We start from the raw sequence: 57,671 nt of genomic DNA, 5'->3' as shown, positions 1-57,671 counted from the left end.
AGATCGAGATCACCGAGCGCTGGCCGATCCACCGCAAGCCCCCGGCCTTCGACCAGCTCGAGTCGAAGACCCAGCTCTTCGAGACCGGCATCAAGTCGATCGACCTTCTCACGCCGTATGTGCAGGGTGGAAAGATCGGCCTGTTCGGCGGTGCCGGTGTCGGCAAGACCGTCCTCATCCAGGAGATGATCCAGCGCGTCGCGCAGGACCACGGCGGTGTGTCGGTGTTCGCCGGCGTCGGCGAGCGCACCCGTGAGGGCAACGACCTCATCCACGAGATGGAAGAGGCCGGCGTCTTCGACAAGACCGCGCTCGTGTTCGGCCAGATGGACGAGCCGCCGGGAACGCGTCTGCGCGTCGCCCTCTCCGCGCTCACGATGGCGGAGTACTTCCGCGACGTGCAGAAGCAGGACGTGCTGCTCTTCATCGACAACATCTTCCGCTTCACGCAGGCCGGCTCCGAGGTCTCCACGCTGCTCGGCCGCATGCCGTCCGCCGTGGGCTACCAGCCGAACCTCGCCGACGAGATGGGCGTGCTCCAGGAGCGCATCACGTCGACGCGCGGCCACTCGATCACCTCGCTGCAGGCGATCTACGTCCCCGCCGACGACTACACCGACCCGGCTCCGGCGACCACCTTCGCGCACCTCGACGCGACGACCGAGCTCTCGCGCGAGATCGCGTCGAAGGGTCTGTACCCGGCCATCGACCCGCTGACCTCCACCTCGCGGATCATGGACCCCCGGTACCTGGGCGCCGACCACTACCGTGTCGCGACCACCGTCAAGCAGATCCTCCAGAAGAACAAGGAACTGCAGGAGATCATCGCCATCCTCGGTGTCGACGAGCTCTCCGAAGAAGACAAGATCACCGTGTCGCGCGCGCGCCGCATCCAGCAGTTCCTCTCGCAGAACACCTACATGGCGAAGAAGTTCACGGGTGTCGAGGGCTCCACGGTTCCGCTGAAGGACACGATCGAGTCCTTCGACGCGATCGCCCGCGGCGACTTCGACCACGTGGCCGAGCAGGCGTTCTTCAACGTCGGCCCGATCACCGACGTCGAAGAGAACTGGGCTCGCATCCAGAAGGAGAACGGCTGAGCATGGCCGCACTCAACGTGAGCGTCGTCTCGGCCGATCGCGAGATCTGGTCGGGCGAGGCGTCCATGGTCGTCGCCCGAACGGTCGAGGGCCAGATCGGCATCCTGCCGGGTCACGAGCCGATGCTCGCGGTTCTCGCGAGCGGCGAGGTGCGCGTGACGCTGGCCGGGGGCGAGAAGGTCACGGCGAACGCCGAGGACGGCTTCCTCTCCGTGCAGTCCAACGTGGTGCAGATCGTCGCGTCTCGCGCGACCCTGAACTGAGGCGCCGCGGATGCAGGGGGAGCAGCCGCTGGACCGCCAGTTCGGTGAACTGGCGGTCACGCAACTCGTGGTGATGGCGGGTCTGCCCGGGGCCGGCAAGTCGACGATCGCAGAGATCGTCGGCGCCCGGCTCGGGGCGACCGTCGTCTCCGTCGACCCGATCGAGTCCGCCATCCTGCGGGCGGGCATCGACGCGCATGAGCCGACCGGGCTGGCGGCCTACCTCGTGGCCGAGGAGATCGCCGAGAAGGAACTCGCCTCAGGGCGCACCGTCATCGTCGATGCGGTGAATGCCGCGGAAGCCGCCCGGCTCCAGTGGCGCGATCTCGCCGTCCGCACCGAAGTGCGTCTGCGCGTGGTCGAGGTCTACTGCTCCGATGAGGGCGTGCATCGGGCTCGGCTCGAGAAGCGCGAGCGGGGGCTCCCGCATCTCGAGGAGACGACCTGGCGCGCCGTCGAGCAGAGTCTCGAGGGCTATGCGCCTTGGACTGGTCCCTCTTCGGCGCTTCCTCGGGTGAGCATCGACAGCGTCGAGTCGCTCGGCGCGAACGTCGAAGCCACGCTCGAGTTCCTCGCCTCGTAGATGCTGCTGTTTCTGCCGCCTTCGGAGACGAAGCGCGAGGGCGGCGACGGCGCGCCCCTCGATCTCCGCACACTCTCCTTCCCGGAGCTGAGCCGGCTCCGTTCCGAGCTCGTCGACCGGGTGATCGAGCTGAGCCAGGACGAGCCCGCAGCCCTGAAGGCGCTGAAGCTCGGCCCTCGCCTCGTCAACGAGGTGGAGCACGACCGCCGCCTGCGCGTCTCGCCGACCATGCCTGCGTTGGACCGCTTCACGGGCGTGCTCTTCGACGCGCTCGACGCCGGAACGCTCGACGCCGCTGCGCGCGACTTCGCGGCCGAGACGACGTTCGTGCACTCGGCGCTGTTCGGACTCGTCGGCGCACTCGATGCGATTCCCGCCTACCGGTTGTCGCACGATTCGCGCGTGCCCGGCGTCGCCCTGCGTCGGTACTGGCGCGACGCCGTCTCGGCGCTGCTCGATGCCCATGACGGGGTCATCGTCGACCTGCGCTCGGAGGCGTATGCCGACCTCGGTCCGGCGCCGATCCGCGACGGCAGCGTGTTCGTCCGGGTGGTGTCCATCGACGGCGACGGCCGACGTCGCGCGCTGAACCACTTCAACAAGCAGGCGAAGGGCCGCTTCGCCCGGCGGTTCCTCGAGACGCGTCCCGCGGTCGCTTCCATCGACGACCTGCTCGCGTGGGCGAAGGACGAGGGCTTCGAGCTCACGCCGGGCGCGGCGGCATCCGCGCGCGCACCGCGCGAGCTCGAACTCGTCGCCTGAGACCGGGCTTGCGCCCGCTGACCTCAGGTGGAGCGCCGGTGCAACGGGTCAGCTCCTGGATGACGGGTCGACGGGATTCGCCGACGCTCGGTAGCAGCCCGCGAGATGATCGTCGACGAGCCCCGCCGCCTGCATGAGCGCGTACATCGTCGTCGGGCCCACGAAGCGGAACCCGAGCCGGCGCAGCTCGCGGCTGAGCGCGCTGGACTCGGGAGTGATCGCTGGAACATCGGCGAACGAGACGGGACGCGTGCGACCGCCGTCGGGGGCGAAGCTCCAGATGAGCTCGTCGATCGGACGATCGAGCTCGAGGGTCGCCCGTGCGTTGGCGATGGTCGCCTCGATCTTGCCGCGGTGGCGGATGATGCGATCGTCGGTGAGGAGGCGCTGCACGTCGGTCTCGTCCATCGAGGCGACCTGCTGCACGTCGAAGCCGTGGAACACCTCGCGGAACGCCGGGCGGCGGCGAAGGATGGTGATCCAGGACAACCCGGCCTGGAAGCCCTCGAGGCACACCTTCTCGAACAGCCTCGTCGCGTCGTGTTGCGGGCGACCCCACTCCTCGTCGTGATACCGGCGGTACTCGTCGTCGCCGGCGCTCCATCCGCAGCGGCGCAGCCCGTCGTCGCCGAGGACGAGTTCGGGCCGCGGGATCACGCTCACGCGGCGAAGCCGATCTTCTCGTGGTCGAGGAGCCAGAGTTTGGTCGCGACGCCCTGCCCTCCCGAGTACCCCGTGATGCGACCGTCGGACGCGAGCACGCGGTGGCATCCGACGATGATGGGCACCGGGTTGGCGCCCACGGCGCCGCCGATCGCGCGCGCAGCGCCCGGTCTGCCGACGGAATCGGCGAGGGCGCCGTAGGAGGTGGCATCCCCGTGGCGAAGTTGCCGGAGTCGATTCCAGACGGCTCGCTGGAATTCGGTGCCGTGCAACCGCACGGGGAGGTCGAAGTCGGTGCGGGTGCCGGCGAAGTACTCGGTCAGTTGCCGTGTCGCAGCGTCGAGCACGGCGTTGGCCCGCTCGGGTTCGCCGTCGTGGGGGAGCAGGCCGTCGCGCTCGATCGACAGCGCGGTGATCGCGTCGTCGTCGGCGAGGATCTCGATGCGCCCGATCGGGCTCTCGATGCGGGCGAGGTGCAGTTCGGTCATGGTTCGACCCTAGCGATGCCCACCGATCGTCCCTCGCGGGAATCGGACATCGCGGACGCACCCCGATTGCCGCCGGGCTGTGGAGGAGGGGTGCCGACCGCTCCTCCACAGGTCGGCTTCGCGAGGAGCTCGGCGAGCAGGAGCACCGCGCCGGTCGGTCGGGGCGATCCGAGAGGGACGATGACGCCATGAACGCCATCATCCGCGCCGGCTCGGCGCACGACTTCCTCGCCCTCGTCCCCGCGCTCGCCGGCTTCCACCCGCGCCGTTCCCTCGTCTGCGTCGCCTTCACGGGCAATCGCACGGCGGGCGTGCTCCGGCATGACCTCCCCGGCGCGGCGGCTTCGCACGAGGCGCTCGTCGCGGCCGTCGTCGGCACCGTCTGCCGGATGCCCGACGTCGACGCCCTCGTGCCGATCGTGTACACCGACGAGACGTTCCGCGATCACGGCGGCATGCCGGAACGCGCGCTGCTCGAGCTCGTGGTCGACCGCGCCGAGCAGGCCGGGTTCCGAATCCGCGACGCCCTCTGCCGGGCCGGCGACGCGTGGGGCTCGGCGCTCGACCGGGACGAGCCCGCGACGGGGCATCCGCTCGCGCTCATCGAGCAGAGCACGGCGGTGCGCCACGTACCGCCGATCGCGCAGGCGGGCGATCAGGCCGGCGCGATGCGCCCGGCCGATCCCCGGACGACGGCTGCGCTCGCCGCCGCGTTCGACGAGCTCGGCGACATCGACACGGCCGAGGCCGCGATCGCGCGTCTGGGGCGGTTCGCCGATCCCACCGAACTCGTGGAGACGCTGCTGTCGCGTTCGAGGCGGGCGGCGACGTCGGAGCACCTCGCCTGGTTCCTGGTGCTGGCATCACGCCCGGCGATCCGCGACGCGATGATGCTGCAGATCGCCTTCGGCGCGGTGATGGCCGAGCTCTCGCTCGACGCGGCCCACGTCTCCGAGGAAGGCGGCGGGCAAACGCCGGGCAGGGCGTTCGCCGTGGAGGAACTCGACGATCTTCTGGGCCGATTGGTGATGGGGCGCACGATGCTGCGCCCCGACCGCGGCCGGCTCGAGCGAGGGCTCGAGCTGCTGCGAGATCTCGTGGCGAATGCGCCGGAATCGGCGCGCCCCGGCGTCTGCTGCATCACCGCATGGACGGCCTGGGCGCTCGGGCGAGGCTCGCTCGCCGGGGCGTTCCTCGACATCGCGCTCGCCATCGAGCCCGAGCACGCGATGGCGCGGCTGCTCGACGGGTTCTTCAGCGGGGGAGCACTGCCGGACTGGGCGTTCGTCCGCTCCGACGGATGAGCTCGCCGCGCAGACATCTGCGGCGGCGAGCCCACCCATCGTCCGGGTCGGCGACGTCAGAGACGGTTGGATGCCTCCGTGAGCACGCTCCGCAGGATCTGCTCGATCTCCTGGAACTCGGGCACGCCGATCGTGAGCGGCGGCGACAGCTGGATGACGGGGTCGCCGCGGTCGTCGGCACGGCAGTAGAGGCCGGCGTCGTAGAGGGCGGTCGAGAGGAAGCCCCGCAGGAGACGCTCGGACTCCTCCTCGTTGAAGGTCTCGCGCGTGGCCTTGTCCTTCACGAGCTCGACCGCGAAGAAGTACCCCGCGCCGCGCACGTCGCCGACGATCGGCAGATCGTTGAGCTTCTCGAGCTCGGAACGGAAGAGCGGCGAGTTCTCGCGGACGTGCTCGAAGAGGTGCTCCTCCTCGAAGATGTCGAGGTTCTCGAGGGCGACGGCGGCCGACACCGGGTGCCCGGCCCACGTGTAGCCGTGGTAGAAGGTGGTGTCGCCGTGCTTGAAGGGCTCGTAGATGCGATCGCTGATGATGGTCGCGCCCATCGGTGCGTACCCCGAGGTCATGGCCTTCGCGCAGGTGATCATGTCGGGCACGTACCCGTACTCCTCGCACGCGAACATGTGGCCGATGCGGCCGAAGGCGCAGATGACCTCGTCGGAGACGAGCAGCACGTCGTACTTGTCGCAGATCTCGCGCACGCGCTGGAAGTAGCCGGGGGGAGGCGGGAAGCAGCCGCCGGAGTTCTGCACGGGCTCGAGGAACACGGCGGCGACGGTGTCGGGGTCCTCCATGAGGATCTGCTCCTCGATGCGGTTCGCCGCCCAGATGCCGAAGGCCTCCTCGTCCTCCGCGGGCGCGCCCATCTCGGCGGCGCGATAGAAGTTCGTGTTCGGAACGCGGAACCCGCCGGGAGTGATCGGCTCGAACGGCGCCTTGATGGGCAGGCCGGTGACCGCGAGGGCGCCCTGCGGCGTGCCGTGGTACGCCAGCGCGCGGGAGATCACCTTGTACTTGGACGGGCGTCCCATGAGCTTCCAGTAGTTCTTCGCGAGCTTGTAGGCGGTCTCGACCGCCTCGCCGCCGCCGGTCGAGAAGAAGACGCGGTTGAGGTCGCCGGGCGCGTGCTGGGCGAGCCGGTCGGCGAGCTCGATCGCCTTGGGGTGCGCGTACGACCAGATCGGGAAGAAGGCGAGCTCCTCGGCCTGCTTGGCCGCGACCTGGGCGAGACGCTTGCGGCCGTGGCCCGCGTTCACCACGAAGAGCCCGGCGAGGCCGTCGATGTAGCTCTTGCCCTGGATGTCGTAGATGCGGTGGCCCTCGCCGCGGGTGATGATCGGCACGCCCGACGTCTCCATGGTGGACTGCCGGGCGAAATGCATCCAGAGGTGGTCCTTCGCCATCGTCTGCAGTGTCGCGTTGTCTTGTACCCGATCGGTCATGATCGATCCCTTCTAGCGAGTGCCCCAGTTGTAGAACTGCTTCTGGAGTTTGAGGTAGACGAACGTCTCGGTCGAGCGCACGCCGGGCAGGTTGCGGATACGGGTGTTCAGCAACGAGATGAGCTCGTCGTCGTTCTCGCACACCACCTCGGCGAGCAGATCGAAGCTGCCGGCGGTGAGCACGACGTAGTCGATCTCGGGGATCTCGGCCAGCGCGGCCGCGAGCTCCCTCGTGTCGCCCGAAGCGCGGATGCCGATCATCGCCTGACGCGTGAACCCGAGCTGCATCGGGTCGGTGACGGCCACGATCTGCATGACGCCCGACTCGGTGAGCCGCTGCACGCGCTGCCGGACCGCGGCCTCGGAGAGCCCGACCGCCTTGCCGATGTCGGCGTAGGAGCGCCGACCGTCGGCCTGCAGCTGCTCGATGATCGCCTTCGAGACGTCGTCGAGGTTCACCGGCCGGGGCGAGCCCGTTCGCGCCGTGTTCGTCATGCTGCCGATTGTGTCAGCAGGGACGTGTGCCTGCAAGGGATTCCGTTGAATTCCATACACAATGCAACGAATTCCCATGCAAACCCTCGCGGACACCCACTCGATCCGATTACGATGGCGCACACCATCCCGGCTCCGCATCGCGGTAGCCGCAGCCGACGACGGCCCGGGCGCCGACGCCCGTGCCTCGCGCCGAGGAGAGCAGAATGAGCCACGCACCCATCCGGAACTTCATCGGCGGCCGGTACGTCGACGCCCGCGGCGACGAGAGCCTCGACCTGGTCGACCCGGCGACCGAAGAGGTCTATGCGGCCTCGCCCGTCTCGAACCTCGAGGACGTCGCCGAGGCCTACCGCGCGGCATCCGACGCCTTCGACGTGTGGGGCGAGACGACCCCCGCCGAGCGCCAGCTCGCCCTCTTCCGCATCGCCGACGCGATGGCCGATCGCGCGGAGGAGTTCGCCGACCTCGAATCGCAGGACACGGGCAAGCCTCGAGCGAGCCTCGTCGAGGACGAGATCATGCAGTCCGTCGACCAGCTGCGCTTCTTCGCCGGGGCCGCGCGCAACCTCGAGGGCCGGGCGGCCGCGGAGTACCTCGCCGGCCACACCTCGTTCATCCGTCGGGAGCCCATCGGCGTCATCGGGCAGGTCACGCCCTGGAACTACCCGCTGAACATGGCCGTCTGGAAGATCGCCCCGGCGATCGCGGCCGGCAACACCGTCGTGCTGAAGCCGTCGGACACCACGCCCCTCTCGACGCTCCTGCTCGGCGAGGTCGCCGCCGAGTTCCTGCCGGCGGGCGTGCTCAACGTCGTGGCCGGCGACCGCACGACGGGCGCCGCCGTGCTCGGCCACGAGCGCGCCGAGATGGTCGCGATCACGGGCTCGGTCAGGGCCGGCATGGAGGTCGCCCGAGCCGCGGCATCCGACCTCAAGCGCGTGCACCTCGAGCTCGGCGGCAAGGCGCCCGCGATCGTCTTCGCCGACGCCGACCTCGACGCGGCGGCCGCGGGCATCGTCGCGGCGGCGTACTTCAACGGCGGACAGGACTGCACCGCCGCGACCCGGGTGATCGTGCACGAGTCGGTGCACGACCGGTTCGTCGAGCTGCTCGTCGCGCACGCGGCATCCGACGCCCGCACCGGCGGCCCGCGCGAAGACGGTGTGCTGTACGGGCCGCTGAACAACGCGAACCAGCTCGCCCAGGTCGCGGGCTTCGTCGAACGTCTGCCCGGGCACGCGCAGATCGCCGCGGGCGGACGCCGGCAGGGCGATCGAGGCTACTTCTGGGAGGCGACGATCGTCACCGGCGTCCACCAGGACGACGAGATCGTGCAGCGCGAGGTATTCGGGCCGGTGCTGACCGTGCAGCCGTTCCGCGACGATGCGGAGGCGCTCGCCATGGCGAACGGCGTCGACTACGCGCTCGCGGCCTCCGTCTGGACGAGCGAGCACACGCGTGCGATGCGGTTCGCGAAGCACCTCGACTTCGGATGCGTGTGGATCAACACCCACATCCCGTTCGTGTCGGACATGCCGCACGGCGGGTTCAAGCACTCCGGCTACGGCAAGGACCTCTCCAATTACGGCTTCGAGGACTACACCCGCATCAAGCACGTGATGAGCGCGATCGGCTGATCGGCGCCACCGCTGGTGCGAGACTGAAGCCATGGTCCACGGAACGGTGACGAGCGCCTCGCGCGCCGGTCGGGCGCCCTGGGACGTCGTGGTCGGCGACCGGTTCATCGCGGCCCTCGCCGCTCCCGCCGACGACCGGGCCCTCTCGGCGCTCGCCGAGGCGGCGTGCGACCCCCGGGTCGGCATCGAACGGCTCGTGCAGGCGGTGCCCGCGCCCCCGGCGGAGCCCGATCGCGGATTCGCCATCGTGTGGTGGTCCGACGGCGACGACGCCACGGTCACGGCCGTGGTGCGCGGCGCCGCGATCGTCGACCTCGAATCGCCCGGGGGTTCCCGACGGTTCGACGCCCGAGGCATCCGCCCGTGGCACCTCGCCGAGTTCCGCGACGTCACCGGCGTCCGCCTCGCCGGAGCCGACGCCCCACTCGAGCGCCTCAGCACGGCCGGCGAGCGGGTGCGGCACGCGAGGGCGAGCCTGCGCGCCTCCGAGGTCGAGTGGAGCCCGGTCGCGACGACGAACGCGGCATCCGAGCGATCGGATGCCGCGGAGCCGGGCCAGGCCGACGAGGACACCGTGCTGCGCGGCCCGGTCCCGCGGGCCGGGCAGGGGGCCGCCGACGTCGCGCCGGCTGAAGCGGCACGACGGCCTTCGCCGATGGTGCGGATCGGCCGCGGCGACCCGCGGGCCGTCGGCGCGCCCATCCTCATCGGTCGCCGCCCGCACGCCCCTCGCACGCCGTTCGCCCCGGCGGGGATCCCCGAGCTCGTGGCCGTGCGCTCGCCCACCGGCGTGATCTCCGGAACCCACCTCGAACTGCGCGTCGAGGGGTCGAAACTCGTCGCGACCGACCTCCGATCGACGAACGGCACCGTCCTCCGGACCCCCGGCGGCGAGCGTCGCCTGCGCTCGGGCGAGTCCGTCGTCGTGGCCGAGGGCAGCCTCCTCGACCTCGGAGACGATACGATCGTCGAGGTCCTCCCCGCCCGAGAGGACGACACCAGCCCGAGCAGAGACGACAGGCCCTCCCCGTGACACAGATCGGACACGGAACGTCCCGGCATCCGATCGCGCTGCCCGACGGCACCCGGATCACGATCGCATGGGCGGCCGCCACCGACACCGGCCATCGGCGTCAGGTGAACGAGGACAGCTTCGTCGCCCAGGCGCCCGTGTTCGCCGTCGCCGACGGCATGGGCGGGCATGCGGCCGGCGACTTCGCCAGCGCCGCGGTCGTCACCCGCCTGGCCGAGTACGGCGGCCGGGTCACCATGGGCACCGCCGAGATCGACCACGCGCTCGAACTCGCCGTGCAGGACATGGTGCACGGGCGCGGCGTCACCGACGAAGGCAGCGGCACCACGGTGACCGGGGCCGCGGTCGGCGTCATCTCCGACGAACCCGCGTGGATCGTCTTCAACATCGGAGATTCGCGCGTCTACCGCCTCGTCGGCGGCGCCCTCGAGCAGCTCACGGTCGACCACTCGATCGTGCAGGAGCTCGTGGACTCCGGCCAGATCACGCGCGACGAGGCCGACACCCATCCGCACTCGAACGTCATCACACGCGCCGTGGGCTTCCACGAGACGCCCATCCCCGACTACCGGGCCATCGCGATCGAGCCCGGCATGCGCCTGCTCATCTGCTCCGACGGGCTCACGAAGGAGCTCACCTCCTACGGCATCCGGCACTTCCTCATGGCGGACCGGGCGCCCGACCGGGCCGCATCGCATCTGCTCGAGGCCGCGCTCGGCAACGGCGGCCGCGACAACGTCACCGTGCTCGTCGTCGACGTGCTCGACGTCACGCCGCCCGTGAACGGCGAGTCCGCGGCATCCGCCTGACGCGAGGACCGCGCGGGCGGCGACCCTAGAATGGGGCTGTCCGCGGCGACGCTCGTGCGCACCCGCGAGCGTGACGGACCAGAGGTCAGGGAGGATCGTGTCGAGACGTCTGCCTTCCACGCCTCCGACGCTGCCGGGGTTCTCGTTCGTGCGCGTGCTCGGCTCCGGCGGGTTCGCCGACGTCTTCCTGTACGAGCAGAACATGCCGCGTCGACTCGTCGCGGTCAAGGTGCTGTTGGCCGAGGTCGTGAACGACGACCTCCGCCGCATGTTCCAGGCCGAGGTCAACGTCATGGCGCAGCTCTCGTCGCACCCCTCGATCCTCACCGTCTACCAGGCCGGGGTCGCCGCTGACGGCCGTCCCTACCTCGTCATGGAGTTCTGCCCGTCCGGGCTCGGGCAGCGCTACCGTGCCGCGCCGATCCCGCTGTCGGAGGTGCTCTCCACCGGGGTGCGCATCGCCGGGGCCGTCGAGACCGCGCATCGCAGCAGCGTGCTGCACCGCGACATCAAGCCGTCGAACATCCTCTCGACCGCCTACGGGCACCCCGTGCTCTCCGACTTCGGCATCGCCGCCACGCTCGGCGGATCCGAGACCGCGGACGCGATCGGCATGTCCATCCCGTGGTCGGCGCCGGAGGTGCTGCACGACGACGTGGCCGGGACCGTGCACACCGAGGTCTGGTCGCTCGGCGCCACGGTCTACTCGCTCCTCGCCGGACGCAGCCCCTTCGAGGAGCCGGATCGGGAGAACACCCCGAAGCAGGTTGCGGCGCGTATCGGCCGCACGGGCCTGCGGCCCACGGGGCGCGCCGACGTGCCCGCGTCCCTCGAGGCGGTGCTCGCCCGAGCCATGTCCAAGCGACCGCAGGACCGCCAGGGCGGCGCGATGGAGTTCGGCCGCGACCTGCAGGCGGTGGAACTGGAGCTCGGCCTGCCGCAGACGCCGCTCGAGGTCGGCTCCGACGAGTGGGAGGCGGTCGCGATCGACCTCGACGAACGCACGAGCCTCGCCGCCTCGCCCGTGATCCAACGGCGCCGGACGACGAGGCGCCGACGCTCGAACGACGCTATGGCGGCGACCACCCGCCGCGCCGACTCCCGCGCGGCGGGCGCCACGACCGGTGCGTCGCGCGGGTCGGGGGCGACCGGCGGCACCGGCGCGACGGGCGCCCCCGCGAACGGCGACGCCCGCTCCGCCCGGAGGACGCGGCGCCTCGTCTGGGGCCTCGGCGCCGCTTCGGCGATCCTCGTCGTGGGGCTCACGGTCGGCATCGTGCTCCTCACGACCGCGACGGCGGCGGTCCCCGTCGTCACCGACGTGCGCGGCACGGTCGACGACGAGACCGTGAGCTTCTCGTGGGACGACCCGGGCCTGCGCGCCGACGACGCCTACATCGTGGTCGTCGACGGCGAGGCGCAACCGGCGCAGCACGCGACGAACCTCGAGCACGCGGCATCCGCCGGCGACCACGTGTGCGCGAGCGTGACCGTGACGCGCGACGGCAAGTCCGGGAAGCCGAGCGAACAGCGCTGCGTCGACGTGGATTCCCGATGAGAGTGCCGAGGCTGCTCAGCGGACATCGTTCCGCCGTCATCGCCTCGGCGGTGAGCGCCGGCGTGGTCGCCGCCATCGTCGCCGTCGCCGTGTTCTCCGGCGGCTACTCGGCGCAGCGCGTCGATCTCGGCGACGCGGCCGTGTGGGTCGCCAACGGCGACCTCGAGTCGATCGGCCGGGCGAACACGTCGGTGCTCGAGCTCAATTCGATCGTCGAGACCGGGGGTGCGAGCGGCGAGATCCTCCAGCGCGGGCACACGGTGCTCGCCTTCGACCCCGACCGGGCGACCGTCGCCATCGTGGACCCCGCCCGGTCGGTGATCCAGGACACGATCGCCGTGCCGCCCGAGAGCAGCGTCGCGCTCGCCGGGTCCAGGGTCGTGGTCGCGGCGGGCGGCAAGATCTGGCTGGTCGACGAGGATCGCCTCGCCGACCTGACCACCGACGCCGAGCCGACGCTGAGCTTCGGAACGGGAGCGGCGGTGTCCGTCGACCCCGACGGCGTGCTCTTCGCGTACACGCCCTCGACCGGCGAGGTCCGCCGCGTCGACGCCGCGATCGCCGACTCGGTCGGCGAGCAATGGCGCACCGACGCGGCCGACCCCGATGCGGCACTGCAGATCACCTCGGTGGGGGAGCGCTGGGCGGTGTTCGACGAGTCGACCAGGACGCTCATGCTCGAGGACCGCACGCTCGACCTGCGCTCGCAGATCGGGGTCGGCGACGCCCCCGTGCTGCAGCAACCCGCCTCCGACGGACGCGTGCTCGCGATCGCGACGCGCTCGGGCATGCTCCGCGTCGACCTCGAGTCCGGTGCGGTCGTCGACGTGCCCGTGCCCGGTGCGGCGGGAGACCCGGCCGCCCCGGTGCGCCACGACGGATGCCTCCATGCCGCGTGGGCCGGCGGCACCGCATGGCGCTCGTGCGGCGGCGCCACCGGCACGACGACCACGACGCTCGAGGGCGTGCGCGGCGGTGCGGACCTCGTGTACCTCGCCAACGGCGAGACCCTCGTGCTGAACGACCGGGCCTCCGGCGCCTCGTGGGCCGCCGGCACCGACTACGGCCTGATCGACAACTGGGCGGCGCTGCTCGAGACCGAGCCCGACGACGAGACCATCGAGGCCGAGCACGCCGACGCCGACGCGCCGATCGAACGCAGCCAGGTCCCGCCGGTCGCGGTCCCCGACGAGTTCGGGGCGCGGCCCGGACGATCCTCGACGCTTCCCGTGCTCATGAACGACTCCGACGCGAACGGCGACGTGCTCGCGATCGACCGCGTCGAGGGCACGCTGCCCGACGGCGTGCGCCTCGACATCGTCGCCGACCGGCAGCAGGTGCAGGTCACCCTCGAGGCATCCGTCACCGGGGCGTTCGCGTTCGGCTACACGGTCGACGACGGCCGCGGCGGCAGCGCGAGCACCTCCGTGCGCGTGACGGTGCGCACCGACGACGAGAACTCGCCGCCACGGCAGGTGCGCGATCGGGTCGTCACCGTCGCGACGCCGGGGCGGGCGACGACCGCCGTGCTCAACGACTGGGTCGATCCCGACGGCGACCCGTTCTTCCTCCGCTCCGCGACCGCGGACGGCCCCGACACGGTCTCGTTCACGGCCGAGGGCACGGTGGTCTTCGACGAGAAGGGCGGCGCCGGGTCGACGAGGCGCGTCGCGCTCGTGGCATCCGACGGCCGCGACGACGGCGGCGGCGAACTCGACGTGCAGGTGCGCACGCCCGGCAGCGTCCCGCTCGTGGCCGAGCCGTTCGTCGTGCTCGCGACGGCGGGCGAGGAGGTGCGCATCGATCCGCTCCGGCACGCGCACGGCGGCGACGGGCGGATCAACCTGAGCTCGGTCCCGGCGAAGGAGGACGCGCAGATCACGCCCGACTACGACGGCGGCACGTTCCGGTTCCGCAGTCCGGCGGAACGCACGCACTACCTCGACTACGTCGTCACCGACGGGACCACGACGAGCACGGGGATCATCCGGGTCGAGGTCGAGGCGCCGCCCGAGCGCGACACGACGCCGATCACCGTCCCGCACACGGCCTTCCTCCGCATGGGGGCCCCGATGGACGTGGACGTGCTCGCGACCGACATCGACCCGACGGGCGGCGTGCTCGTCGCCACCGGGGTCGACGGGGTCGACCCCGCGCTCGCCACCGTCGAGATCATCGACCACCGCATCCTGAGGGTGGAACTGCTCGGCCCGCCGCCCCTCGGTTCGTTCTCCTTCGGCTACCGCGTCAGCAACGGCCTCGGCGACGCCGACGGCGTCGTCACCGTGGTGCACGTGCCGGATCCGGCACGGAACCAGCCGCCGGTGGCGAACGTGGATTCCGCGACGGCCCGCGTCGGCGACGTCATCGACATCCCCGTGCTCGCGAACGACGACCACCCCGACGGATTCTCCTTCGAGCTCGCGCCCGAACTCGAGGAGGAGCCCGCCGAGGGCCTGTTGTTCCCCAGCGGCGACCGCCTGCGGTATTTCGCGCCTGACGAGCCCGGCGAGTACGACGCGGTCTACCGGGTGATCGCCTCCGACGGGCAGGTCGCCTCGGCCGCCGTGCACCTCACGGTGCGGGCCGCCGACCCCGAGACCAACGCGTCGCCCGTGCCGCCGACGATCACGGCCCGCGCCCTCGCCGGGGACACCGTCCGCATCCCGATCCCGCTGACCGCGACCGACCCCGACGGCGACTCGGTGCAGCTCGTCGGCCAGGAGTCGAACCCCGAACTCGGCGTGGTGCCGCAGACGGGCCCGGGCTGGCTCGACTACGAGGCAGGCGCCTACGCTGCGGGCACCGACACGTTCACGTACTCGGTGATCGACGCGCTCGGCGCCCGCGGCACGGGCACGGTGCGGGTCGGCATCGCGGCACGCCCCGACGCGGCGCGCAACCCGGTCGCGGTGCAGGACCGCGTGCTCGTGCGCCCGGGCCGCACGGTCTCGGTGCGGGTCCTCGCCAACGACAGCGACCCCGACGGCAGCCCGCTCACGCTCGTGGACGTCGAGCCGAACGGCAACGACCTCGCGCACGAGATCGTCGACGACCACATCGACATCGCGGTGCCGGAGGAGGAGGACACCTACGGGTTCCGCTACACCGTGCGGAACGAGAACGCCGGCACGGCGTCGGCCTTCGTGCTCGTCGTCGCGGCCGAGGAGGCCCCGCTCGCCCGGCCGGAGGTCGAGGACGCGGTGCTGACCCTCAGCGACATCCTCGACCGCGACCAGGTCGACGTCGACGTGCTCGCGAAGACGTTCCTCGCCGACGGCGATTCGGAGGACCTCGACGTCGGACTCCTCGACGGGTACCGCACCGGCGTCGAGGTGCTCTCCGACGGCCGCATCCGCGTCGACGTCGAGGACCAGCGCCGCATCATCCCGTTCCTGGTCGCGCGGCCCGACGATCCGGGGGTGGTGACGGCGGCCTTCATCTGGGTCCCCGGGCACGACGACGCGGTGCCGCAGCTGCGGCGCGACGCGCCCGGGGTCGCCGTGCGGAGCGGGGCGACGAGGCGGCTGGACATCGCGGACTTCGTGATCGCCGCATCCGGGCGACCGGTGCGGATCACGGATGCCGCGAGCGTGCGTGTCGCCCACGGCGACGGCGAGGACGCGTGGGTCGATGAGAACACGCTCAGGTTCCGCAGCGAGGAGGGGTACTTCGGGCCCGCGTCGATCTCGTTCACGGTCACCGACGGCGAGTCGGCTCAGGATCCCACCGGGAGGACCGGCACGATCGTGATCCCGATCACGGTGCTGGCGGCGGAGGACCTGCCGCCGGTCTTCGACGGCGCCGCGATCGACGTCCAGCCGGGCGAGTCCAAGCTGATCGAGCTGGAGAAGCTCACGACCTACGCGGATCGGGATCGGGTGGACGAACTCCGGTACCGGATCGTCGAGCCGCGGCCGGAAGGGTTCGACCTCGAGCTCGAGGGCGACGAGCTCACGATCATCGCCGCCGCCTCCGCGCAGATCGGCAGCACGGGCTCGGTGACCGTCGGCGTGGTGGACGAGGCCGGCGAGGGGACGCCGGGGCGCATCACCGTCGACGTCGTGCCCTCGACCCTGCCGATCGCCCGCCCGGTGCCCGATCAGGCGATCGCAGCGCGCGGGAAGACGACCGTCGTCGACGTGCTGGAGAACGACCGCCCGACCAACCCGTTCCCCGACCAACCCCTCCAGGTGGTGGCCGTCCGCGGTCTCGACGGGGGCGCGGCCGACGGCATCTCGATCGTGCCCTCCGGCGACCGCTCGTCGCTCTCGGTGACCGTCGCGGCCGACGCCGAGCCCGTCAACACGACGCTGCAGTATCAGGTGGCGGATGCCACGAACGATCCGAGCCGGTTCGCGTGGGGCACGGTCACGATCTCGGTGCAGGATCGGCCCGACCCGGTGACGGCGCCCGCGGTCACCGGATTCGGAGACGGCACCCTCGACGTCGTCTTCGGCGCGGGGGCGTTCAACAACTCGCCGATCACGGGCTACCGCATCGGGCTGCTCGACGCGGTGTCCGGCACCGAGGTCGCCGCATCGGAGTGCGCATCGACGACGTGCCGCGTGCCGACGCCGGGCAACGGCCGCGTCAACGCCGTCACGGTGCAGGTCCAGGCGCGCAACGCGATCGGCCTGTCAGATCCGCTGTCCGCCCCGGGGCCGATCTGGTCGGACGTGGTGCCCGGAGCCCCGACCGGGCTCGGTTCCCTGCCCCTCGATGGGCGGCTTCGCATCCAGTGGTCGCCCGTTCCCGTCGGCAACGGCAGCCCGGTGCACTCGTACGTCCTCGTCGTCGGCGGGGTGCCGCTCGAGGTCGACGCGGGCTCGGTGTGCACGGCGTCCCGCTGCTCGGTGGACTCACCGGCGCTCGCGAACGGCAGCCTCGTCGAGTTCTCAGTGAGCGCGCGCAACGAGGCGTACCCCGCGATGGCGACGTGGTCGGAGTCCAGGGCCTCCGGCACGCCGTTCGGGCCGCCGGTGCCGGGCGGCATCACCGTGGAGGGCGACGCGAACGCCGGAACGGTGACCGTCGCATGGTCGCCGTTCGGCGGCAACGGCGATGCCATCGGCGGGTACTTCGTGCAGCGGCTCGCCGACGGCGTGGCCTCGGTGCCGACGGGGCCGCAGGCCTGCTCGGTGACGACGCCCGCTCCGGGCGCGGTGGTCGCGCCGTCCCGCGGCGGCGGCGTGTCCGAGGTCGTCAGGGTGGGGCCGGATGCCACGAGCGCGACCTTCACGGGCACCGTGGCCGACTCCGTCAAGTACTCGTTCGTCGTGTGGGGCTTCAACCGGTCGGCCTGCGTCAACACGGCGGTCGCGGGACTCGTCGTGCGGCCGGCGCCGGGCGGCATCGATTCGGTCCGCAGCAGCATGGACTGGTTGAACGTCGAGACCTGGGACCGCTACATCTCCGAGGTCCGCCCCTCCTCGTCGAGGCTGCAGATCGTCGCCGTCGATGCCAACGGGCTGCGCATCGGCGAACCTCGGGAGTTCGCGGGCACGGGCTGGCTGAGGGCGTTGCTGAACCGCCCGTTCGGCGAGACCGCGCGCTTCCAGGTCAGGTCGTGTTCGGCGTGGGGCACGTGCGGGCCGTGGTCGGCGGTGCTGCCCGCCGACGCCTCGCCCTCGCTGACGTTCGCGCTGCCGTCGCGCGTGTGGGATCCGGAACGGTCGGCCTGGTCGTGGACGGGCGAACCCGACAACTCGGGCATCCCCGCGAGCTTCCGCTGCGGGGTGGACGGCGACCCGGAGGGCGTCGCGGCGCAGCGCCCGACGAGCTGCCGCATCCCCGGGGCGCAGCCCGACGACCGCGTCTGGTTGGATGTTGAGGTCGCCGGCGTGAAAGTGAGGTACACCGACCCGTGATCACCGATGGAGCCAGAATGACGATGACGCCCGAAGAGGCCTCGAGCTTCGCCGCGAACCTCGACCGGCTCGTCGGCGCGGTCGAAGAGGTGCTGCTCGGCAAGAACCGCGTGGTGCGCCTCGCGTTCACCGCGCTGCTGAGCGAAGGGCACCTGCTGCTCGACGACGTGCCGGGCACCGGCAAGACGTCGCTCGCACGCGCCATGGCGCAGTCGGTCAAGGGCACGAGCAACCGGGTGCAGTTCACCCCCGACCTGCTGCCGGGCGACATCACCGGCGTCACCGTCTACGACCAGCGCAGCGGCCGGTTCGAGTTCCACCCGGGGCCGGTGTTCGCGAGCATCGTCCTCGCCGACGAGATCAACCGCGCGAGCCCGAAGACGCAGTCGGCCCTCCTGGAGGTCATGGAGGAGGGGCAGGTCACCGTCGACGGGCAGACGCACGCGGTGGGGCATCCGTTCATGGTCATCGCCACGCAGAATCCGGTCGAGCAGGCCGGCACGTACCGCCTGCCGGAGGCGCAGCTCGACCGGTTCCTCATGCGCACCTCGATCGGCTACCCCGACCACGCGTCGACGATCCGGATCCTGGAGGGCGCCGACCAGCGCGCGCACGGGCACCAGATCGCGGCGCAGCTCGACGGCGAGGAGATCGTCGCGATGGCCGCGTCGGCCCGCACCGTCTTCGTCGACCCCACGATCCACGACTACGTCGCACGGCTCGTGGACGCCACGCGGACCGCGCGGGAGGTGCGCCTCGGGGTCAGCGTGCGCGGTGCGCTGGCGCTGATCCGCGCCGCGAAGACGCACGCCGCCGGACGGGGTCGGCACTACGTGGTCCCCGACGACGTCAAGGCGCTCGCCGAGCCCGTGCTCGCGCACCGGCTGATCCTCGACGCCGAGGCGGAGTTCGACGGGGTCACCGCCTCGAACCTCGTCTCGCAGGTGCTCATCGAGACGCCGCCCCCGTCGACGAGGCAAGCGGTGTGAGCCTCACCCCGACCCGCACCACCATGCCCGAGGACGCTCGGCGCGAGGGGGTGCTCGCCGCGCTCATCGCGCATCTCGTGCGCGGGGTCGCCGGCGCGGCGTCCACGTTCGGCCGGTGGCAGGCGCAGGTCGGTTCGGTCGTCACCGCGCGCGGGTGGATGACGATCGCGGGCGGGCTGTTCGCCCTCGTGGTCGGGTTCATGTGGGGGTGGGTCGAGGCGATCGCCCTCGGATCGGGGCTGCTCATCGTGGCGGTCGCCGCGTCGGCGTGGCTGTTCGGCCGCGGTGCGTCGAGCGTGGACCTCACGCTCCCGGTCTCGCGGGTCGTCGTCGGCGAGCCCGCGAACGCGAGGCTCGTCGCGTCCAATCCCGGTCCGCGCCGGTGGGGCGGCGTGCGGCTCGAACTGCCGGTGGGCGCCCGCACGATCGAGTGGGCGCTGCCCGCCATACCCCGCGGCGGGTCCTTCGAGCGCAGCTTCCGCGTGCCCGCCGAGCGACGCGGGCTCGTGCAGGTGGGGCCGACCCGCACGGTGCGGGCGGATCCGCTCGGGCTCATGCGCCGCGAGATCGTCTGGTCGCAGACCGTCGAACTGCGGGTGCATCCGCGCACGGTCGCGATCGCGGCGCTGAGCTCGGGGTTCATCCGCGACCTGGAGGGCTCGCCGACGCGCGACCTGACGGCGAGCGACATCGCCTTCCACGCCCTCCGCGAGTACCTCCCCGGCGACGACCGGCGCTTCATCCACTGGAAGAGCTCGGCGAAGACCGGCACCTTCATGGTCCGCCAGTTCGAGGAGACCCGCCGGAGCCGGCTCGTGGTCGTGCTCGACCTCGATCCCGAGGCCTACGTCGACGAGGCGGAGTTCGAGCTCGCCGTGAGCGCCGCGGCATCCGTCGGGGCACGCGCCATCCGTGACGCCAGGACCGTCTCGTTCGTGGTGTCCGGGCGTGTGGGCGAAGGCGGGCGCGCAGGCGCGGCATCCGCGATGCGCGAGCTCCCGACCGTGACCCGCGACCGGCTCCTCGATGCGCTCTGCACGATCGAGCGCGACGCCCGAGCCACCACGTTGGCGGATGTCTCCAGGGCCGCCGCCGAGGCCATGCCCGGCGTCTCCCTCGCCTTCCTCGTGACCGGCACGGCGCGCGCGGTCACCGAGCTCCGCGCGGCGGCGTCGAAGCTGCCCGGCGGCGTCGAGACGATCGCCGTCCGGTGCTCGCCGGAGGGGGAGGCCACGGCGCGCACCGTCGCCGGGTTCACCGTCTTCGGCATCGGATACCTCGAGGACCTCCGGGCGATGCTCGCGCGAACGGCCTCCGTCGCATGAGCGCGCGCACGGGCCCGGTCGTCGGCGGTTCGCCGGTCGGCGCGACCGTCGCGGTGCTCCTGCTCGTCGTCGCGCTCGGCGCCGCCATGATCCCGTGGTGGCCCGTGTACGAGAGTTGGGGCTTCATCGTCGCCGCGGCCGTCGCGATCGCGGCGGGCACGGCGATCGCGCTCATCGGGGCGCGGCGCTCGTGGCCGACGTGGGCGGTGCTCGTCGCGATCGCGGTCGCCTTCCTCGTGCTCGGCGTGCCGGCGGCGGTGCCGTCCCAGGCGGTGGCGGGCGTGCTCCCGACGCCGCAAGGCATCCTCGAGCTCATCACCGCCACCGCGCTGTCGTGGAAGCAGCTCGTGACCATCAGCGTGCCCGTCGGCTCGTACCAGGCGCTCCTCGTTCCGCCGTTCCTGCTCGGGCTGGTCGCCTCGACGGCTGCGGTCACGATCGCGTTCCGCACGCGGCATCCGGTGCTCGCGGTGCTGCCCCCGGCGGGACTCATGGCCGCCGGCATCCTCCTCGGCGTCGTGCACGGCGCCTTCGCGCTGACGGGCGGCCTGGCCTTCCTCGTCGCGGTCGTCGCGTGGATGGCGTTCGTCGCCGTCGCCGACCGCCGCGCGGCCGTCGGACGCGGCGGCATGGAGCACGCCCTCGCCGACGCGCGACGCGTGCTCGGGGCATCCGTGATCCTCGCGGTCGCGCTCGTGGGCGCGACGGCGACGGCGACGCTCGCGCCCGTGCAGGCCCGGACGGTGATCCGTTCGGAGGTGCAGCCGCCGTTCGAACCGCGCGACCACGAGAGCCCGTTGGCCGCGTTCCGCGCCGCCTTCGCGCCGGAGACCGCCGACGAGGCGATGCTCGAGGTCACCGGGCTCTCGCCGGGCGCCGGGCTGCGGGTCGCGACCATGGACACCTACGACGGCGTCGTCTACACGGTGGGCGGCTCCGACGGCACGTCGCTCTCGGGCACCTTCACCCGCGTGCCCTACCGGCTCGACCAGTCGGGCACGCGCGGCGCGCAGATGCGGCTCGGCGTGCACGTGCTCGCCTACGACGACGTGTGGGTGCCCGGCGTCGACCGGCTCGAGCGCATCGAGTTCCGCGGAACGCGCGCCGAGACCCTCGCCGACGGGTTCTTCTACAACGACACCACGGGCACGGCCGCGGTCACCCCGGGCCTCGAGCGGGGCGACCGATACACGGCGTGGTCGGTGGCCGTGGCCGAGCCGGCGAGCGTGCGCGCGCTCCGGCCGGGCACGAGCGTGCTCCCGGCGGCGCCCGCGCTGCCGACCGAGCTCGCGAGCCTGCTCGACGAGTGGGCGCCGGCCTCCGATCCGGAGGGGGAGCGGCTGGCCGCGGCGATCGCGGCGCTGCGGAACGTCGGCTACATCAGCCACGGCACCGACGGCGAGGTCCCGAGCCGGTCGGGCCACGCGCTCGACCGGCTGACCCAGCTCGCCACCGATGTGCCGATGCTCGGCGACGGCGAGCAGTACGCCGTCGCCGCGGCGATGATGGCGCGCGAGATCGGGTTCCCCGCGCGGGTCGTGGTCGGGTATCGGGCGACGGATGCCGCGGCGTCGGGCTCCGGCGATGCCGCGGCATCCGAGGACGTCACCGTCTTCCGGCGGAGCGACCTCCAGGCGTGGATCGAGGTCGAACGCGCGAACGGCACGTGGATCGCGGTGGACCCGAACCCGCTGCCGAGGCCCGTGCCCGATCGCGAGCCCGACCAGCCGATGACCGTGGAGCGCCCGCAGTCGGCGCTGCCGCCCCCTCCCGAGCGCACACGGATCGACGTCGGCGACGACGCCGGCGACCGCGCCGACGAGGGGCCGCGCGATGAATCCGAGCAGTGGATCGCGGTGCTGCGCGACGTGTTGACGGTCACCGGCCTCGTCGTGCTCGCGGCGGCGCTCCTGGCCAGCCCCTTCCTCGCGGTGATCGTGGCGAAGCTGCGGCGTCGCCGCCTGCGCCGGCGCGCGAAGACCGAGGTCGAGCGCATCGAGGGCGGATGGCTCGAGTTCGCGGACACCGCCGCCGACTACGGGTATCCGATCCGTGCCGGCACCACGAGGGCCGAGCAGGCGGCGACGGTGGGCGGTCTCGCTCCGCTCGTGCTCGCATCGGTCGTCGACCGGGCGGTGTTCGCGCCGAGCGGTCCGGCGCCCGGCGACGACGAGCGCGTGTGGCAGTCGGTCGACGACCTGCAGCAGCGGCTCGCCGCGCCGCGCACGAGGCGCGAGCAGTGGCGGGCGGCCGTCTCCCTGACCTCGCTCGGCGGGTACGCTGGCAGCCGGAGAGGTGGTCGCGAATGAGATGTCGCATCTGCGGTGCGGCGTTGCCCGACGGTGCGATGTTCTGCGGGCACTGCGGCAGTTCGACGAGTGCCACCCCCGAGTCGCGTCGCCGACCCGACGCGCGTCCGGGCGACACGATGTCCCTCGGGCGGGGATTGCGCCACAGCGGTGTCGTCAGCGTGGCCGTCGACGCTCCCGCGGCCGCCGTCGAGCCCGTCGCGCCGTCCGGCCCCGCGGGAGCGGAGGCGCCCGCGGCATCCCGACGACCGGAGGAGCCGGCGCCGTCCGAGCCCGCCCCGCTCCGATTCGTGCTGCGATTCTCCTCGGGCGAGATCCGCATCGTGTCGGGCACCGGCCTCGTCGGGCGACGGCCGCTGCCGCAGCCGGGCGAGGCGTTCGACCACCTCGTGACCGTGGCCGATCCGAGCCGGTCGGTCTCGAAGACGCATCTCGAGTTCGGGGTGCACGACGAAGCGCTGTGGATCGCCGACCGGTTCTCGGGCAACGGCACGATCCTCCGGCGGCGCGACGACGTGGCACTGCGCTGCGAGCCCGGGCGACGCTACCTCGTCCCTCGGGGAACGGTCGTCGAGATGGCCGAGCAGTCGTTCACGGTGGGCTGAACGCACTCCTCCTCCACAAACGGCCGCGGATGCCGCGGGCGCACCGTTGCCGCGACGGCGCGGGCTCCGTCGCCACCGGCCTGATGTCATGGCCCGATGTCCACGCGCCTCTTCGCCCCGCCGGAGACCACCCGACTCCCGCTGACGCTGCCGCCCGTCGCGCCGGCGCCGTCATCGCCCGGGTTCCCGTTCCTCGCGGCGATCGCCCCGGTCGCGGCCTCGCTCGTGCTCTGGTTCGCGACCGGTTCCGTCCTCTCGCTCGCCTTCGCCGCCCTCGGGCCGCTCCTCGCCGTCGCCACGATGCTCGACGCCCGTCGACAGCGGCGGCGCACGATCCGCCTGGCCGAGGCCGAGCGCGCCGAGGCCTTCGAGCGGCTGCACCGCCAGATCGGCCTGCGACACCTCGACGAGGCCGCCGACCTCTGGTCGCGGCATCCGCCCGCCAGGTCCCTCGCGCGCGAGGGCGGCGTGCCGGCCTGGGGCCGCGATCGGCTCGCACCCGTCGTCGTGGGCAGCGCCGCGGTCGAGAGCGCGATCCGCATCGAGGGGAGCCCGGTCGACGAACGCGACCGCGCGGCCGTCGACGCCGCGCGGCGCCTCGAGCACGCGCCCGTCATTGTCGACCTCCGCGACGGACTCGGCATCGTGGGGTCGCCCCAGCTCGTCCGGGCCGCGGCGCGGGCGGTGCTCGTGCAGCTCGCACACGCCGTCGCACCCGACCTCGTCGCCTTCACCGCACCCGACACCCCCGCGTGGGCCTGGGTCGGGATGCTGCCGCACGCGGGGGCCGGCACGATCGCGGTCGTGGAGGCGGTGCCGTGCACCAAGCCGGGGGCGACGCCGTCGACGCGCGCGACGCGCGTCGGCCACGACGCCGAGGCCGCGATCACGGTCGCGCTCGCGTCGGAGGCGTCGTCGCTGCCACCGGGCCTCGGCGTCGTGATCGAGATCGACGCGCCCCGAACGGCCCGGATGCTCCGGGCGGGCGACGGCGGAGCGCCGGCCGAGCTCGCACCCGAGACGCTCGGACTCGAGCAGGCCGCGGAGTGGGCCGAGCAGGCGCGTGCATTCGCCGCGCGGAGCGGCGCCGTCGGCGCCGTCGCCATTCCCGCCCTCGTGCCCGTCGGCGACCTGCCGGAGCCCGACGCGCCCGTGCGCAGCAGGGCGTCGCTGCGCGCTGCGCTCGGGGTGACCCGCGAGGGGGTGCTCGAGCTCGACCTCGTCGCCGACGGACCGCACGCCATCGTGGCCGGCACGACGGGCAGCGGCAAGAGCGAGTTCCTCCTCGCCTGGATCCGTCAGCTCGCGGCCGCGCATCCCCCTGAACGGGTCGCCTTCCTGCTCGTCGACTTCAAGGGCGGCGCGGCCTTCGAACCCGTCGCGGCGCTGCCCCATGTCGCGGGCATCGTGACCGACCTCGAGGAGGCCGAGGCCGAGCGAGCCGTCCTGAGCCTGCGCGCCGAGCTCCGCCATCGCGAGCGGGTGCTGCGCGCGGCCGGGGTCCGCGACATGTCCCTCCTCGCCGACGACGCGCCGCTCGGCCGGCTCGTGGTGGTGATCGACGAGTTCCAGGCGATGGTCCAGCGCTTCCGCGAGCTCGCCGCGGTCGTCGCCGACATCGCATCGCGCGGGCGGTCCCTCGGCGTGCACCTCGTGCTCGCCTCGCAGCGGCCGAACGGGGTGCTCGGCGACCAGGTCACGGCGAACGCCCCCATCCGCGTCTCCCTCCGCGTCATGAACCGGGCCGACAGCATCGCCGTCGTCGGCACCGACGAGGCCGCGCAGATCCCGGTCGACCGTCCGGGCAGGGGCATCGTCGATCGCGGCGACGGCACGCCGGTGCCGTTCCAGTCGGCGCTCGTCGACGGGGCCTCGATCGAGTCGGTGCGCCGGCGGTTCACTGACGCGCCGCCGGTCCGGCGGCCGTGGCTCGATCCGCTGCCGCGCCGTCTCGGCCCAGACGAGCTCGCACACGCGGTGGCGGAGTCCGTCGGCGCCGCTGCTCGAACCGAGGGGGTGCACACCGGCATGCACCGCACGACCGCATCGAACGCCGAGACCGCGCGCGCCGACGCCCGCGGGTCGGGCCGCCCGGCATCCGCGGTGCCCTTCGGCCTCGTCGACGAACCCGACCTCCAGCGCCGTTCGGTCGCCGCCTGGGCGCCGGGCGATGACGGGCCGCTGCTCGTGCTCGGCGCCCCCGGCAGCGGGCGCTCGACGGCGCTCGCCGCGATCGAGGCCGCGATGCGCGCGCAGCCGGCGACCGGGGTCACGCGTCTCGGCAACGGACGCGGTGCCGACTGGGCCGCCCTCATCGGGCTCCTCGGCGGGCACGACTCGTCGCCTCGGCGGCGGCTGCTCGTCCTCGACGACCTCGACGCCTGCTTCGCGGCGTGGCCCGAGGAGTACCGGCACGCCGCCGTCGCCGCGCTCGAACGGCTGCTCCGCGAGACCCGCGGCAGCGGCGTCTCCGTCGTCGCGTCGGCCGCCCTCGGGCATCGCCTCGGCGGCGGCCTGCGCGACCTGTTCGGCGCGACGCTGCACCTGCGGCACGCCTCGCGAGCGGAGCTCGCGCACGCGGGCGGCGTCGCCGACCTCTGGCAGCGCGACGAGCCGCCGGGCGCGGGGCAGTGGCGCGGCCGTCGTCTCCAGATCGTGGACGCGCCGCGGCCGCCCGCCGATGCGGTTCCGGAGCCGGAGACGGTCGACTTCGCCGCGGCATCCGTCGCCGTGGTGTCGGCGACCGTGCAACGAGACCTCGCCGATCTGCGAGCGCTCGGTCTCCAGCCGACGCTGCTCGCAGCCGGCGGCGAGCGCGAGGTCGCCGCGGCCGTCGCCGCCCTGGAGCGTCCCGTCGTCATCGGCGACGCGGAGGCCTGGATGTCGGCGTACTCGCTGAGCGGCCGCATGCGCGACTCGGCCCGGCTCGTCGTCCACGGCGGGCTCCGCGAGTTCCGGGCGCTCGCCCCCGCGTCCGCAGGCCGCACCGGCGCGATCTCGCTGCCGCCGCTGCTCGACGACGCCGATCCGGAGTGCTGGCAGGTCGATCCCGGGCGCACCGCGGCGCGTCGAAGATGGAAAACGACGGAAACCTCTCTGAATGTCCAATCCGGGCGCTGAATCCGAATGAGAAGTTCGCAGAAATTAACGATTCGGACACCGAAGCGTGAATTGAGCAACGCAGTGTGGCAGTATCGACGCACCCCATGGCAACGTCGCTGACCCGAATGGAGCACCCGTGACCTCTCGGCCCCTTCCCCAGGACCCGATGATCCGAACTCTCATCGCTCGCGCCCGCGCGTCGCAGATGAGCCGCCGCACGATGCTCGCCGGAGCGGGCGCGGGTGCCTCGGCGCTCGCCCTCGCCGCGTGCTCCACAGGCGGCGGGGCGACGAAGCCGACCCCGGCGGCGGATTCCTCGGCCACCGACAAGAGCCTCAACTGGGCGAACTGGGCCGCCTACATCGACGAAGACGACTCGGGCAACTACCCCACGCTCCAGGCCTTCGAGGCCGAGACCGGCATCAAGGTCAACTACGAGGTCGCCGTCGACGACAACAACACCTACTACGGCAAGGTCAAGGACCAGCTCGCCCTCGGTCAGGACATCGGCGCCGACGCCGTGTGCCTCACCGACTGGATGGTCAGCCGCTGGATCCGGTTCGGCTACACGCAGGAACTGAACCACGACAACATCCCGAACATCGCCAACCTCAACCCGGCGCTGCGCGACCCCGACTTCGACAAGGGCCGCGCCTTCTCCCTCCCGTGGCAGGGCGGGTTCGCCGGCATCTGCTGGAACAAGGAGGCCTTCCCCGACGGCCTCGCCTCGGTCGAGGACCTCTGGTCCTCCGAGCTGAAGGGCCGGGTCGGCGTGCTCTCCGAGATGCGCGACACGATGGGGCTCATCATGCTGCAGAACGGCGTCGACATCGCCGGCGACTGGGGCGACGCGGAGTTCGACGCGGCCATCGACGTGCTCACCGAGCAGGTCGAGAGCGGCCAGGTGCGCAACATCAAGGGCAACGCCTACCTCGAAGACCTGAAGAGCGGCGACACGCTCGCCGCGATCTGCTGGTCGGGCGACATCACGGTCATCAACGCCGAGGCCGGCGACAAGTGGGAGTTCGCGATCCCCGACGCCGGCGGAACCCTCTGGAACGACAACTTCCTCGTGCCCGTCGGATCCACGCGCAAGACGAACGCCGAGACGCTCATGAACTACTACTACGAGCCCGAGGTCGCTGCCGAGGTCGCCGCCTGGGTGAACTACATCACCCCCGTGGTCGGCGCGAAGGAGGCGGCCGAGGCGATCGACCCCGAGCTCGCCGAGAACCAGCTCATCTTCCCGAACGAGGAGACCCTGTCGAACGCGCACATCTTCCGCACCCTCACCGGCGCCGAAGAGCAGAAGTACCAGGCGCAGTTCCAGAGCATCCTGCTCGGCGCCTGAGAGAGGGCGACATCATGGCAGTGCGCGAATTCGCCGAGCGGGGCGCAGACCTCGAGCTCGTCGGCATCCAGAAGCGGTTCCCCGGCTTCACGGCGATCCAAGACCTCGATCTCAAGATCCCCGCCGGGTCGTTCTTCGCCCTCCTCGGCCCGTCGGGCTGCGGCAAGACCACGACGCTCCGGCTCGTGGCGGGGCTCGAGGAGCCGACGCAGGGACGCATCCTCATCGGCGGCAAGGACGTGACGGCCACCCGGTCGCACGAGCGTCCCGTGAACACGGTGTTCCAGAGCTACGCGCTGTTCCCGCACATGAGCATCATCGAGAACGTCGCGTTCGGGCTGAAGCGCCGGCGCATCGGCGACCCGCTCGTCAAGGCGCACGAGGCGCTCAAGCTGGTCGAGCTCGATCACCTCGCCCAGCGCCGCCCGCAGCAGCTGTCCGGCGGTCAGCAGCAGCGCGTGGCCCTCGCGCGGGCGATCGTGAACCGCCCGGCGCTGCTGCTGCTCGACGAGCCGCTCGGCGCGCTCGACCTCAAGCTGCGCCGTCAGATGCAGCTCGAGCTGAAGACCATCCAAGAAGAGGTCGGCCTCACCTTCCTGCACGTGACCCACGACCAGGAGGAGGCCATGACCATGGCCGACACCGTCGCGGTCATGAACAAGGGGGCCATCGAGCAGATGGGCGCCCCCGAAGAGCTGTACGACCTGCCGAAGACGGCGTTCGTCGCGAACTTCCTCGGGCAGTCCAACCTCTTCGCGGGTGAGGTCGCCGGCGCGACCGACACCGCGATCACGGTCGACGTCGGCACGGCACGTCTCATCGTCCCGAAGGCCAGGGCGCACCGCCACAACGGTGCGGTCACCGTGGGCGTGCGACCCGAGAAGGTCTCGCTGCACACCGAGCGGCCGGTCGATTCGGCCGAGCGCAACGTGGTCGGCCCCGGCCGCGTGCTCGACGTCTCCTTCTCGGGCGTGAGCACGCAGTACATGGTCGACGTCCCCGGTCACGGCACCATCCTCGTGTTCGCGCAGAACACCGGTTCGGGCCCGAGCGTGGGCGTCGGCGACGAGGTGTACACGAGCTGGCTCGTCGAGCACGGCTTCGGCCTCGACGACGGCGCCGTCGAGGCGCAGCGGTTCGCACCCGACGATTCGACGACCTCGATCGCGGCGCAGCGCCGCGACGACCTGGTCGCCGAGCTCGAGGAGGGCTGAGCATGGCCTTCGCAGCGTTCGCGACCGCGGAGGCCCAGCCCCAGGCACCACGCAAGACGAGCCGCATCGCGCTGCTCCTCCTGCTGCCCGGCATCCTCTACCTGGTGCTGTTCTTCCTGACGCCGTTGATCTCGCTGCTGCTCACCTCGTTGCAGGCGCCGCTCGAATTCGGCGACATCGGCCAGTACCAGTACGCGTTCAACTGGCAGAACTACGTCGACGTGATGACCGCGTACTGGCCGCACATCCTGCGGTCGTTCGGGTACGCCCTCGCCGCGACGGTCTTCGCGCTCGCGTTCAGCTACCCGCTCGCGTACTTCATCGGCGTGAAGGCGCGACGCTGGCCGCTGCTGCAGAGCCTGATGCTGGTGCTCGTGATCGCCCCGTTCTTCATCAGCTTCCTGCTTCGCACGCTCGCCTGGAAGCAGATCCTCTCCGACGAGTCGTTCGTGATCACCTCGTTGAAGGCGCTGTCGCTCCTCGGCCCCGACGCGCACTTCACGGGCACGCCGTTCGCGGTCATCTTCGGCCTCACGTACAACTTCATCCCGTTCATGACCCTGCCGCTCTACACGGCCCTCGAACGCCTCGACCTGCGCTACCTCGAGGCGGGCAGCGACCTGTACGCGCACCCGTTCACCGTGTTCCGCAAGATCACGATCCCGCTGTCGATGCCCGGCATCGTCGCCGGCACCCTGCTGACCTTCATCCCCGCGGCCGGCGACTACGTCAACGCCAGCCGGGACTTCCTCGGCGGGCCCGACACGCAGATGATGGGCAACGTGATCGAGGCGAACTTCCTGGTGCTGCTGAACTATCCGGCGGCCGCGGCGCTGTCGATCATCCTGATGGCCGCGATCCTCGTGCTCGTGGGCATCTACGTCAAGCGTTCCGGAACGGAGGACCTGCTGTGAGCGGAGAAGTCCAGGCGGCCGCCGTGCTCGGCGGGCTCGCCGAGAGCGAGCAGACCGAATCCGGCCGGCGTCCGACCGGTCCGGTGCGTCCCCGCCGGGTCGGGCTCGGGTCGTGGCTGCTGCCCGCGTACACGGTCATCGCCTTCGTGTTCCTGCTGATCCCGATCGCGTACACCTTCGTGTTCTCGTTCAACGACTCCGTGAAGTCGAACATCGCCTGGCGCGGGTTCACCTTCGACAAGTGGCTGAACGTCTGCAACGTCGAGGGCGGCGCGGTCTGCGAGGCCTTCGCCAACAGCGTGATCATCGGCGTGGTGTCGACGATCATCGCCACGACGCTCGGCACCATGATCGCGATCGCCCTCGTGCGCTACCGGTTCCGCGCCCGTTCGGTGATCAGCCTGCTGCTCTTCCTGCCGATGGCGACCCCCGAGGTCGTGCTCGGTGCGGGCCTCGCCGCGCAGTTCCTCGCCGTGGGCGTGCCGAAGGACATGACGACGATCATCCTGGCGCACACGATGTTCTGCATCAGCTTCGTCGTGGTGACCGTCAAGGCGCGCGTGTCGAGCCTCGACCCGGCGCTCGAGGAGGCCGGCCGCGACCTGTACGGCTCGCCCGCCCAGGTGTTCTGGCGGGTGACCTTCCCGTTGCTCACGCCCGGCATCGTCGCGGCGGCACTGCTGTCGTTCGCGCTCAGCTTCGACGACTTCATCATCACGAACTTCAACTCGGGGTCGGTCTCGACGTTCCCGAAGTACGTGTACATCTCGGCGTCGCGCGGCATTCCCGCCGAGGCGAACGTCATCGCCTCGGCCGTGTTCCTCTTCGCGCTCGTGCTCGTGATCGGCGCCCAGGTGTCGCGGGCCGCGCGCGTGAAACGGCTTGCGAAGCTCGGCTGATCGAGCGGGCACGACGAAAGGATGCCGCACCGGAAGCATGTTCCGGTGCGGCATCCGTCGTTCAAGGGCCGGGCAGGCAGGGTAGGCCAGAGCACGGCAGGGCAGGCAGGGCCCCGCTGCAGCCGGCTGCGGCCGGTCGTGGCGGAGCCCGCTCGGTCAGACCGTCGCGCGGATCTCGCCCACGCGGCGTTCGCCGCCCATGATCCAGAGGTCGAGCTCGGTCGCCACGCGGTCGATCGAGCCCTCGTCGATCGCGCCGGCGCTCGCGAGGAGGCGCAGCGCGATGATCGTCGAGGCGCGCGAGGAGCCGTCGAGGACCTTGAGCGCCGTGGTCGTGCCGTTCGGCGCGGTCATCACCATGACGCCCTCCGCGCCGAACTTGGCGAACACCCCGACCCGTTCGATCGCGACGGTGTCGGGCTGGCCGGGGCCCGCGATCGCCCACGCGTTCTCGCGAACGCCCTCGGTGAGGGCGGCGGCCTCGCGGAAGAGCGCGAACGGCGACGAGGGCGCCGCGGTCGTGATCTTCTGGATGCCGCGAGCGAGGCCGGTGAGGCTGATCGCGTGCACGGGTGCGCCGCAGCCGTCGGGCGCGGTGGCGGCGGGCCGTTCGCCGGTGAGCCGCTCGAGCACGTCGAGGATGCGTTTCTGCAGCGGATGCGCCGGATCGAGGTAGCCCTCGAGCGGCCAGCCGTTCGCCGCGCAGGCGAGCAGCATCGCGGCGTGCTTGCCCGAGCAGGTCATGTAGACGCGCTCGCGAGCACCGCCGGAGCGGGTGAGCTCCTCGCGCGCGGTCTGGTCGAGGGGGGCGGCCGGCGGGCAGCCGAGCGCGGACTCGGGGATCGAGGCGCGCGCGAGCAACCCGCGCACGAGCGCGACGTGCGCGGCGGTGCCGGCGTGGCTGGCGGTCGCGATCGCGGCGTCCTCGCCGCGCAGGTTCACGCCGGAGGACATGACCGCCACGGCCTGGAACGGCTTCATCGCGGAGCGGGGGAAGACGGGCGTCGCCACGTCGCCGAGGGTGCGCTGGAGCTCGCCCTCGGGGGAGAGCACGACGGCGGAGCCGGCGTGCCTGGACTCGGTGAAACCACTGCGTTCGACCACGGCGAGTTGGACGGCGTCGGAGATGGAGAAGGTACCGGTCACCGGATCAACCGAGTGCCGCGAAGCCGTCGTCGAGCACGTGCAGGGCATCGGCGACGAGGTCGTCGCTCATCGCGAGGCTCGGGAGGAACCGCAGCACGTTGCCGTTGGTGCCCGCGCTGAGGAGCAGCACGCCCTGCTGGGCCGCGAACGCGACGAGCGAGCTCACCGCCTCGGGGTTCGGCGCCTTCGTGGTCGCGCCGGTGCCGGGCTGCACGAGCTCGATCGCGATCATCGCGCCCATGCCGCGGATGTCGCCGATGATGTCGTAGCGCTCCTTGAGCCGCTCGAGGCCGGCCGTGAGCGTCGCGCCGATGCGCGTCGCCTCGTCGAGGAGTCCGTTGGCCTCGATGGACTCGAACACGGCGACGGCCGCGGCGCACGCGACCGGATTGCCGCCGAAGGTGCCGCCGAGGCCGCCCGCGTGCGCGGAATCCATGATCTCGGCCCGCCCGGTGACGCCGGCGAGCGGCAGGCCGCCCGCGATGCCCTTGGCGGAGAGCACGAGATCGGGGACCCAGCCGAAGTGCTCGCTCGCGAACCAGCGGCCCGTGCGCGCCATGCCCGACTGGATCTCGTCGGCGATCATGACGACGCCGTGCTCGGTGCACCACGACTGCAGGGTCGTGAGGAAGCCCTCGGCGGGCACCATGAACCCGCCCTCGCCCTGGATCGGCTCGACCACGAGGCACGCGAGGTCGCTCGCCCCGACGGCCTTCTCGAGGTAGGCGATGGTGCGGGCCGCGGCGTCGGCGCCCGAGAGGCCGTCGCGGTAGGGGTAGGAGCTCGGCGCGTGGTAGACGTCGCCGGCGAACGGCCCGAAGCCCGTGGCATACGGGTGCGCCTTGTAGTTCATCGCCATCGTGAGGTTGGTGCGGCCGTGGTAGGCGTGGTCGAGCACGGCGACGGCGCGTCGGCCGGTGTGCTTGCGGGCGATCTTGACGCCGTTCTCGACGGCCTCGGCACCCGAGTTCACGAGCACGCTGCGCTTCTCGTGGTTGCCGGGCGTGTGCTCGGCGAGGAGCTCGGCGACGCGCACGTACTCCTCGTAGGGCGTGATCGTGAAGAGCGTGTGGATGACGTCCTGCAGCTGGGCCGCGGCCGCCTCGACGACGGATGCCTCGGTGTGGCCGATCGTCGTCACGCCGATGCCGGCGCCGAAGTCGAGGAACCGGTTGCCGTCGACGTCGACGAGCACCGCGCCGTTGGCGCGTTCGATGTAGACGGGCAGCGCCGACGAGACGCCGGCGGAGACGACCTTGACGCGTCGCTCGTGCAGTTCTCGCGACTTCGGGCCGGGGATCGCCGTGACGATGCGGCGCTCCTGCGGCACCGAGTAGACGGGTGCGGCCTTGGTCTCTGCGGGTGTCTGGATGTCAGTCATGATGCCTTCAAGACTAGCGCCGAGCGACCGCCGCCCGCGGGCGATCCGACGAGCATGCGGGGCGTTCGCCCGCGACATCCGGATGCCTCGGGCTAGCGTGGAACCCGACCGGGATCGCCCCGGCCGCGCAGCCCGGAGAACGAGGAACGGAGCCGCATGATGCTCGGCGAACACGCCTACGCCGTCGACCTGGAGTGGACGGGCGCCCGCGAGGGCGGCACTACGGGATACCGCGACTACGGCCGCGACCACCTGCTGCGGGCGGCGGGCAAGGCGCACGTCATCGAGGGTTCGAGCGACTGGGTGTTCCACGGCGACGCCGAGCGCTGGAACCCCGAGGAGCTGCTGCTCGGCGCCCTCAGCCAGTGCCACATGCTCTCCTACCTGCACGTCGCGACCCTGCACGGCGTGGTCGTCGTGGGCTACACGGATGCCGCGACCGGCGTCATGCTCGAGGACGGGCGCGGCGGCGGCGCGTTCCGCGAGGTCACGCTGCGTCCGCGCGTCGTGGTCGCCGACCCCGCGATGGTCGACCTCGCACAGGAGATCCACGCGGAGGCCGCGCGCAAGTGCTTCATCGCGGCATCCGTCGCCTTTCCGGTGCACCACGAGGCCGAGGCATCCGCCCGCTGACCGGCGGCGATCAGCCGGTGACCGCCGGGAGGGTGGGCTCGACGGGGCAGGAGTGCCCGCCGACGAGCCGCGTGCACGGTTCGAAGAACGCCGGGTAGCGCTCGGCCGTCGGGTCGCCGAACCAGCGGTGCCAGAGCCGCCAGAAGTTGAGGTTGCCGTAGGCGCCGCATCCGTCGCCGCCCTCGGGGTCCGCGAGCGTGGCCGCGTTGGGCTGGTACGGCGTGTAGTTGTAGAGGTTCGCGGTGGCCTGATTGCGGATCTCGACCGTGCTCGCCCCGCACGCGGCGTCGGGGTGGTAGCCGACGTCGGTCGCGCCGATCATGTAGCGGCGTTCGGGATGCTCGGTGTACTGCCGGAACTGCCAGGCCGCGTTGTACACCTGGTTGAAGAACCCGAAGTACTTCTGGTCGCAGTCGGCCGTGTCGGGGCAGGCGTAGCCGGTCGCGCGCAGGTATCCGTCGGCGGTCGGGCGCGTGAGCAGCGACTGCTCCTTCTGCAGCAGCACGAGCAGGGTGCGCGGGCTGATGCCGCAGGCCTCGGCGACCTTCGCGATGATGCGGCTCGCGGGCTCGTCATCGGCGCCGCGGTACTCGGCGCAGTGCCTGCCGCCGACGGCGGGCTGCGTGGTCGTCGTCTCGGCGTGCTCGGCGAGGCAGTCGATGCCGATGTCGGCCCGGCACGGCACCTGCTCGAGGAAGTCCTGGATCTCGCCCTCGTCCATCGCGTCGCTGTTGTAGAAGGCGTCGTCGCTCACGATGAGGCCGGGGGAGAACTCGGTTGCGGGCGGCTCGGGCAGCGTGCGGTCGACCCTGGTCGGCGCCGGGGGAGCGGCGAAGCAGCCGGCGAGCACGAGCACGGCCGACAGCGCCGCGGTGAGGCGTGCGAGGCGGCGGGGGGTGCTCACCCGCCCGACCCTACCGCCGTGAGCGCGGACCGCGCTGGGAATCGCCCGCACGTCGCCCGGCTCGTCGCCCAGCGTCGCCCGCGCGTCGCCCGGCACGTCGTGGGCCGGAGGTCGCGATCGGATGCCGCGGAGCCTGCGTGGCTCGATCAGAGTCGCTCGCGCGGCACGACCTTGTCGGCCAGCTTGGCGAGGGTGCCCTCCGGCGGCTTCTCGTTGTAGACGCCCGCGAGCTCCTGCTTGGAGAGCGCGTGGATGCCGGCCATGATCTCGTCGGTCGCGGCGCGCCGGGCGCGCCCGGAGGTGGCGGCGCCGTGCCGGGACACGTCGATCGGGGCGCCGAAGCGCACGGTGACGGGCCGCACGCGCGGCAGCTTCGCGCCGACGGGCTGGATCTCCTGCGTGCCGATGAGGCCGACGGGCACGACGACGGCGCCGGTCTGCAGGGCGAGCCACGCGACGCCCGTGCGGCCGCGGTAGAGGCGTCCGTCGAGCGAGCGGGTGCCCTCGGGATAGATGGCGAAGGCGTTGCCGGCCTCGAGGATGCCGCGACCGGCGTCGAGCGCGGCCTGCGCGTCGGCACCGGCGCCTCGCTTCACGCCGACCGCGCCGATCGCCGTGAAGAACGTGCGCGAGACCCAGCCGCGGAACCCGGTGCCGGTGAAGTAGTCGTCCTTCGCGAGGAACTGCACGGGCCGGGGCGAGGCGAGGGGGATCACGACGCTGTCGATGAACGAGAGGTGGTTGCTCGCGAGGATGACCGGACCGGAGGCGGGGAGGTGCTCGGTGCCGCTGATGCGCGGCCGGTAGATGGCGAGGGCGACGGGTCGCAGGATGCCGCGGATGATGCGGTACGCCGGACCCTGCCGGACGGCGGCGGGGGCGTCGTCGCCGGGCTTCTCGGCCGCGTCGGCGTCGGTCCGGCCCTCGTCGTGCTCTGTCACCCTCCGACCCTAGGCGCGGTGCCATTCCGGGTCGGGCATACGATCGGCGCCTCCCCGTCGCGGACGGCGACGTGCGAGAGGATGGACGCGTGGACGTGAACCCCGACGACGAGCCGATCGAGCTCGGCCAGACCGGCGTACGGGTGCGCGTCGTGGCCGGGTCGCGGCGGCATCCAGGGGCCGATGCCGTGCTGCGCGCGCTCGTCGCCGAGACGGCCGCGGTCCCCGCCGGCGACGTCGAGCTCGTGCACGCGTGCGAACGCTGCGGAGCGCGGCACGGCCGGGTCACGGTGGCGTATCCGCTGACCGCGTCGGGTTCGCCGAGGTATGCGGATGTCGCGATCCACGGCGACGCGATCGTCGCGGCGACCGGCACGAGGCATCCGCTCGGGGTCGCCGTCGAACCGGTGGCCCTCGCCGCCGGGGCGGTCATCGACGAGGCGGCGCTGCACCCCGACGAGCGGGCGGCGCTGCGCGGGCTCGACGCCGACGAGGCCGCACTCGCGAGGGCGACGCTGTGGGCGCGCAAGACCGCGCTGCTCCGCGCACTGGGGCACAGCGACTTCATCGAGCCGTCGCGGCTCGCGATCTCGGACCCGCGGCTCGACGGCGGCGTCGGACGCATCGAGCGCGGCGTGCCCGAGTTCGGGTCGTTCTGGCGCGACGTCGTGTTCCACGACGTGGCGGTGCCCGGGCGCCGTGCGGCCACGGTCGCGGTCATCGGCTGACGCGGGTCTCGAGACGGCGCTGCGCGCCTCCTCGACCGGCGGAGGTCCCGCGCCGCCGGTCGAGGAGCGCAGCGTCTCGAGACCGCGCCGCCGGTCGAGGAGCGCAGCGTCTCGAGACCGCGCCCTAGGGTGGGATGGTGCGCTCAGTCATCATCCTCGGCTCCACCGGTTCGATCGGCACCCAGGCCCTCGACGTCATCCGCGCGAATCCGCGCCGGTTCGAGGTGGTCGGCCTCGCGGTCGGCTCGAACCGGGCCGTGCTCGAGGCGCAGGCCGCCGAGTTCGGGGTCGAGCACACGGCCGTCGGCATTGACGAGGCCGTGCAGCTCGTGCGCGACGTCGACGCCGACGTCGTGCTCAACGGCATCACCGGGTCGGTCGGACTCGGCCCGACCCTCGCGACGCTCGAGCGCGGCACGACCCTCGCCCTGGCGAACAAGGAGTCGCTGATCGTCGGCGGCGACCTGGTCACGAGGCTCGCGAAGTCCGGGCAGATCGTGCCGGTCGACTCCGAGCACTCCGCGATCGCGCAGGCCCTCCGGTCGGGCACCGACGACGAGGTGCGCCGCCTGGTGCTCACCGCGTCGGGCGGCCCCTTCCGCGGTCGCAGGCGCGAGGAGCTCGCCGACGTGACGCCCGCGCAGGCGCTCGCCCACCCCACGTGGGATATGGGCCTCGTGGTCACGACGAACTCCGCGACGCTCGTGAACAAGGGGCTCGAGGTGATCGAGGCGCATCTGCTCTTCGACGTGCCCTACGACCGCATCGACGTGACCGTGCACCCGCAGTCGATCGTGCACTCGATGGTCGAGTTCGTCGACGGCTCCACGATCGCGCAGGCCTCGCCGCCCGACATGCGCCTGCCCATCTCGCTCGGCCTCGACTGGCCGAACCGCGTGGCCGCCGTCGGCCGCCCGCTCGACTGGAGCGTCGCCTCGTCGTGGACCTTCGAGCCGCTCGACCACGCCGCGTTCCCCGCGGTCTCGCTCGCCAAGGAGGTCGGCCGCGCGGGCGGCGACTACCCGGCCGTCTTCAACGCCGCCAATGAAGAGGCGGTGGCCGCGTTCCACGCCGGGCGCATCGGGTTCCTCGCCATTGTCGACACCGTGCGCGCGGTCGTCGAGGCGCACGAGCCGCCCGAGGGCAAGGTCACGGTGGCCTCGCTCGCCGAGTCGGAGCGGGTCGCGCGGGCGGCCGCGAACGCGCGCATCGATCGCGCGTAGCGGAGGCATCCGCTCTCCCAGCCGAGCGTCAGCCGACGCAAAGACTTCGGCAGTACGCTCATCGGGTGGATTCCGTGCTGCCGTTCCTCCTCGGCGTTCTCGTCATCGTCCTCGGCCTCGCCGTGTCCATCGCGCTGCACGAGATCGGGCACCTGGTGCCGGCGAAGCTCTTCGGGGTGAAGGTCACGCAGTACATGATCGGATTCGGCCCGACGCTCTGGTCGAAGCGCCGCGGCGAGACCGAGTACGGCGTCAAGGCCATCCCGCTGGGCGGCTACATCTCGATGATCGGCATGTTCCCGCCGGCCAAGGGCGAGCAGGTGCACGCCGACTCCACGGGGTTCTTCAAGGGCCTCGTGCAGGACGCACGCGATTCCAGCCAGGAGTCCATCACGCCGGGCGACGAGCAGCGGGCGTTCTACCTCCTCCCCGTCTGGAAGCGCATCATCATCATGTTCGGCGGGCCGTTCATGAACCTCGTGCTCGCGGTCGTGCTCTTCGGGGTGCTCCTCATGGGCTTCGGCGTGCCCCAGTCGACGACGACCGTCGCGTCGGTCAGCGCCTGCGTGCTGCCGGCCACGAGCGAGCGGCAGACGTGCGAGCCCGGCGACCCGGCCGCTCCCGGCGCCGAGGCGGGCCTGAAGCCGGGCGACACGCTCGTCTCGATCGACGGCGAGCCGGTCACCTCGTGGGAGCAGTCCACCGCGATCATCCGCGCGAACCCGGGCGAGGACCTCGCGGTCGTCGTCGAGCGCGACGGCGCCGAGCAGACGCTCACGGTCACCCCCGCGCTCAGCGAACGGTACGTCGTCGGCGACGACGGCAAGGTCGTGACGGATGCCGCGGGCGAGCCCGTGACCGTCGACGTCGGCTTCGTCGGCATCGGCCCGACCGGCGCGCGCGTGCAGCAGCCCGTGACCGCGGTGCTGCCGGCCGTCGGCGAGAACATCGCCGGCGTCGCGGGCATCGTCGTGAACCTGCCCCAGCGCATGGTCGACGTGGCGAACGCCGCGTTCGGCCCCGCGGAGCGCGACCCGAACGGCCCGCTCAGCGTGGTGGGCGTCGGCCGGGTCGCGGGCGAGGTCGCGGCGAGCGACCAGATCGCGAGCGTCGACAAGGTCGCGGGGCTCATCGGCATCCTGGGCTCGCTGAACATCGCGCTCTTCGTGTTCAACCTCATCCCGCTGCTGCCGCTCGACGGCGGGCACATCGCGGGCGCGCTCTTCGAGGGCATCCGCCGGGCCTTCGCGAAGTTGTTCCGTCGGCCAGACCCCGGCCCCGTCGACATGGCCAAGCTCATGCCGCTCACCCTCGGAGTGGTCATCGTGCTCGGGGCGATGAGCGCGCTGCTCATCTACGCCGACCTCGTGAAGCCGGTGCAGCTGTTCTGATCGCGTCACCCGGTTCCGCTCACCTCCGCGTCGTCCCCGTCGCGGCATGTGCTCGCGCGTACTCCTGGGGGAGTACCCGATGAGGCGCCGTGCGGAGGATCCGGCGGGCGACGCGGCTCGATACGATCCCGGGATGCCCGTGCCGCCCTGGGAGACCCGATCCGGCTGGGACGGCCCGCCCTCGCGCGGCGGTCGGCCCGGCGGCCCACCCTACGCTGACGGCGGCCTCCGCGACACCGGCGTCGGGCCAGGCGGCGTGCGGTTCCGGCCCTCGGCGAGGTTCCGGCTGCTGGCACCCATCGTCATCAGCCTGCTCGTGCAGGTGCCCGCCGCCATCGGCATCGCGGTGTGGTCGCAGGCCGGCTGGGCGGCCGGCATCGGTCAGGTGCTGCTCGCCGCGATCGGGCCGATCGCCCTGCTCGGCATCCGTCGGCGGCCGGGCCCGACGGTCGCCCTCGTCGCGCTCGCCGCGCTCGCCGACCTGCTGCTCGCCCCCGACGCCGGGCCGCCCTACCTCGCCCTCGCGTTCGCGATCGTCATCTCCGTGTCGCGCGGCGCGCTCGTCTGGGCGGCGAGCGCGGTCGTCGCCGGCTGGGTCGCGGCCGTCGTGCTCGGCACGGCGTGGGGCCAGTCGTGGCATCCGTTCCGTGCCGCGTTCACGACGCTCGCGCTCGCCGCATGCTTCGGCATCGGGGCCTTCGTGCGCACCCGCGAGGAGCGCATGCGCCGGTATCGGGTCGAGGCGATGGCGCGGCGGCAGAGCGCCGAGGAGCGAGAGCGGGTGCGCATCGCCAGGGAGCTGCACGACGTCATCGGCCACGCCCTGTCGCAGATCAACGTGCAGGCGAGCGTCGGCCTGCACCTCATGGACCGCGATGCCGAGCAGGCCCGCACCGCCCTCGCGAACATCAAGGTCACGTCGAAGACGGCCCTCGAGGAGGTGCGCAGCGTGCTCGGCGCGATCCGCACCGACGCCGACGCGCCGCTCTCGCCGCAGGCGGAGCTCGCCGAACTGCCGCGCCTCGTGGCCGGCGTCGCGAGCCCCGACCTCGCGGTGCGCCTCGACGACCGCCTCGACGGCGATGCGCCGGGTCGGGCCGCCCAGTTCGCCGCCTACCGCATCGCGCAGGAGGCGCTGACGAACGTCGTGCGCCACGCCGCCGCTGCGAACGCCGTCGTCATCGTGGCCCGTGAGGGCGACGTGCTGCGTGTCACCGTCGACGACGACGGCACCGGCCCGGCCGGGGCATCCGCCGACGGCAGCGGCATCCTCGGCATGCGCGAACGGGCCGCGCTGCTCGGCGGCTCCGTGCAGGTCGAAACCTCGCCCGAGGGCGGCACGCGGGTCGACGCCCGACTGCCGTGGACGGCCACGCCGTGATCCGGGTGGCGCTGGCCGACGACCAGCTCCTCGTGCGCGCCGGATTCCGCGCGCTGCTCGAAGCTGAACCCGACGTCGAGGTGGTCGGCGAGGCGTCGACCGGGGCCGAGCTGCTCGAGCTCGTGCGGCGGCATCCGGTCGACGTGGTGCTCATGGACATCCGCATGCCGGGCGGCGACGGACTCTGGGCGACCGAGCAGATCGCGGCCGACCCCGCGCTCGCGGGCGTGCGCGTCGTGATCGTGACCACGTTCGAGCTCGACGAGTACGTCGCCCGCGCGGTGCGCGCCGGAGCGAGCGGCTTCCTCGTGAAGGACACCGAGCCCGTCGACCTCATCCGCGCCGTGCGCGTGGTCGCGAGCGGCGAGGCCCTGCTCTCGCCCGGCGTGACGAAGCGGCTGCTCGAACGTCTGGCCGTCGGCCTCCGCGATGCGCCCGACGCCGACCGGCTCGCCGCGCTCACCGACCGCGAGCGCGAGGTGCTGCGTCTCGTCGGCCTCGGCCTCACGAACGACGAGATCGCGGCCCGCCTCGTGCTCTCCCCGCTCACCGCGAAGACGCACGTGTCGCGCATCATGGCCAAGCTGCACGCGCGCGACCGCGTGCACCTCGTGGTCGTCGCCTACGAGTCGGGGCTCGTGGCGCCCGGCTGGCAGTAGCGGCATCCGCTCGGTGCAGGTGCCCCGCCACCCTCCCCTCCCAGCTCCCAGCTCCCAGCTCCCAGCTCCCAGCTCCCAGCTCCCAGCTCCCAGCTCCCAGCCCCCAGCTCCCGCCCCCCGCCCGTCCGCCGGCCCGCCCGCCGCCCGCCCGCCCGACAACTCTGAATCAGGCCGAAGTCGCGGATTCAGGCCGAAATCGCGTAATCCGTCCTGATCTCGCACCTTCGGCCTGATGCGAGATGTACGACGGCGCTGCTCCCGGGGGAGCAGGCGAAGTGCCTCCCGCGGCGGGATTCGCGGATGCCGCGCGCTGACGAGACTCGACGACGACGACCTGGGACGCAGGTCGCACGATCAAGGGAACACATCATGCTCACCACCCTCGCCACCGCCGCAACCGCGGCCGCGCACGCCGGACCCTGGGCGGCCGGCTTCGGCTGGGTCTTCTTCCTCATCCCGTTGTTCTGGCTGCTCGTCATCGGGCTCGTCGTGTTCGGCGTGAGCCGACGACGCCGTGCCTGGGCCGCCGAGGGCTACGCCCCGCCCTGGATGCGCGGCGCGACCGCCGAGTCCACCCTCGCGGAGCGGTTCGCGAAGGGCGACGTCGACGAGGTCGAGTACCGCGCCCGCCTCGAGGTGCTGCGCGCGAACCGACCGAACGCCTGATCCTGCCGAGAGCCACGAAGGGCGGATGCCGCGGCATCCGCCCTTCGTTACCGCAGCCGCACCGCAGCCGCACCGCAGCCGCGGCGCCGCTCAGCCGCCGAGCGCGCGATGCAGCGCCGCCGCCTGGTGTCGGTGCCCGACCGTCTCGTATCCGACCACGATCACGAAGGGCGACGCCGCCGTGATGAGCAGCCCGATCCCGAACGAGGCCCCGGCCGCGACGGCGACGACGGCGACGACGAGCGCCGCGATGGCGCCGAGGAAGAGCCAGATGTGGAACGGGTCGAACTGCCGGAGCAGCATCGAGTACACCGTGAAGAGCGCGACCACGAAGAGGCCGACGGGAATCACCACGGTGAGCAGCGCCGGCACGATGCCGATGTGGGCGACGCCCTCGATCTCGTAGGCGGCCACGTGCAGGCCCGCGCCGGTGCCGGCCAGCGAGAAGAACACGAAGTAGTGCAGGTAGCCCCACGCGAATCCGCGCTCGCGGAACCTCGCGAGCACCTGGCCCGACGGCATCGTGAAGTACGTCCACCAGAGGCCGAACACGAGGGCCGTCCCGGCGAACGCGAGCGTCACCGCCTCGACCGACCAGCCCTGCTCGTCGATCACGGCCGAGACCGCGAGGATCGTGCCGAGCACGATCTCGCCGAGCGTGATGATGACGAGCAGCCCGTAGCGCTCGGCGATGTGGTGGGGGTGCCAGGGTGTGGCGCCCTGCGGGCCGTGCTCGGCGACGTAGGGTCCGACGAGCTCGAGCACCACGAGCAGCGCCGTGAACGCGAGGGTCGGCGCGAGGGGGAGGTTCACGAAGAGGAGCACGAGCCAGCCGACCTGCGCGGCCGAGACGAACCAGACGTACGTGAGCGCCGTGCGCCGCCTCGACGGGTCGTGCTCGGCGGCCCGGAGCCAGAGCGCGATCGTCGCGACGCGCATGACGACGTACCCGGCGATGACGACGCCGTTGTCGACGTGCTCGCCCTCGTCGAGCGAGTGGAACAGCTGCGGCAGCCCCAGCGCGAGCACGAGCACGCCGATCATCTCGACCATCGTCGCGACGCGGAAGAAGACGTCGTCGTTGTCGTAGGCCGACGCGAGCCAGGAGTAGTTGATCCACGCCCACCAGATCGCGAAGATCGCGAACGCGAAGCCGCCGATCGCGGGCCACCAGTGCCCGAGCTCGAGCAGGTGCGCGGTCTGGGCGCCGGCCTGGCTGAAGGCGACGACGAAGGTGAGGTCGAAGAGCAGTTCGAGGGGGGTCGCGGCGCGGTGCGGCTCGTCGGGGTCGCGACCCGTCATGCGTCGGAGCCGGTGGTCGAGCGGCGGATGCGCTGGCGAGCTCATGTCGACATCGTGGCACGGTCGGCGTGCGCCGCACGAGGGGCGGATGCCTCGGCCTCGGGCCGGTCCAGCGCGTCGCCGCGGCATCCGCCGACGCCGTGGGCGTGCACGAATCCAGGAACACACCGCCTATGGGCGCGATATGCGGCTCTCGAGGGCGGCGGTCCTGAGAACGTGCAGGCCTGGGCGCGGTGGATTGCGGTCAGCGGTCAGCGCGAGAGCAGCAGCGCCTCGCCCTGTCCGCCGCCGCCGCAGAGCGCGACGGCCGCCGTGCCGCCGCCGCGACGCGAGAGCTCGAGCGCCGCGTGCAGCGCGAGACGCGCGCCGGACGCGCCGATCGGGTGTCCGAGCGCGATGGCGCCGCCGTGCACGTTGACCTTCTCGGCGTCGAGGTCGAGGTCTCGCATCGACTGGAGCGAGACGGCGGCGAAGGCCTCGTTGATCTCGACGAGGTCGAGGTCGGATGCCGCGAGCCCCTGCTTCTCGAGGGCCGCGGCGATCGCGTTCGAGGGCTGCGAGTGCAGCGAGTTGTCGGGCCCGGCGACCTGGCCCGAGGCGCCCACGAGCACGAGCCAGGGCAGGCCGCGGGACTCGGCCCACTCGCGGCTCGCCACGACGACCGCCGCGGCGCCGTCGGAGATCGGCGAGGAGTTTCCCGCCGTGATCGTGCCGTCTCCGGCGAACGCCGGTCGGAGACCGCCGAGCACGTCGGCGGTCGAGTCGGGGCGCACGCCCTGGTCTTCGGCGACGACGACCGGGTCGCCCTTGCGCTGCGGGATCTCGACGGGCACGATCTCGTCGGCGAACAGCCCGTCGGCCTGCGCGGCGCCCGCGCGGGCGTGCGAGGCGGCGGCGATCTCGTCCTGCTCGCGGCGGCCGATGCCGTAGCGGCCGTTGAAGCGCTCGGTCGACGCGCCCATCGACTCCTCGTCGAACGCGTCGGTCAGGCCGTCGTGGGCGGCGTGGTCGAGCATCGCCCACGTGCCGTAGCCCTTGCCGGCGCGCGAACCCGGCAGCAGGTGCGGCGCGTTGGTCATCGACTCCTGGCCGCCGGCCACGACGACGGATGCCTCGCCGAGGCGGATCAGCCGCGCGGCATCCGTGATCGCGGCGAGCCCCGAGAGGCAGACCTTGTTGATCGTGACGGCGGGCACCCGCCAGGGGATGCCGGCCGCGACCGCGCTCTGCTTGGCCGGGTTCTGGCCCGCGCCGGCCTGCAGCACCTGACCCATGATCACCTGGTCGACGTCGTCGGGGGAGACGCCGGCCTTCTCGAGCGCGCCGCGGATCGCGACGGTGCCGAGCTCGACGGCCGAGCGGGCCGCGAGGTTGCCGCTGATGCGGCCGAACGGCGTGCGTGCGCCGGCGATGATGACGACATCGGTGGTGGGCATGCGGGAGACTCCTTCGTCGGGGTTGGCGGTGCGCTGGTTCCATCCTACGATTCGGTTAGGGAGCATTCACCGGATTCACGAAGTCCGCGGTGGGGCATCCGTCATCGAGTCGACGAGGAGGTCGTGACATGGCACTCGACAAGGTCGTGCCCAGCGCAGCGGAGGCGGTGGCCGACATCCGCTCGGGGGCGAGCCTCGCCGTCGGCGGATTCGGGCTCTGCGGCATCCCGATGGTGCTCATCGACGCGCTCCTCGCGAGCGGCGTCGACGAGCTCAGCGTCGTCAGCAACAACTGCGGCGTCGACGACTGGGGGCTCGGCGTGCTGCTCGGGGCGGGACGCATCCGCAAGATGACCTCCTCGTACGTGGGCGAGAACAAGGAGTTCGAGCGTCGGTACCTCTCGGGCGAGCTCGAGCTCGAGCTCACGCCGCAGGGCACCCTCGCCGAGAAGTTGCGCGCGGGCGGCAGCGGCATCGCGGCCTTCTTCACCCAGACGGGGGTCGGCACGCAGGTCGCGGAGGGCGGGCTCCCGCAGCGCTACGCGCCCGACGGCTCGATCGCGGTCGCGAGCCCGGCGAAGCCGGTGCAGACCTTCGCGTTCGGCGGCAGCGACCGCGAATTCGTGCTCGAGGAGGCCATCACGACCGACTTCGCCCTCGTGCACGCCCTGCGCGGCGACCGCCACGGCAACCTCGTGTTCGACAAGTCCGCGCGCAACTTCTCGCCCCTCGCGGCCATGGCCGGCCGGGTCTGCGTCGCGCAGGTCGAGCAGCTCGTCGAACCGGGCGAGCTCGACCCGGACGCCGTGCACCTGCCCGGCATCTTCGTCGACCGCGTCGTCGTGGTCGGCCCCGACATCGAGAAGCGCATCGAACGCCGCACCGTGAGCGAGGAGGCCTGAGATGGCGCTGACCAGGGTCGAGATGGCCGCCAGGGCCGCGCAGGAACTCGTCGACGGCTCGTATGTCAACCTCGGCATCGGCCTGCCCACGCTCGTGCCGAACCACGTGCCCGACGGCGTCGCGGTCGTGCTCCAGTCCGAGAACGGCATCCTCGGCGTCGGACCGTACCCGCGCGCGGCCGACGTCGATCCCGACCTCATCAACGCCGGCAAGGAGACCGTCACCGTGCTGCCGGGCGCGGCCTACTTCGACTCGGCGACGAGCTTCGGCATGATCCGCGGCGGCAAGGTCGACGCGGCGATCCTCGGCGCCATGCAGGTGTCGGCCGCGGGCGACCTCGCGAACTGGATGATCCCGGGCAAGATGGTGAAAGGCCCGGGCGGCGCGATGGACCTCGTGCACGGTGCACGCCGCGTGATCGTGCTCATGGAGCACGTCGCGAGGGACGGCTCGCCGAAGATCGTGCACGAGTGCTCGCTGCCGCTGACCGGCAAGGGGGTCGTCGACCGGATCATCACCGACCTCGCCGTCATCGACGTGACGCCCTCGGGGCTCGTGCTCGTCGAGTGCGCGCCCGGCGTCGGCGTCGACGAGGTGGTCGCGGCGACGGAGCCCCCGCTGATCTCCGGACGCTGAACGGGCGTGCCCGGGCTCCTGCGGCATCCGCTTCGCAGCCTTCGCCCGACCGGGCGGAACTAGACTGGCACCGTGCCTGCTGTGAATCTCGGAATGCCGAACGTCCCCGAAGTCCTGGCCCCGCGACGCAAGTCCCGCCAGATCAAGGTGGGCAAGGTGCTCGTCGGCGGCGACGCCCCCGTGAGCGTGCAGTCCATGACGACGACGCCCACGACGAACATCAACGCGACCCTCCAGCAGATCGCCGAGCTCACGGCATCCGGCTGCGACATCGTGCGCGTGGCCGTGCCGAGCCGCGACGATGCCGAGGCGCTGCCGATCATCGCGAAGAAGAGCCAGATCCCGGTCATCGCCGACATCCACTTCCAGCCGAACTACGTGTTCGCCGCGATCGACGCCGGCTGCGCCGCGGTGCGCGTGAACCCGGGCAACATCCGCAAGTTCGACGACCGGGTCGGCGAGATCGCCGCCGCGGCGAAGGCGGCCGGCGTCTCGCTCCGCATCGGCGTGAATGCCGGTTCGCTCGACCCGCGCCTGCTCGAGAAGTACGGCAAGGCGACGCCCGAGGCGCTCGTCGAGTCGGCGGTCTGGGAGGCCTCGCTCTTCGAGGAACACGACTTCCACGACTTCAAGATCTCGGTCAAGCACAACGACCCCATCGTCATGGTCAAGGCCTACCGGCTGCTCGCCGAGCGCGGCGACTGGCCCCTGCACCTCGGCGTGACCGAGGCCGGACCCGAGTTCCAGGGCACCATCAAGAGCGCCACCGCGTTCGGCATCCTGCTCGGCGAGGGCATCGGCGACACCATCCGCGTCTCGCTCTCGGCGCCGCCCGCGCAGGAGGTCAAGGTCGGCCTGCAGATCCTGCAGTCGCTGAACCTCCGCGAGCGCAAGCTCGAGATCGTCTCGTGCCCGTCGTGCGGCCGCGCGCAGGTCGACGTGTACAAGCTCGCGAACGACGTGACCGACGGACTCGAGGGCATGACCGTGCCGCTGCGCGTCGCCGTCATGGGCTGCGTCGTGAACGGCCCCGGCGAGGCGCGCGAGGCCGACCTCGGCGTGGCATCCGGCAACGGCAAGGGCCAGATCTTCGTCAAGGGCGAGGTCATCAAGACCGTGCCCGAGTCCGAGATCGTGCAGACGCTCATCGAAGAGGCGAACCGCATCGCCGACGAGATGGGTGCCGATGCGCCGGTCGGCAGTCCGCAGGTGCTCACTCCGTAGCCGGCGGATCCTGCCCGAGCCGGCTGCTCCCGGCACGCTGTTCGGCCTCGGCGCCTCAGGCCGGCGGAACGAGCAGACGGAGCCGCTCGCTCCGCGGTGCGAGGGCCTCCGCGACCGTGACGGCCGAGCGCACCGCGCTCTCATGCGAGTCGGCGTCGTGCATCGCGAGACCGGCGAGCCAGAGTCCGTCACGGCCCTGCAGGTCGCGTAGCCGCGCCTGAGCGTCGAAGTACGCCGGCGTGATCTTGCCGTGCTCGTAGGTGACGAGCGCGTACAGCGGCTCGGGGAGTTCGCGATCGAAGGTGACCCAGCTTTTGAAGACGCGGGCGCCGAGGCGCGGGTTCCAGACGGTGAGCGAGCTGTGCTCGCCGTCCCAGCGGGCGTTCACGACCGACCAGGATGCCTCGTGCCGGGGCATGAGCCTGCGGTCGCCGTGCACCGCGATGGTGGTCTCGAACGTCTCGAACCTCGCCAGCTGGTCTGCGACGGGCTCGAGCCCGTCGACGTCGGCGAGCAGCGCGCGGGCGCGACGCGGGTTGCAGGCCAGCACGATCGCGTCGAACGCATGCGCGCTGCCCGAGGCATCCGTGGCCTGCCAGATCCCGCGCTGGCGCTCGACGCGCGCGACCTCGGCATCGAGTCGAACGTCGGTGCGTGCGAGTTGGTCGGCGAGGGCGTCGACGTAGACCCGCATTCCGCCCGGGATCTCGCTCTGCTCGGGGGCGCGGAGCCCGCTCGAGGCGTTCGCGCCGAGGTAGTACAGCGCGTTGTAGGCGGCGAACCCGAGGAACTCGGCCCGGTCGACGCACCAGAACGCGAGCAGCAGCGGCAGCAGGAACTCGTCGACGAAACGCTTCGGGAGCCGCGACCGCTCGAGGTACTCGGCGACGGTGACGGCGGTGTCGCGGCGAGCGAGGAACCCGGGCAACGCGTCGAGGAAGCGCCGGAATCGGAGCAGCGTACGGAGCGAGGCGGGCGCGAGCGACGGCAGGATCGGCGTGCGGCCACGGAACGGCGGCATCGCGATCGGATGCTGGTCGCGCGTGTCGTACACGGTGAGCGTGGCGGCGTACGACGCGCGCGTCACGCCGAGCGCGTCGAGCAGCCGGTTGAACGTCGCGTAGTTCGGGCCGGGGGAGAAGAACGCGAATCCGACATCGACGTGCACATGGTGACCGGATGCCTCGACGACGCCGACCGTGTGCGCGTGGCCGCCGAGGCGGGGCTCGCGTTCGAGGAGCGTGACGTCGTGGTGCTGTTCGAGGAGCCAGGCCGCGGTGAGGCCGGCGGCCCCACCGCCGATGACGCCGATCCTCATCGGGGCGACGGGGGTTCGGGCGGCCGGGTGTGCACGCGCTCACCCTAGCGCGGTGAGGTGCGCGGGAACCCGCTCGGGTCCGGGCTGGCCCGGGGGTGCAGGCCATGAGGGCGAACGAGGGCGCCTCCTGATCCCGTCGCACCGACCCGTCCCTACGGTGGCGGTGTGCTCGGGACGCCGCGCGAGTCAGCACCCCGTTCAGAGCATGAACCCGATGATCGTCGTCGAACGACGACCGACTGAACGGAGTCCTGCCATGTCCATAGCCACACGTTCGCGCCTCGGTCTCGGCCTCGCGGCCGGTGCCGCGGTCGCCGCGGTGAGCCTGATCCTCACGCCGCTGGCGGCCATCGCCGACGACGCAGCGGAGCCGGTCGCCGTCGAGGCGCCCGCGGCAGCCGAGCCCGCTCCGGCGCCCGCTCCCGAGCCGGCCGCCGAACCGGCGACCGATCCCGCGCCCGAACCGGAGCCCGCGCCCGAGCCGGCCGCCGAGCCGGAACCGGCGCCCGCGCCGGAACCGCCGGCCGTCGTGATCGCCGATCCCGGCACCACGGCCGAGGACGCGCTCGCCGAAGCCGTCGACGAACCGACGGTCACGCTCTTCGCGGCGCCGGCGCCGGCCGCTGCGGGCGACGCGGCCGCCCCTGCTGCCGCTCCGGCCGCGGCCGCCGCCCCGGCTCCCGGGGATCCGTGCTACCCGGCCGTCTGCATCGACAACGGCACGATCCTGCTCGCGGTGAATCCGACGGGCGAGCTCAACACCTACGACGGCACGGGCTCGGCCGCCGGTCCCGGCGACGTCGGGCTGAACTACCTGCCGACGAACCACGATGCGACCTCGCCCGGATGCCTCTGCGAGGGCTGGGGCGTCGCCGATCCGGCATCCGGGATCTGGGGCGGGGCGAACCTCGACACCGAGGGCGCCGGCGGCACGAACCTGACCGTCGAGTCCTTCGAGACGACGGCGAGCACCGCCAACTCTGTCGTCATCGTGAGCGACGCCGACCGGCCCGTCTTCCGGGTGACCCACGAGTACGTGCCCTCGCCCGCGACGCCCAACCTGTACCAGGTGAACGTGACGATCGAGAACCTCACGGGCGACACGATCGCCACGGTGCAGTACCGCAGGGTGATGGACTGGGACATCGAGCCGACCGCCTTCTCGGAGTTCGTGACGATCGACGGCGGCACCGCGAGTGCGCTGCGGTACACGAGCGACGACGGGTTCGCGAGCCCGAATCCGCTCTCGGGGCCGAGTTTCCTGAACTTCGAGGGCAACGCGGTCGACAACGGTCCCGCCGACCACGGCGCGCTGTTCGACTTCGCGTTCGGGCCGCTCGCCGCCGGGCGCTCGCTGAGCTTCGTGATCTTCTACGGAGCCGCGGCGAACGAGGAGGAGGCCCGCAGGGCGCTCGCGGCGGTCGGCGCCGAGGCGTACTCCTTCGGACAGAGCGACCTCGACCCGACCACGGGCACGCCGAACACGTTCATCTTCGCGTTCGGCAAGATCGGCGGCCGTGCGATCTTCGAGGCTCCGGTGCCGGCGGCGCCGAACCCCGAGGCGCCGGCGCCGACGGTCGGCGAGCCGGCCGCGCCTGCGGCGCCCGTCGCGGTCGTGGTGCCCGCATCGGTGGCCGAGGCCGCCGTCGCCGACGACACGATCGAGGCTGCGCCGACGCTCGCGTCGACCGGCGTCGAGTCGGGTGCGCTCGTCTGGATCGCCCTCGCGGTGCTGCTGGCCGGTGCCGGCGCGCTCGGTGCCGGCGCGCTGCGCCGGGTCAGGGGCTGATCTTCCGATGACGGCGGATGTCGGCGACGAGCGAGTCGCCGGCATCCGCCGTTCTGCGCGTCGGGTTGACGAGAACGTATTAACGATATATCGTTGACGCATCACAGAACTTCTGTGAGTGATCTTGTCAACGAAAGGAGTTCGCCCATGACTCGCGAACACTTCACCGAAGCAGACCTCCGGGCGGCCCGACGGCACGCCCGCATGTCGCGATACACGAGCGGCGAAGCCCGCTTCCACCACGCCCCCGAGTTCGGGCACCCGCACCGCGGGCCCGGCGCCTGGGGCGACCCGTTCGTCGGCGGCCCCGGTTTCGGCCCGGGCTTCGGCGGTCGCGGCGGTCGCCGCCGCTCCAAGGGCGATGTGCGGGCGGCGATCCTCTCGCTGCTCGCCGAGGCGCCCGCCAACGGCTACGCCATCATCAAGGCCGTCGCCGAGAAGACCGAGGGCGCCTGGCGTCCGAGCCCCGGTTCGGTGTACCCGACCCTGCAGCAGCTCGTCGACGAAGACCTCATCGTCGCCGTCGGCGAGGGCCGCAAGACCGAGTTCGAGCTCACCGACGAGGGCCGCGCCTACGTCGCCGAGCATGAAGAGGAGCTCGCCGGCGCCTGGGCCGCCCTGCCCAAGCCGAGCGAGTCCGCGACGGAGCTCTTCCAGGCGATCGGCAAGCTCATGGGCGTCGCCGGGCAGTTCCGCCACGGCGCCACCGACGAGCAGCGCGCCGCAGCCGCGGCGAAGATCGACGAGACCCGCAAGGCGCTCTACCTGATCCTCGCCGAGTAGGCCGAGTGCGGGCCATCGGGTCCGTGCGCGCGTGGGCATCCGACCGGCTCCTAGACTGGTCGGGTGCCCACACGTCTTTCCAACTACTTCCTCCGCACCCTCCGCGAAGACCCCGCCGATGCCGAGGTGGCCAGCCACCGCCTGCTCGTGCGCGCCGGATACATCCGCCGTCAGGCCCCCGGCGTGTTCGCGTGGCTGCCGCTCGGCCTGCGCGTCAAGGCGAAGATCGAGGCGATCATCCGCGAGGAGATGACGAACGCGGGCGCCCACGAGGTGCACTTCCCGGCACTGCTGCCGCGCGAGCCCTATGAGGCGACGAACCGCTGGACCGAGTACGGCGACGGCCTCTTCCGCCTGCAAGACCGCAAGGGCGCCGACTACCTGCTCGCCCCGACGCACGAAGAGGTCTTCACGCTGCTCGTGAAAGACCTCTACAACTCGTATAAAGACCTGCCCCTGTCGATCTACCAGATCCAGGACAAGTACCGCGACGAGGCGCGCCCCCGCGCCGGCCTCCTGCGCGGCCGCGAGTTCACCATGAAGGACGCCTATTCGTTCGACATCTCCGACGAGGGCCTCGACGCGAGCTACCAGGCGCAGCGCGACGCGTACGAGCGCATCTTCACCCGCCTCGGCCTCGAGTACGTCATCGTCAAGGCGGATGCCGGCGCCATGGGCGGCTCGAAGAGCGAGGAGTTCCTGCACCCGACCGTCGTCGGCGAAGACACCTTCGTGCGTTCGGCCGGCGGCTACGCCGCCAACGTCGAGGCGTTCACGACCGTCGCGCCCGAGCCCACGCCCATCGACGGCCTGCCCGACGCCGAGGTCTTCGACTCGCCGAACACGCCCACCATCGCCACGCTCGTCGACCTCGCGAACGCGAACCACCCCCGCCCCGACGGGCGCGAGTGGACCGCCGCCGACACCCTGAAGAACGTCGTGCTCGCCCTCGTGCACGTCGACGGCACGCGCGAACTCGTGATCGTCGGCCTGCCCGGCGATCGCGAGGTCGAGATGAAGCGCATCGAGGTCGCGTTCGCGCCGGCCGAGGTCGAGCCCGCCACCGAGGCCGACTTCGCGAAGCACCCGGGCCTCGTGAAGGGCTACATCGGCCCCTGGTCGCCCGACGGCGCCGTGCTCGGCGAGGCGTCGACCACCGGCATCCGCTACCTCGTCGACCCCCGCGTGGTCGACGGCACCGAGTGGATCACGGGCGCGAACCTCGACCAGAAGCACGTCTTCGGGCTCATCGCCGGCCGCGACTTCGTCGCCGACGGCACCATCGAGGCCTCGAACGTGCTGCCCGGCGACCCCGCGCCCGACGGCTCCGGCCCGGTCGAACTCGCCCGCGGCATGGAGATCGGCCACGTGTTCCAGCTCGGCCGCAAGTACGCCGAGGTGCTCGGGCTCAAGGTGCTCGACGAGAACGGCAAGCTCGCGACCGTGACCATGGGGTCCTACGGCATCGGCGTCACCCGCATCCTCGCGATCATCGCCGAGGGCAACAACGACGACAAGGGTCTCGTCTGGCCCGCCTCGATCGCGCCGTTCGACGTGCACGTCGTCGCGACCGGCCGCGACCAGGTCGCGTTCGATCTCGCCGAGCAGCTCGCGGGCGACCTCGAGCGGGCCCGACTCGAGGTGCTCTACGACGACCGCCCCAAGGTCTCGCCCGGCGTGAAGTTCGGCGACGCCGAGCTCATCGGCGTGCCGCGCATCCTCATCGTGGGGCGCGGCGCGGCCGACGGCGAGGTCGAGCTCTGGGATCGCCGCACGGGCGAGCGTCAGACGCTGCCGGCCGCCGATGCGGTCGCCGCGCTCGTCGGCTGAACCGCGACGCGCCGATCAGTCCTCGGCGTAGCGCGCCCGCGCGAAGCAGTAGACGCCGTAGACGATGAGCCCGGCGCCGACGAGCCACAGGATCGCCTGCCCGAACGGCAGGGCCGCGAGGCTCTTCAGTGCGGCGTCGAGGCCGCCGGCCTGCTCGGGGTCGTGCGTGAACGCGGCGACCCCGAACAGCACGCCGACGACGGCGACGGCGATGCCCTTCGCGACGTAGCCGACCGTGCCGAGCACGCGCACCCCGTCGCCGACCTTGCCGGCCGGGAGCGACAGGTGGCGGGCGAAGCGGCGGCGAACGCCGCTCACGATGAACGCGACGCCCACGCCGATCGTGACGAGCCCCACGAGCACGAGCAGCACCACGCCGCCCGGGGTCGCGAGCAGGGTGGCGCTGAACGAGGACGTCGACTCCGACGAGTCCGAACTCCCGCCGAGCGCCGAGACGAGGGCGGTGACCCCGATCGCGATGTAGGCGGCGGCGGTGCCGAGCTCCTTGACGCGTCGGCCCCACTTCTTCTTCGCGTCGGAGTCCTGCTCGAGGAACGCCTCGACCACCTGCCACAGCGCGAGCGCGAACATGCCGAGCACGATCACCCAGAGCACGACGACGCCGAACGGCACACGGGCGATCTGATGCATCGCGCCGCTCTGGTCGGCATCGCCGCCGCCCGCGCCGACCGCGACCGAGACCGCGATCGCGCCGATGACGACGTGCACGAGTCCGAGCACGACGTAGCCGGCCCGGGCCAGGATGCGGAAGGTCCGCGAGCGCTGGGCGGCGCTCGCGGTGGACTTGAGGGTGTCGGGAGCCATCGGCACAGCGTATCCACGCGGAGGGCCCGTGTTCGCCCCCTTGCGCGGTCGGCGCTCGGGCGGTACGGATGCCGCGGCGGCGCTCAGTCCTCGCGGTGCAGGTGGTCGCGGTGCTTGTCGGCCTGGTGATGCGCGACCGACACGTCGATGGGCCCCGTGACCGAACGCTCGTCGACCCAGCACTCGATGCCCGAGACGCCCGGCAGCAGGTCGCGCGTGAAGACCGGGTCACGCCCCTGGCGCCGCTGATGGCTGTAGTCGCGGAGGAGCTTGAACGCGACGCCCGAGAGCAGGCCGATCGCCACGAGGTTCACGATCGCCATCAGCCCCATCATCGAGTCGGCGAAGTTCCAGATCAGATCGGCGCCCGCGATCGAGCCGACGAAGATCGCGACGACCACGAGCAGCCGGTAGCCGGTGAGCACCGCAGGTCGTGCGGTGATGAACTCGATGTTGGATTCGCCGTAGTAGTAGTTGCCGAGGATGGAGCTGAACGCGAGCAGGAAGATCACGATCGAGAGCAGCACGCTCGCCCAGGAGCCGAGGTTGGCGATGATCGCGTCCTGCGTGAGCCCGATGCCGGGCGCCGCGTCCGCGAGGTCGGGATCGGAGACCAGGATGATGAACGCGGTGATCGAGCAGATGAGGAAGGTGTCGAAGTAGACGCCGAGCGTCTGCACGAGGCCCTGCTTGACCGGGTGGGTCACGGCCGCGCTCGCACCGGCGTTCGGCGCCGAGCCGAGGCCGGCCTCGTTCGAGAACATGCCGCGCTTGACCCCGGTCATGATGATCGTGCCGAGCGTGGCGCCGACGACCTCGTTGAACCCGAACGCCTGGCTGAAGATCGAGGCGAACACCTCGGGCAGCCGGGTGATGTTCATCGCGACGATCACGAGGCCGATGAGCAGGTAGATGAGGGCCATGAGCGGCACGACGGCCTGCGTGACCGAGGCGATGCGCCGCACCCCGCCGAAGACCACGAGTGCGGTGAGCGCCGCGAGCACGACGCCGATGGCCCAGGGGATCCAGTCCGCGCCGCCGTCGGGCGCGACGGTCGTCGAGACGGTCGCGCTGATGGTGTTCGCCTGCAGCGACGAGAACGCGAAGGGGAAGCAGACGATCAGGATGACCGCGAAGAGGATGCCGGCCCAGCGGGCCTTCAGGCCGCGCTCGATGTAGTACGCCGGGCCGCCTCGGAACCCGTCGGCGTCGCGCACCTTGAAGAGCTGCCCGAGCGTCGACTCGACGAAGCTCGACGCGCCGCCCACGAAGGCCATGAGCCACATCCAGAAGACCGCGCCCGGCCCGCCGATCGCGATCGCGGTGCCGACGCCGGCGATGTTGCCGACGCCGACGCGGGACGCCGCCGAGATGGTGAACGCCTGGAACGCCGAGACCGATTGCGGTTCGCCCGACTCGTCGCGCGGCGTCTTGTCGGTGAGGGTCCGGAACATCTCGGGGATGAGCCGGAACTGCACGACCCCCGATCTCGCCGTGAAGTACAGTCCGAGCAGCACCACCACCGGCAGCACGATCCAGGTCCAGAGCAGGTCGCCCGCGGCGAGCACGAAGTCGTTGACGGCATCCATGGGGTCAGCATGGCAGGAGCATGGATGTCGCGGCCCCGCGACATCCGCTAATCTAGAGAGTCGCCCGCAAGCAGGTGCGGCACTGAGAGCTGAATAGAGGAGGCCGGCGATGGATATCGACCTCAGCGTGCTTCGCATGATGGAGCGCGAGAAGGAGATCCCGTTCGATGAACTGGTGCAGATCATCGAGCAGGCCATTCTCATGGCCTACCTGAAGCACACGAACCCCGGCCAGCACGGTCACGCGAACCCCGAGGGTGCGCGTGCCGAACTCGATCGCAAGACCGGCCACGTCTCGGTCTACGTGCCCGAACTCGACGAAGAGGGCAACGTCATCGGCGAGGCCGAAGACAGCCCGAGCGACTTCGGCCGCATCGCGGCCTTCGCCGCCAAGCAGGTCATCAACCAGCGCCTGCGCGACCTGGCCGACGACGCCGTGCTCGGCGAGTTCCGCGGCCGCGAGGGCGACATCGTCGCCGGCGTGATCCAGCAGGGGCCGAACCCGCGCATGATCCACATCGACCTCGGCACCGTCGAGGCGATCCTGCCGCCCGAAGAGCAGGTGCCGGGCGAGGAGTACCCCCACGGGCAGCGCATCCGCGTGTACGTCACGAGCGTGTCCAAGGGCGCCAAGGGGCCGTCGATCACGGTGTCGCGCACCCACCCGGCGCTCGTGCGCAAGCTCTTCGCGCTCGAGGTTCCCGAGATCGCCAACGGCGTCGTCGAGATCGTCTCGCTCGCCCGCGAGGCCGGTCACCGCACGAAGATCGCCGTGCGCGCCAACCAGCCCGGCATCAACGCCAAGGGCGCCGCGATCGGCGAGCTCGGGCAGCGCGTGCGCGCCGTCACCGCCGAGCTCGGCGCCGAGAAGATCGACATCGTCGACTACTCCGACGACCTCGCCACGTTCGTCGCGAGCGCGCTCTCGCCCGCCAAGGTCACGAGCGCGTTCGTCATCGACGAGTCGACCCGCGCCGTGCGCGCGCTCGTGCCCGACTACCAGCTCTCGCTCGCGATCGGCAAGGAGGGCCAGAACGCCCGCCTCGCCGCGAAGCTCACGGGCGCGAAGATCGACATCCAGCCCGACTCGGTCCTCGAGTCGAACTGACGCCGGACGCCGGCATCGGTCGGCGCTCAGCCTCGGAGGTGTAGGATGGAACCCGTCAGAACGTGCATCGGATGCCGTTCGCGCGCTCCACGATCCTCACTTCTGAGGGTCGTCTCCCAGAACTCCCACGTCGTGGCCGATGTCGCGGCCGTGCTTCCGGGCAGAGGCGCGTGGCTGCATCCGACACCCGAGTGCTATCAGCTCGCCGTTCGGAAGCGCGCCTTCGGGCGCGCGCTCCGCATGCGCGGCGAGGTGGACACCGGCAACGTAGAGAACAGGCTGAACCCACAAGTGATGACCAATGAGTGACAACTGATGAGCGGCTCGAAATGAGTCCCGTCCGCCATTGATGGTTCGCCCCTGTCCGGGGTCGGACCCGGAACAGGAGAGAAGTGGCTGCCAAACCACGCGTACACGAGATCGCATCCGAACTCGGTGTCGACAGCAAGATCGCCCTTGAGAAGCTCAAGGAGATGGGCGAGTACGTCAAGGGACCCTCGTCGTCCATCGAACCCCCCGTCGCGCGCCGCCTGAAGGCCGCGCTCGAAGCGGCCGGCGCCGCGGCGAACGCCGCCGCGCCCGCCGCACCCGCGGCCCCCGCACGTCCGGCCGCGGTCAAGCCCGGCCCCAAGCCGGCGCCGAAGCCCGTCGCCGCGCCCGAGGCCGCTGCCGAGGCGCCTGCACCCGCAGACGTCCCGCTGACCGTCGCCGAGCGCCAGGCCCAGGCCGAAGAGCGCGCGGCGCAGGCCGCCGCCGAGAAGAAGGCCGCCGCCGAGAAGCCCGGCGACGCCCCCGCGGCGCCCGAGGCCGCCGACGCGGTGAAGCCCGGTGCCCCGAAGCCCGGCGGCTCCGCACCCCGTCCCGGTGCTCCGCGTCCCGGCGCCTCGCGTCCGGGCAACAACCCGTTCTCGAGCGCGCAGGGCATGGGCCAGCGCCCCGCCCAGCCGCGCCCCGGCAACAACCCGTTCTCGAGCGCGCAGGGCATGGGCCAGCGGCCCAGCCCGGGCAACATCCCGCGCCCGCAGGCACCCCGTCCCGGCTCGCCCCGTCCCGGCGCCCCGCGTCCGGCCGGTGCCGGCGGACGTCCCGGCGGCGGCGGCTTCCAGCGCCCCGGCGGCGCAGGCAGCGGTGCTCGTCCCGGCGGCGGCGGCTTCCAG

Annotated in this window: 48 protein-coding genes and 1 pseudogene (1 of these 49 running past the window's edge); 36 read left to right on the top strand and 13 right to left on the bottom strand. The window is 71.9% G+C overall.

Annotated elements, in window-relative coordinates; genetic code table 11:
• The 4 genes in view from atpD to GQQ92_RS15155 are tightly spaced (at most 10 nt apart) and all read left to right on the top strand, a layout consistent with a single transcriptional unit that may run on beyond the window.
• Window positions 1-1,100, top strand: partial view of a F0F1 ATP synthase subunit beta gene (gene atpD, locus GQQ92_RS15170; RefSeq protein ID WP_157000142.1) — the 3' portion only. It extends 361 nt beyond the left edge of the window; 1,100 of the gene's 1,461 nt are visible here — the last part of the coding sequence; the start codon falls outside the window, past its left edge; the stop codon is at window positions 1,098-1,100.
• Window positions 1,101-1,102: 2 nt separating this feature from the next.
• Window positions 1,103-1,363, top strand: a complete 261-nt coding sequence (locus GQQ92_RS15165) for a F0F1 ATP synthase subunit epsilon (RefSeq protein ID WP_157000141.1) — start codon at window positions 1,103-1,105, stop codon at window positions 1,361-1,363.
• Window positions 1,364-1,373: 10 nt separating this feature from the next.
• A complete protein-coding gene (locus GQQ92_RS15160; RefSeq protein WP_157000140.1) occupies window positions 1,374-1,946 on the top strand; it encodes an AAA family ATPase in 573 nt (190 codons plus the stop codon).
• Entirely contained in the window at window positions 1,947-2,708 is a 762-nt protein-coding gene (locus GQQ92_RS15155; RefSeq protein WP_157000139.1) for a YaaA family protein, read from the top strand.
• Window positions 2,709-2,756: 48 nt separating this feature from the next.
• On the opposite strand, the gene GQQ92_RS15150 is transcribed toward GQQ92_RS15155, so the two are convergent.
• Together GQQ92_RS15150 and GQQ92_RS15145 are read right to left on the bottom strand one after the other, a co-directional pair.
• A complete protein-coding gene (locus GQQ92_RS15150; protein ID WP_269149187.1) occupies window positions 2,757-3,362 on the bottom strand; it encodes a DNA-3-methyladenine glycosylase I in 606 nt (201 codons plus the stop codon).
• 5 nt (window positions 3,363-3,367) lie between these two features.
• Window positions 3,368-3,859, bottom strand: coding sequence for a methylated-DNA--[protein]-cysteine S-methyltransferase (locus GQQ92_RS15145; protein WP_157000137.1), 492 nt, complete (start codon window positions 3,857-3,859; stop codon window positions 3,368-3,370).
• 188 nt (window positions 3,860-4,047) lie between these two features.
• Between GQQ92_RS15145 and GQQ92_RS15140 the strand changes: the two genes are divergently transcribed.
• Window positions 4,048-5,163 carry a DUF4192 family protein gene (locus GQQ92_RS15140; protein WP_157000136.1) on the top strand — a complete coding sequence of 372 codons (1,116 nt, stop codon included), beginning with the start codon at window positions 4,048-4,050 and terminating at the stop codon, window positions 5,161-5,163.
• Between the two features lie 56 nt (window positions 5,164-5,219).
• Here the strand turns inward: GQQ92_RS15140 and GQQ92_RS15135 are convergent, their stop codons facing one another.
• Both GQQ92_RS15135 and GQQ92_RS15130 read right to left on the bottom strand, forming a co-directional pair.
• On the bottom strand, window positions 5,220-6,605 hold the full coding sequence (locus GQQ92_RS15135; RefSeq protein WP_157000135.1) for an aspartate aminotransferase family protein: 1,386 nt from the start codon (window positions 6,603-6,605) through the stop codon (window positions 5,220-5,222).
• 12 nt (window positions 6,606-6,617) lie between these two features.
• On the bottom strand, window positions 6,618-7,100 hold the full coding sequence (locus GQQ92_RS15130) for an Lrp/AsnC family transcriptional regulator (RefSeq protein WP_157000134.1): 483 nt from the start codon (window positions 7,098-7,100) through the stop codon (window positions 6,618-6,620).
• Between the two features lie 206 nt (window positions 7,101-7,306).
• Here GQQ92_RS15130 and GQQ92_RS15125 point away from each other — a divergent pair, with 206 nt between their 5' ends.
• From GQQ92_RS15125 to GQQ92_RS15060, 15 genes and pseudogenes are all read left to right on the top strand, one after another.
• Window positions 7,307-8,740, top strand: coding sequence for an aminobutyraldehyde dehydrogenase (locus GQQ92_RS15125; RefSeq protein WP_157000133.1), 1,434 nt, complete (start codon window positions 7,307-7,309; stop codon window positions 8,738-8,740).
• A 31-nt stretch (window positions 8,741-8,771) separates the two neighbouring features.
• Complete coding sequence (locus tag GQQ92_RS15120; protein WP_157000132.1) at window positions 8,772-9,773, top strand: FHA domain-containing protein; 1,002 nt, start codon at window positions 8,772-8,774, stop codon at window positions 9,771-9,773.
• Window positions 9,770-10,582: a PP2C family protein-serine/threonine phosphatase gene (locus GQQ92_RS15115; RefSeq protein WP_157000131.1), complete on the top strand. Its 813-nt coding sequence runs from the start codon at window positions 9,770-9,772 to the stop codon at window positions 10,580-10,582. Before GQQ92_RS15120 ends, GQQ92_RS15115 begins: the two co-directional genes overlap by 4 nt.
• A gap of 97 nt (window positions 10,583-10,679) precedes the next feature.
• The gene (locus tag GQQ92_RS15110; protein WP_157000130.1) at window positions 10,680-12,140 is read left to right on the top strand and encodes a serine/threonine-protein kinase; all 1,461 of its coding nucleotides are present in this window, start codon (window positions 10,680-10,682) and stop codon (window positions 12,138-12,140) included.
• Window positions 12,137-18,010, top strand: coding sequence for an Ig-like domain-containing protein (locus GQQ92_RS15105; RefSeq protein WP_157000129.1), 5,874 nt, complete (start codon window positions 12,137-12,139; stop codon window positions 18,008-18,010). Before GQQ92_RS15110 ends, GQQ92_RS15105 begins: the two co-directional genes overlap by 4 nt.
• A gap of 17 nt (window positions 18,011-18,027) precedes the next feature.
• Entirely contained in the window at window positions 18,028-18,999 is a 972-nt protein-coding gene (locus GQQ92_RS15100) for an AAA family ATPase (protein ID WP_157000128.1), read from the top strand.
• Window positions 18,996-20,324, top strand: coding sequence for a DUF58 domain-containing protein (locus tag GQQ92_RS15095; RefSeq protein ID WP_157000127.1), 1,329 nt, complete (start codon window positions 18,996-18,998; stop codon window positions 20,322-20,324). Before GQQ92_RS15100 ends, GQQ92_RS15095 begins: the two co-directional genes overlap by 4 nt.
• Window positions 20,321-22,633 (top strand): DUF3488 and transglutaminase-like domain-containing protein, encoded by a 2,313-nt coding sequence (locus tag GQQ92_RS15090; RefSeq protein ID WP_157000126.1) that lies wholly within the window; start codon window positions 20,321-20,323, stop codon window positions 22,631-22,633. Before GQQ92_RS15095 ends, GQQ92_RS15090 begins: the two co-directional genes overlap by 4 nt.
• A pseudogene (locus tag GQQ92_RS17000) lies at window positions 22,630-22,692 on the top strand (zinc-ribbon domain-containing protein); the annotation flags it as partial. The gene GQQ92_RS15090 and the pseudogene GQQ92_RS17000, both read left to right, overlap by 4 nt.
• 102 nt (window positions 22,693-22,794) lie before the next feature.
• Window positions 22,795-23,238, top strand: a complete 444-nt coding sequence (locus tag GQQ92_RS15085; protein WP_232057733.1) for an FHA domain-containing protein — start codon at window positions 22,795-22,797, stop codon at window positions 23,236-23,238.
• Between the two features lie 96 nt (window positions 23,239-23,334).
• A complete protein-coding gene (locus GQQ92_RS15080) occupies window positions 23,335-26,358 on the top strand; it encodes an FtsK/SpoIIIE domain-containing protein (protein ID WP_157000124.1) in 3,024 nt (1,007 codons plus the stop codon).
• Between the two features lie 148 nt (window positions 26,359-26,506).
• Window positions 26,507-27,691: an ABC transporter substrate-binding protein gene (locus tag GQQ92_RS15075; protein ID WP_157000123.1), complete on the top strand. Its 1,185-nt coding sequence runs from the start codon at window positions 26,507-26,509 to the stop codon at window positions 27,689-27,691.
• A 14-nt stretch (window positions 27,692-27,705) separates the two neighbouring features.
• Window positions 27,706-28,905: an ABC transporter ATP-binding protein gene (locus GQQ92_RS15070; RefSeq protein WP_157000122.1), complete on the top strand. Its 1,200-nt coding sequence runs from the start codon at window positions 27,706-27,708 to the stop codon at window positions 28,903-28,905.
• Between the two features lie 2 nt (window positions 28,906-28,907).
• Window positions 28,908-29,819, top strand: coding sequence for an ABC transporter permease (locus tag GQQ92_RS15065; RefSeq protein ID WP_157000121.1), 912 nt, complete (start codon window positions 28,908-28,910; stop codon window positions 29,817-29,819).
• 83 nt (window positions 29,820-29,902) lie between these two features.
• Window positions 29,903-30,718 (top strand): ABC transporter permease, encoded by an 816-nt coding sequence (locus GQQ92_RS15060; protein ID WP_372493421.1) that lies wholly within the window; start codon window positions 29,903-29,905, stop codon window positions 30,716-30,718.
• 156 nt (window positions 30,719-30,874) lie between these two features.
• On the opposite strand, the gene GQQ92_RS15055 is transcribed toward GQQ92_RS15060, so the two are convergent.
• Together GQQ92_RS15055 and gabT are read right to left on the bottom strand one after the other, a co-directional pair.
• Entirely contained in the window at window positions 30,875-31,864 is a 990-nt protein-coding gene (locus tag GQQ92_RS15055; RefSeq protein WP_232057732.1) for an asparaginase, read from the bottom strand.
• 4 nt (window positions 31,865-31,868) lie between these two features.
• A complete protein-coding gene (gene gabT / locus GQQ92_RS15050; RefSeq protein ID WP_157000119.1) occupies window positions 31,869-33,245 on the bottom strand; it encodes a 4-aminobutyrate--2-oxoglutarate transaminase in 1,377 nt (458 codons plus the stop codon).
• Between the two features lie 159 nt (window positions 33,246-33,404).
• Here gabT and GQQ92_RS15045 point away from each other — a divergent pair, with 159 nt between their 5' ends.
• Entirely contained in the window at window positions 33,405-33,878 is a 474-nt protein-coding gene (locus GQQ92_RS15045) for an OsmC family protein (RefSeq protein ID WP_157000162.1), read from the top strand.
• A 10-nt stretch (window positions 33,879-33,888) separates the two neighbouring features.
• Here GQQ92_RS15045 and GQQ92_RS15040 read toward each other — a convergent pair whose 3' ends face one another.
• On the bottom strand, window positions 33,889-34,782 hold the full coding sequence (locus tag GQQ92_RS15040; RefSeq protein WP_157000118.1) for a hypothetical protein: 894 nt from the start codon (window positions 34,780-34,782) through the stop codon (window positions 33,889-33,891).
• A gap of 146 nt (window positions 34,783-34,928) precedes the next feature.
• Window positions 34,929-35,723, bottom strand: coding sequence for a lysophospholipid acyltransferase family protein (locus GQQ92_RS15035; protein WP_157000117.1), 795 nt, complete (start codon window positions 35,721-35,723; stop codon window positions 34,929-34,931).
• Between the two features lie 89 nt (window positions 35,724-35,812).
• On the opposite strand from GQQ92_RS15035, the gene GQQ92_RS15030 reads away from it, so the two are divergent.
• From GQQ92_RS15030 to GQQ92_RS15005, 6 genes are all read left to right on the top strand, one after another.
• Window positions 35,813-36,451, top strand: a complete 639-nt coding sequence (locus GQQ92_RS15030; protein WP_157000116.1) for a 4'-phosphopantetheinyl transferase family protein — start codon at window positions 35,813-35,815, stop codon at window positions 36,449-36,451.
• Between the two features lie 137 nt (window positions 36,452-36,588).
• On the top strand, window positions 36,589-37,674 hold the full coding sequence (gene dxr / locus GQQ92_RS15025) for a 1-deoxy-D-xylulose-5-phosphate reductoisomerase (RefSeq protein ID WP_157000115.1): 1,086 nt from the start codon (window positions 36,589-36,591) through the stop codon (window positions 37,672-37,674).
• A 65-nt stretch (window positions 37,675-37,739) separates the two neighbouring features.
• Window positions 37,740-39,065: a M50 family metallopeptidase gene (locus GQQ92_RS15020; RefSeq protein ID WP_232057731.1), complete on the top strand. Its 1,326-nt coding sequence runs from the start codon at window positions 37,740-37,742 to the stop codon at window positions 39,063-39,065.
• Window positions 39,066-39,198: 133 nt separating this feature from the next.
• Window positions 39,199-40,446, top strand: coding sequence for a sensor histidine kinase (locus GQQ92_RS15015; protein ID WP_197738283.1), 1,248 nt, complete (start codon window positions 39,199-39,201; stop codon window positions 40,444-40,446).
• The gene (locus GQQ92_RS15010; RefSeq protein WP_157000160.1) at window positions 40,443-41,105 is read left to right on the top strand and encodes a response regulator transcription factor; all 663 of its coding nucleotides are present in this window, start codon (window positions 40,443-40,445) and stop codon (window positions 41,103-41,105) included. Before GQQ92_RS15015 ends, GQQ92_RS15010 begins: the two co-directional genes overlap by 4 nt.
• A gap of 369 nt (window positions 41,106-41,474) precedes the next feature.
• A complete protein-coding gene (locus tag GQQ92_RS15005) occupies window positions 41,475-41,771 on the top strand; it encodes an SHOCT domain-containing protein (RefSeq protein WP_157000113.1) in 297 nt (98 codons plus the stop codon).
• A gap of 90 nt (window positions 41,772-41,861) precedes the next feature.
• Here GQQ92_RS15005 and GQQ92_RS15000 read toward each other — a convergent pair whose 3' ends face one another.
• Window positions 41,862-43,118, bottom strand: coding sequence for a low temperature requirement protein A (locus tag GQQ92_RS15000; protein ID WP_157000112.1), 1,257 nt, complete (start codon window positions 43,116-43,118; stop codon window positions 41,862-41,864).
• A gap of 206 nt (window positions 43,119-43,324) precedes the next feature.
• Window positions 43,325-44,509, bottom strand: coding sequence for an acetyl-CoA C-acetyltransferase (locus tag GQQ92_RS14995; protein ID WP_157000111.1), 1,185 nt, complete (start codon window positions 44,507-44,509; stop codon window positions 43,325-43,327).
• A 128-nt stretch (window positions 44,510-44,637) separates the two neighbouring features.
• On the opposite strand from GQQ92_RS14995, the gene GQQ92_RS14990 reads away from it, so the two are divergent.
• The 3 genes from GQQ92_RS14990 to ispG all read left to right on the top strand — a co-directional run bounded on the left by GQQ92_RS14990 (window position 44,638) and on the right by ispG (window position 47,272).
• The gene (locus GQQ92_RS14990) at window positions 44,638-45,411 is read left to right on the top strand and encodes a CoA transferase subunit A (protein ID WP_157000110.1); all 774 of its coding nucleotides are present in this window, start codon (window positions 44,638-44,640) and stop codon (window positions 45,409-45,411) included.
• Window position 45,412: 1 nt separating this feature from the next.
• Window positions 45,413-46,048, top strand: coding sequence for a CoA transferase subunit B (locus GQQ92_RS14985; protein WP_197738282.1), 636 nt, complete (start codon window positions 45,413-45,415; stop codon window positions 46,046-46,048).
• 93 nt (window positions 46,049-46,141) lie between these two features.
• Window positions 46,142-47,272, top strand: coding sequence for a flavodoxin-dependent (E)-4-hydroxy-3-methylbut-2-enyl-diphosphate synthase (gene ispG / locus GQQ92_RS14980; protein WP_157000158.1), 1,131 nt, complete (start codon window positions 46,142-46,144; stop codon window positions 47,270-47,272).
• Window positions 47,273-47,327: 55 nt separating this feature from the next.
• Here ispG and GQQ92_RS14975 read toward each other — a convergent pair whose 3' ends face one another.
• Window positions 47,328-48,590 (bottom strand): FAD-dependent oxidoreductase, encoded by a 1,263-nt coding sequence (locus GQQ92_RS14975; protein ID WP_157000109.1) that lies wholly within the window; start codon window positions 48,588-48,590, stop codon window positions 47,328-47,330.
• A 256-nt stretch (window positions 48,591-48,846) separates the two neighbouring features.
• Here GQQ92_RS14975 and GQQ92_RS14970 point away from each other — a divergent pair, with 256 nt between their 5' ends.
• From GQQ92_RS14970 to GQQ92_RS14960, 3 genes are all read left to right on the top strand, one after another.
• Window positions 48,847-50,379, top strand: a complete 1,533-nt coding sequence (locus tag GQQ92_RS14970; protein WP_157000108.1) for a hypothetical protein — start codon at window positions 48,847-48,849, stop codon at window positions 50,377-50,379.
• Window positions 50,380-50,583: 204 nt separating this feature from the next.
• Window positions 50,584-51,162 carry a PadR family transcriptional regulator gene (locus tag GQQ92_RS14965; protein WP_157000157.1) on the top strand — a complete coding sequence of 193 codons (579 nt, stop codon included), beginning with the start codon at window positions 50,584-50,586 and terminating at the stop codon, window positions 51,160-51,162.
• Window positions 51,163-51,225: 63 nt separating this feature from the next.
• Window positions 51,226-52,992 carry a proline--tRNA ligase gene (locus GQQ92_RS14960; RefSeq protein ID WP_157000107.1) on the top strand — a complete coding sequence of 589 codons (1,767 nt, stop codon included), beginning with the start codon at window positions 51,226-51,228 and terminating at the stop codon, window positions 52,990-52,992.
• Between the two features lie 15 nt (window positions 52,993-53,007).
• Here GQQ92_RS14960 and GQQ92_RS14955 read toward each other — a convergent pair whose 3' ends face one another.
• Entirely contained in the window at window positions 53,008-53,817 is an 810-nt protein-coding gene (locus GQQ92_RS14955) for a DUF1206 domain-containing protein (protein WP_157000106.1), read from the bottom strand.
• An 83-nt stretch (window positions 53,818-53,900) separates the two neighbouring features.
• Entirely contained in the window at window positions 53,901-55,406 is a 1,506-nt protein-coding gene (locus tag GQQ92_RS14950) for an alanine/glycine:cation symporter family protein (RefSeq protein ID WP_157000105.1), read from the bottom strand.
• Window positions 55,407-55,515: 109 nt separating this feature from the next.
• On the opposite strand from GQQ92_RS14950, the gene nusA reads away from it, so the two are divergent.
• The 3 genes from nusA to GQQ92_RS14935 form a co-directional block, all read left to right on the top strand.
• Window positions 55,516-56,514, top strand: a complete 999-nt coding sequence (nusA, locus tag GQQ92_RS14945; protein WP_157000104.1) for a transcription termination factor NusA — start codon at window positions 55,516-55,518, stop codon at window positions 56,512-56,514.
• 45 nt (window positions 56,515-56,559) lie between these two features.
• Window positions 56,560-56,823 carry a YlxR family protein gene (locus GQQ92_RS14940; RefSeq protein ID WP_157000103.1) on the top strand — a complete coding sequence of 88 codons (264 nt, stop codon included), beginning with the start codon at window positions 56,560-56,562 and terminating at the stop codon, window positions 56,821-56,823.
• Between the two features lie 83 nt (window positions 56,824-56,906).
• On the top strand, window positions 56,907-57,671 hold a 765-nt coding region (locus GQQ92_RS14935; RefSeq protein ID WP_197738281.1), incomplete at its 3' end, for a translation initiation factor IF-2 N-terminal domain-containing protein.

This window comes from Agromyces terreus, from assembly GCF_009749465.1.
Taxonomy (GTDB): Bacteria; Actinomycetota; Actinomycetes; order Actinomycetales; family Microbacteriaceae; genus Agromyces; species Agromyces terreus.
The sequence above is the reverse complement of the archived record's forward strand: the minus strand, read 5'-3'. Positions and strand labels throughout refer to the sequence as shown.

What these genes read in the sequence shown, in the direction of transcription:
- GQQ92_RS15165 (WP_157000141.1), top strand. Translation starts at nt 1,103, where the DNA reads ATGGCCGCACTCAACGTGAGCGTCGTCTCGGCCGATCGCGAGATCTGG.
- GQQ92_RS15160 (WP_157000140.1), top strand. Translation starts at nt 1,374, where the DNA reads ATGCAGGGGGAGCAGCCGCTGGACCGCCAGTTCGGTGAACTGGCGGTC.
- GQQ92_RS15155 (WP_157000139.1), top strand. Translation starts at nt 1,947, where the DNA reads ATGCTGCTGTTTCTGCCGCCTTCGGAGACGAAGCGCGAGGGCGGCGAC.
- GQQ92_RS15145 (WP_157000137.1), bottom strand. Translation starts at nt 3,859, where the DNA reads ATGACCGAACTGCACCTCGCCCGCATCGAGAGCCCGATCGGGCGCATC.
- GQQ92_RS15140 (WP_157000136.1), top strand. Translation starts at nt 4,048, where the DNA reads ATGAACGCCATCATCCGCGCCGGCTCGGCGCACGACTTCCTCGCCCTC.
- GQQ92_RS15135 (WP_157000135.1), bottom strand. Translation starts at nt 6,605, where the DNA reads ATGACCGATCGGGTACAAGACAACGCGACACTGCAGACGATGGCGAAG.
- GQQ92_RS15130 (WP_157000134.1), bottom strand. Translation starts at nt 7,100, where the DNA reads ATGACGAACACGGCGCGAACGGGCTCGCCCCGGCCGGTGAACCTCGAC.
- GQQ92_RS15125 (WP_157000133.1), top strand. Translation starts at nt 7,307, where the DNA reads ATGAGCCACGCACCCATCCGGAACTTCATCGGCGGCCGGTACGTCGAC.
- GQQ92_RS15120 (WP_157000132.1), top strand. Translation starts at nt 8,772, where the DNA reads ATGGTCCACGGAACGGTGACGAGCGCCTCGCGCGCCGGTCGGGCGCCC.
- GQQ92_RS15105 (WP_157000129.1), top strand. Translation starts at nt 12,137, where the DNA reads ATGAGAGTGCCGAGGCTGCTCAGCGGACATCGTTCCGCCGTCATCGCC.
- GQQ92_RS15100 (WP_157000128.1), top strand. Translation starts at nt 18,028, where the DNA reads ATGACGATGACGCCCGAAGAGGCCTCGAGCTTCGCCGCGAACCTCGAC.
- GQQ92_RS15090 (WP_157000126.1), top strand. Translation starts at nt 20,321, where the DNA reads ATGAGCGCGCGCACGGGCCCGGTCGTCGGCGGTTCGCCGGTCGGCGCG.
- GQQ92_RS15080 (WP_157000124.1), top strand. Translation starts at nt 23,335, where the DNA reads ATGTCCACGCGCCTCTTCGCCCCGCCGGAGACCACCCGACTCCCGCTG.
- GQQ92_RS15075 (WP_157000123.1), top strand. Translation starts at nt 26,507, where the DNA reads ATGATCCGAACTCTCATCGCTCGCGCCCGCGCGTCGCAGATGAGCCGC.
- GQQ92_RS15070 (WP_157000122.1), top strand. Translation starts at nt 27,706, where the DNA reads ATGGCAGTGCGCGAATTCGCCGAGCGGGGCGCAGACCTCGAGCTCGTC.
- GQQ92_RS15065 (WP_157000121.1), top strand. Translation starts at nt 28,908, where the DNA reads ATGGCCTTCGCAGCGTTCGCGACCGCGGAGGCCCAGCCCCAGGCACCA.
- gabT (WP_157000119.1), bottom strand. Translation starts at nt 33,245, where the DNA reads ATGACTGACATCCAGACACCCGCAGAGACCAAGGCCGCACCCGTCTAC.
- GQQ92_RS15045 (WP_157000162.1), top strand. Translation starts at nt 33,405, where the DNA reads ATGCTCGGCGAACACGCCTACGCCGTCGACCTGGAGTGGACGGGCGCC.
- GQQ92_RS15015 (WP_197738283.1), top strand. Translation starts at nt 39,199, where the DNA reads ATGCCCGTGCCGCCCTGGGAGACCCGATCCGGCTGGGACGGCCCGCCC.
- GQQ92_RS15005 (WP_157000113.1), top strand. Translation starts at nt 41,475, where the DNA reads ATGCTCACCACCCTCGCCACCGCCGCAACCGCGGCCGCGCACGCCGGA.
- GQQ92_RS15000 (WP_157000112.1), bottom strand. Translation starts at nt 43,118, where the DNA reads ATGAGCTCGCCAGCGCATCCGCCGCTCGACCACCGGCTCCGACGCATG.
- GQQ92_RS14995 (WP_157000111.1), bottom strand. Translation starts at nt 44,509, where the DNA reads ATGCCCACCACCGATGTCGTCATCATCGCCGGCGCACGCACGCCGTTC.
- GQQ92_RS14990 (WP_157000110.1), top strand. Translation starts at nt 44,638, where the DNA reads ATGGCACTCGACAAGGTCGTGCCCAGCGCAGCGGAGGCGGTGGCCGAC.
- GQQ92_RS14985 (WP_197738282.1), top strand. Translation starts at nt 45,413, where the DNA reads ATGGCGCTGACCAGGGTCGAGATGGCCGCCAGGGCCGCGCAGGAACTC.
- ispG (WP_157000158.1), top strand. Translation starts at nt 46,142, where the DNA reads ATGCCGAACGTCCCCGAAGTCCTGGCCCCGCGACGCAAGTCCCGCCAG.
- GQQ92_RS14975 (WP_157000109.1), bottom strand. Translation starts at nt 48,590, where the DNA reads ATGAGGATCGGCGTCATCGGCGGTGGGGCCGCCGGCCTCACCGCGGCC.
- GQQ92_RS14970 (WP_157000108.1), top strand. Translation starts at nt 48,847, where the DNA reads ATGTCCATAGCCACACGTTCGCGCCTCGGTCTCGGCCTCGCGGCCGGT.
- GQQ92_RS14965 (WP_157000157.1), top strand. Translation starts at nt 50,584, where the DNA reads ATGTCGCGATACACGAGCGGCGAAGCCCGCTTCCACCACGCCCCCGAG.
- GQQ92_RS14955 (WP_157000106.1), bottom strand. Translation starts at nt 53,817, where the DNA reads ATGGCTCCCGACACCCTCAAGTCCACCGCGAGCGCCGCCCAGCGCTCG.
- GQQ92_RS14950 (WP_157000105.1), bottom strand. Translation starts at nt 55,406, where the DNA reads ATGGATGCCGTCAACGACTTCGTGCTCGCCGCGGGCGACCTGCTCTGG.
- nusA (WP_157000104.1), top strand. Translation starts at nt 55,516, where the DNA reads ATGGATATCGACCTCAGCGTGCTTCGCATGATGGAGCGCGAGAAGGAG.
- GQQ92_RS14940 (WP_157000103.1), top strand. Translation starts at nt 56,560, where the DNA reads ATGGAACCCGTCAGAACGTGCATCGGATGCCGTTCGCGCGCTCCACGA.